Below are 57671 nucleotides of genomic sequence, written 5' to 3' on the forward strand. Positions count from 1 at the left end.
GAGATCACCGCACGCTATCCCTTCGTCGAAACCCACGACCTGACCGGCGCGCTTTACGATCCCCACGACGGGGATATCGATCCGGCGCAACTGACCGGCGCCTTGGCCAAGGGGGCCCGCGATCTGGGCGCGCGGATCATCCGCTTCTGCCCCGCCACGGGCGCGCGCTGGACCGGGACCGAATGGATCGTCAGCACCCCGAAAGGCGAGATCCGCTGCGAATACGTCGTCAACGCCGCCGGCTACTATGCCCGAGAGGTCGGCAAATGGTTCGGGCGCGACGTGCCGATGATGGTGATGAGCCATCAATACATGCTTTTCGACGACATTCCCGAAATCGCCGCCCATTCCCGCGAGACCGGGGGCAAGCTGCCGCTCTTGCGCGATGTCGACAGCAGCTACTACCTGCGGCAGGAAAAGAACGGCATGAACCTCGGCCCCTACGAGCGTCACGGCAAGGCCCACTGGGTCGACGCGGACGATCCGATGCCCGACGATTTCAGCTTTCAGCTGTTCCCGGACGATCTCGACCGGCTGGAATGGTATATCAACGACGCGGTCGCGCGGGTGCCGATCCTCGGCACGGCGGGGCTGACCAAGGTCATCAACGGGCCGATCCCCTATGCGCCCGACGGCAACCCGCTGATCGGGCCGATGCCCGGCGTGCCCAATGCCTTCGAGGCCTGCGTCTTCACCTTCGGCATCTGTCAGGCCGGTGGCGCGGGCAAGGTGCTGGCCGAATGGGTGACCGAGGGGCAGACCGAGTGGGACATGTGGTCCTGCGACCCGCGCCGCTTTACCGCCTATGCGGACCCGGCCTATTGCATCGCCAAGGGCCGCGAGGTCTATGGCCACGAATACGCCATGCACTTCCCGCATGTGCGCTGGCCCGCGGGAAAGGACCAGCGCCTGTCCACCCTGCACACGCGCCTGGCCAAGGCGGGCGCGGTCTTCGGGGCCTACAATGGCTGGGAACGCGCCGACTGGTTCGCCCGGCCCGGCGACGACACGTCCTGGGCGGCAAGCCAGACCTGGGATCGCGACGGCCCGTGGGAACCGCGCATCCGGGAAGAATGCGAAGCGGTGCGCGACCGTTGCGGCGTCATCGCGATCACCGGCTTCACCCGTCTGAACGTCGAAGGCCCCGGCGCGCGAAGTTTCGTGGACGGTCTCACCGCCTCGCGCCTGCCCGCGCCCGGGCGCATCGGCCTGGCCTATTTTCCGGACACGCGCGGCAGGATCGTCACCGAGTGTTCGGTCCTGGTGAATGGCGAGGCCGATGTCGGCCTGATCACCGCCGCCGCCGCGCAATGGCACGACGCCGAGCTTTTCCGGCGTCAGGCCCCGGAAGGCATCGAGGTCAAAGACCGCTCGGCCGAGGTCGAATGCCTGCTGGTCACCGGGCCGACAGCGCGCGACATCCTCGCCCCGCTGAGCGTCGGCCACGATCTGTCCCGGCCCTGGCTGTCAATCAGCACCGAAGGCCAGGTGGCGGGCAAGGTCTGCACGCTCATCCGGGTGTCTTTCGCGGGCGAGCTCGGCTGGGAAATACACTGCGCGCCGGGCGACGCCTGCGCAATCTGGGATGCCGTGACCGGCGCGGGGGCGACGCCTTTCGGCATGTTCGCCCTCAACCGGCTACGGCTGGAGAAAGGCTATCGCGCCTGGAAGGGTGATCTGTCGACCGACTACACCTTGCTCGAGGCCGGGCTGGACCGATTTGTCGACCTCGGCAAGCCGCAGGGTTTTCCGGGCAAGGCCGCGTTGCAGCGCCAAGCCCGACACGGCGTCGACAAGCGGTTCGTGACGCTGAAGGTCGATGCGGGCGCGGCCGATCCGCCCGCGATGTCGACGCTCTGGCACGCCGGGCAGGTGGTCGGCGAAACCACCTCGGGCGGCTGGGGATACCGCGTCGATGCCTGCGTCGCTTTGGGCATGCTGCGCGCCGATCTGGCCCAGCCCGGCACCGAGGTCGCGGTCGAGATCTTTGGCAACCGCCACCGCGCAACCGTGCAACCCGACGGCCCGCTCTGGGATCCGGCGAACCACAGGCTGCGGGCCTGACCGCCCCTGCCCCGAAGATACCCGCTGCTTGTTCGCGCCTCCGCGCACAGCCCTTCAGGAAAGCAACCGACCATGGCCCAGATCCCGACCCATGCCCGCGTCGTCGTCATCGGCGGCGGCGTGTCCGGCTGTTCCGTCGCCTATCACCTGGCCAAGCTGGGCTGGACCGACATCGTGCTGCTGGAACGCAAGCAGCTGACTTGCGGCACCACCTGGCACGCGGCGGGGCTGATCGGACAGTTGCGCGCCAGCCAGAACATGACCCGGCTGGCGAAGTATTCCGCCGATCTCTATATCCGCCTCGAGGCAGAGACCGGCATCGCCACTGGCATGCGGCAGAACGGATCGCTGACCGTCGCGCTGACCGAGCACCGCCAGGAAGAGATCTTGCGTCAGGCCACGCTGGCGCGCGCCTTCGGCATCGAGGCCCACCAGGTCGGCCCGGACGAGCTGAAGACGATGTACCCGCATCTCAACACGCGGGACGTAGTGGGCGCGGTGCATCTGCCGAAAGACGGACAATGCGATCCGGCCAATATCGCCATGGCCCTGGCCAAGGGCGCCCGCCAGAACGGCGCGGATATCATTGAGGGCGTCAAGGTGACCGGGGTCACCATTGCGGGCGGCAAGGTCACCGGCGTCGACTGGGCGCAGGGCGATGACAGCGGCCATATCGCCGCCGGTCTGGTGGTCAATTGCGGCGGCATGTGGGGCCGCGAACTGGCCGCGCGCAACGGTGTGAGCCTGCCGCTGCATGCCTGCGAGCATTTCTACATGGTCACCGAACCGGTTGCGGATATTTCCGGCGCGCCGGTCCTGCGGGTGCCCGACGAATGCGCCTATTACAAGGAAGACGCGGGCAAGCTGATGCTGGGCGCCTTCGAACCCAGGGCGAAACCCTGGGGCATGGCGGGCATCCCGGAAGACTTCTGCTTTGACCAGCTGCCCGAGGATTTCGAGCATTTCGAGCCGATCCTCGAGGCGGCGGTCAACCGCATGCCGGTCTTCGAGACCGTGGGCATCCATACCTTCTTCAACGGGCCCGAAAGCTTCACCCCGGACGACCGCTACTACCTGGGCGAGGCTCCGGAAGTGTCGGGCTACTGGATCGCCGCGGGCTACAACTCGATCGGCATCGTGTCGTCAGGCGGCGCGGGATTTGCGCTCGCACAATGGATGCACGACGGCGAAGCGCCCTTCGACCTCTGGGATGTCGATATCCGCCGCGCCCAGCCGTTCCAGAAGAACCGCCTCTACCTGAAGGATCGCGTCAGCGAAACGCTCGGGTTGCTTTACGCCGACCACTACCCCTACCGGCAGGTGACGACCGCGCGGGGCATTCGCCGCTCGGCGATTCATCAGCACCTCGCCGACCGCGGCGCGGTCTTCGGCGAGCTTGCGGGCTGGGAACGTGCCAACTGGTTTGCCAGACCGGGACAAGAGCCCGCCTATGTCTACGACTGGCACGGCCAGAACTGGTTCGACAACCAGCGCGCCGAACATATGGCCGTGCGCGAAAAGGTCGGCCTGTTCGACATGTCCTCCTTCGGCAAGATCCGGGTCGAGGGCCGCGACGCCACTTCCTTCCTCCAGCATGTCTGCGCCAATGACATCGACACCGCTGTGGGCCGGATCACCTATACCCAGATGCTGAACGCGAAGGGTGGCATCGAATGTGACCTGACCGTCACGCGGCTGTCCGAGACCGCCTTCCTGCTGGTCGTGCCCGCCGCGACCCTGCAGCGCGACCTGGCCCGGCTGCGCCGCCATGTGGGCGACGCCTTCGCCACGATCACCGACGTCACGGCAGGCGAATCCGTCCTGGCTGTGATGGGGCCCAATGCCCGTGCGCTCATGCAATCGGTCAGCCCGAACGATTTCTCGAACGTCGCGCATCCCTTTGGCACCGCGCGCGAGATCGAGATCGGCATGGGCCTCGCCCGCGCCCACCGGGTCACCTATGTCGGCGAACTGGGCTGGGAAATCTACGTACCGACCGACCAGGCCGCGCATGTGTTCGAGACGCTGCTGGCGGCGGGCGACCCGCACGGCCTGACCCTTGCGGGCATGCACACGCTGGATTCGTGCCGCATCGAAAAGGCGTATCGCCACTTCGGACATGACATCACCGACGAGGATCACGTGCTCGAGGCGGGCCTCGGCTTCGCGGTCAAGCCCGACAAGGGCGACTTCATCGGGCGCGACGCGGTGCTGCGCCGCAAGGAGACCGGTCTGCAGCGCCGCCTGCTGCAGTTCCGCCTGTCCGACCCCGGAGAGTTCCTGTTTCACAATGAGGCGCTGCTGCGCGACGGTGACGCGCATTCGATCATCACCTCGGGCAATTACGGCCACTTCCTCGGGGCGGCCATCGGCATGGGCTATGTCGACTGCCAGGGCCAGTCCGCCGCCGACGTGCTGGCGAGCCGCTACGAGATCGAGATCGCGGGCAGGCGCTTGGCGGCAGAGGCGTCGCTGGCGCCGCTCTACGACCCGAAGTCCGCACGGGTGCGGGTCTGACCCCGGCTGACCTGCCGCATGATCCTCAAATGAGTTGACAGTCCCAAACCCGACACATTTGATCGAAACCGTTCATCATTCATTAATCATGTCGCGATCTGATTGGTCTCTTCATCGCGTCGACGGAGAAAATCATGAAAATCGGCCAATTCGTGAGACGTCATGTACCCGCAATTTTTGAACATTGCGAAAACACCGACGCGACCGAGTTCAGTCGCCTTCAAGATGCGCGTTATTCAAAGAGTACCTTCGATATCAACTATCCGTTTTGCAAGCCCGTGGCAGACATTGAAGATGAAGAGTCACGCCGATATTGGGTCAAGGAATATATCGTCAACGGCGTGGTGGTGCGAGTAACCAACCACTGGTTCAATATGCCTACAAGCGACAGCCTCGTTCGTTTGAAACGGTATTTGTTTAACCGGGGGTTGGCTAAGTGACATATACGGCTTCACGCCGTGCCCATGGGACTGTCTGGCTTACTTTAATCGGCAGAGGCTGATCGCCGCGCTCTCAAGTGACGGCGGTGGCGATGAACGAGGCCGCCTTTCGTCTTAAGCAGCACCCGAGGAAGCTATATCCGCATCAGGTTGCACGGGTGCGGGTCTGACCCCGGCTGATCTGCCGCAGGACTGTCAGAAACGCGGTCACCATCTGGCTTTCGCCCTGTCCGCTGCGCGTCAGAAGCCCCACGGGCCTTGCGATTTCCGGGCTTTCGATCGGCAGCCAGGTGGTTGAGCGACCAAAGCCAGACGCCACCGACGACCGGGGCAACAGGGCAATCCCGATGCCTGCGTCCACCAGTTCCAGCGCGGTGGTCGACCGTCCGACCTCGAATGTCCAGACCACCGGCTGGCGGCTTCGCGCCATGGCCTCGTCGATCAGCAACCTGTTGCCCGTGCCGCGTGCCGGGACGATCAGGTCGTCCCCGACAAGGTCCGCCCACCTCAGGACATCGCGCCCGCAGAAAGGGTGATCGCGCGGCAGGGCAAGGACGATCCGGTCGTCGAACAACGGCTCGAACGCGGTTGCTGGTTCCAGCATCGGAATGGAGCAGATGCCGAAATCCGCCTCGCCGCTGGACACCGCCTCCGCGACCTCGTTGGCGGCGCGATCCAGAATCCGCAGCCTTGCGCTGTGGCCTGCGGCGCGGAATGTCCGAACCGCATCGACAAGCAGCATCGGCACCACGCTGGGGATCACCGCAATGGTCAGGATCGCGGTCTTCTGATGCGACAGCGCGGCGCTTTCGTCGCGCATCGCTCGGGTGGTTTCCTGCGCCCCGTCCAGGATCGCCTCGGCGCGGGCCTGCAGCCGCTTGGCCGCAAGGGTCGGCTTCACCGCCCGGGTCGTGCGCTCGAACAGCAGGGAATCCAATGCCTGTTCCAGCTTCTTGACGCGCCGGGTGACCGCCGATTGCGACAAGTTGAGCCGCTCTGCCGCGAGGTGAAAGGACCCCGTCTCCTTCACGGCGAGGAAGGCCTCGAGGTCGTTGAAATCGTAATTGATGCGCATAACGCAATAATTGCGCGAATTTTCTCATTGGTCAAAATAATTTCCGGTCCTTACAACAAGCCTCACAAGGAGCCTTGGCATGACGACACCCTATGACATCGTGGTAATCGGCGGCGGCAACGCGGCCCTGTGCGCCGCAATCACCGCCGCGGAAGCCGGTGCGCGTGTCCTCATTCTCGAGGCCGCGCCCAAGCCCTACCGGGGCGGCAATTCGCGCCATACCCGGAATTTCCGCTGCATGCATTCGGGCCCGCTTGGCCCCCTGATCGAAAGCTACAGCGAAGACGAGTATTTCGCCGACCTGATGAAGGTGACCGGCGGCAAGACCCATGAAGGTCTGGCGCGGCTGGCGATCAGATCGTCGGAGGAATGCCTGCCCTGGATGCAGGACCACGGCGTCCGCTTCCAGTCGGCCCTGTCGGGCACGCTCTCTCTGGGTCGGACCAACGCCTTCTTTCTTGGGGGCGGAAAAAGCCTTGTGAATGCATATTACCGCACCGCCGAAAAGCTGGGCGTCGACGTGACCTACGATGCCAAGGTGACCCATCTCGAGGTCGAGGACGGCAAGGTCGTGTATCTCGATTACGACCACGGCGGCACCTCGCAGCGGCTTTCGCCCAAGGCCGTCATCGTGGCCTCGGGCGGGTTTCAGGCCGACACCGAATGGTTGACGCGGGCATGGGGACCGGCCGCCGCGAATTTCCTGATCCGCGGCACACCGTACAATCGGGGCGTGGTTCTTGCGGATCTGCTGGATCAGGGCGTGGAGCAGGTCGGCGACCCGACCCAGTGCCACGCGGTGGCCATCGATGGCCGCGCGCCCAAGTTCGACGGCGGCATCGTGACACGGCTGGATTGCGTGCCGTTCTCCATCGTGGTGAACAAGAACGCGCAGCGCTTCTATGATGAGGGCGAGGATGTCTGGCCCAAGCGCTACGCCATCTGGGGGCGTCTGGTCGCCGGGCAACCCGACCAAGTCGGCTATGTCATCATCGACGCAAAATCGCTGAACCTGTTCATGCCGTCGGTTTTCCCGCCGATCAAGGCCGACACGGTCGAGCAGCTGGCCGAGAAGATGGGCCTGCCGCCCGCGGCGTTGCGCAAGACCGTCGACGACTTCAATGCAAGCTGCGGCGACACCCGCGGTTTCCACCCCACAGAGCTGGACGGCGTCGCCACCACCGGCCTCACCCCTGCCAAGACCAACTGGGCGCGCCCGATCACCGAGGCGCCGTTCTACGGCTACTCGCTGCGCACCGGCGTGACCTTCACCTATCTGGGGCTGAAGGTGGACGACACCGCGCAATGCTCCATCGGCAACAGACCGGTGTCGAACCTCTGGGCCGCAGGAGAGACGATGGCCGGGTCGATCCTCGGTCAGGGCTATCTGGCCGGATTTGGAATGACCATCGGCACCGTCTTCGGACGCATCGCCGGGAAAGAGGCCGCGAACCATGCAAATTGATCTGATCCAGGAAGCCCGGCGTCAGGCCGAAATCTGCAATGCCTGCCGGTATTGCGAAGGCTACTGTTCCGTCTTTCCCGCCCTGCACGACCAGCGCGCGTTTTCGGACGGCGACATCACGCAACTGGCGAACCTCTGTCACAACTGTCGCGGCTGCTACTACGCGTGCCAGTACACCGCCCCGCACGAGTTCGACCTGAACCTGCCGGCGGCGCTGGCGAACGTGCGGCAGGACAGCTGGGAAGAATATGCCTATCCGAGCCAGGCCGCCCGCCAGTTCCAGAAGAACGGCATGGCGATTACGGTCGCGACGATGCTGGGGTTTGCGATGATCTTCTTCATAGCGCGATGGCTGGGGCAAGGCGGCGGCGACGGCTTTTATGCGGTGATGTCGCACAACCTGATGGTCGCGATCTTTGCGCCCGCGTTCCTGTTTCCGCTGTTCAGCATCGGCATCAGCCTGCAGCGATACTGGAAGGCGGTGAATGGCGAGAAGGTCGGGATCCAGCACATCGCCCAGGCCTTCGCGGCAGCCGCCAATATGCGCAACCTGTCAGGCGGCCATGGCGACGGCTGCAACTTCGAGGAAGAAGACAGGTTCTCGCAGGCGCGGCGCGTTGCGCACCAGTTCGTGCTTTACGGCTTCCTGCTGTGCTTTGCCAGCACGTCGTCGGGAACCATCATGCACTATGTCTTCGACATGCAGGCCCCTTACGGCCTCATTTCCCTGCCCAAGCTTTTGGGCATCCCGGGCGGGATCATGCTGACGGTCGGTGCCATCTGGATGGTGATGCTGAAATACCGGTCCGACCCGACCCTGGGGGCCAGGGCAGCCTGGGGCGGCGAGGTCGCCTTCATCGCGCTGCTGGGGTTCGTCGCCCTGAGCGGATTGGTGCTTTATCTGCTCGGTGCCACGGCCCTGATGCCGACCGTTCTTGCGCTGCACCTCGGCGCGGTGCTCAGCTTCTTTCTGCTGATGCCCTATACCAAGATGGCGCATGGCTTCTATCGTCTCGCGGCGCTGACCCGCGACGCACAGAGGACGCAAGGCTGAGACCGCACCGCCCCCCGCACCGTCGGCCATCGCCCGACATGACCCGGGATCGCCCGTGCGGCGGTGCCGGGGTGCGGGCTGTGCAGACGACCGTCGCAATGTACGCGCGCAGGGACGGTGTAAAGCGCGCCACGCACGCGGTCGGCACGCCCATGCGCCGATCCACACCGAAGGCAGTTTGCCGATGACCCCCTTCGCTTCGGCAATCGGCGTGGCGGCCCTCGGTGTGACGGCGTTCCAGTTGCTGGGCCTGCCGCTTCCGTGGTTGCTGGGGCCGATTTTCGGCTGCCTGCTGGCGGCCCTTGCCGGCATCCCGATGCGCGGCATCAAGGTGATCGGCGACGGGATGCGGACCATCCTGGGGGTCGCGGTCGGCGCCACCTTCACGACAACCCTGCTGATCTCGATGGCCGCGATGTGGCCCACACTGTTGATGATCCCGCTGATGGTCGCGGCGATCGGGATTGTCGGTGTGCCGTATTTCCAGCGCCTCTGGGGGTTCGACTTCGCCACCAGCTACTACAGTTCCATGCCCGGCGGATTTCAGGACATGGTGCTGTTCGGAGAAGAAGCCGGTGCCGATGTCCGGGCGCTGTCGCTGATCCACGCCACCCGCGTCATGGTCATCGTCGTGGCGCTGCCGTTCCTGTTGCGATGGGCATGGGATGCGGATCTGAGCAATCCGCCCGGCGCGCCCGCGGCCTCCATCCCCCCGCCCCAACTGGCCCTGATGGTGCTCTGCGGCATCGCCGGATGGCAGATCGCAAAACGGCTTGGGATGTTCGGGGCGTCGATCCTCGGCCCGCTGATCCTGGCCGCGATCCTTGCGCTGGCGGGCATTCTGCAGCACCGCCCCCCCGCCGAGGCGGTCTGGGCGGCGCAGTTCTTCATCGGCATGAGCGTCGGCACCAAATACGCGGGCGTCACCATGCCCGAGGTGCGCACCTACGTCACCGCGGCGCTTGGATTCTGCGGCATCCTTCTGCTGTTGACGGTGGTCTTCGCCGAAATCATCCACCTCTTCGGACTGGCCCCCGCGATGGAGACGATCCTGGCCTTCGCCCCCGGCGGTCAGGCGGAACTGACCGTCCTGGCACTGATCGTCGGGGCGGATATGGCCTTTGTCGTCGCCCATCACGTGCTAAGGATATTCGTCGTCATTCTGGGTGCGCCGCTTTTCGCGCGGCTGTTCCGCGCGGGCACCCGAACCTGATCAGGGAGTTACAAGGACCATGCCAACAGAGCTTGCAAACCTCGCGCGCGACGGTGTGCTGCGGGTCGCGATCAACACCGGCAACCGCGCCCTGGTTCAGACCGACGGCTCCGACATCACCGGCGTCAGCCCGGCCCTGGCCCGGCGTCTCGCCGCAGAGATCGGCGCGCGGATGGTGCCGGTGATCTATGCCGGTGCGGGCAAGGTCTTTGCCGATGCGGATCAGGACAAGTGGGATGTCGGGTTTCTGGCCATCGATGCCATGCGGGCCGAAAAGATCGCCTTTACCCGACCGTACCTGACCATCGAGGCCACCTATGCCGTGCGCGCCGGGTCCGACTTCCGCGATGTCGACGATGTGGATCGCGCGGGCGTGACGGTGCTGACCGCGACCGGTTCGGCCTATGACATGCATCTTCGCTCCGCCCTCAAACACGCCACCCTTGAACGCTCCGGCACACCGCCCGAAAGCTTTGCCGAGTTCCGAGACGGGCGCTGCGATGCGGTGGCCGGGGTCCGGGCGTCGCTTGCGGGGTTTTTCGAAGCCGACCCCGAGGTGCGGATCCTGCCGGGTGTGCTGACATCGGTGGAACAGGCGATGGTGCTGCCCGACCGATCCGACCCGTTGATCGGGGCGCTTGACGCTTTTGTCATGCGGGCCATCGACGACGGGTTCGTCGCCTCTGCCTTGTAGACGCCGCCGCGCTAGCCCCAAACCGAGGGGTTGATCATGTGGATCGGCGTGCCCTCGGCATAGGCGGTGATCTGGTCGAAGATATCCGAGAACTGCAAGTCGAACTCATCCTCGGTGACGTAGCCGATATGCGGCGTGGCCAGCACGTTCGGATGGGTCAGCAGCGGGTGCTGCACATTCGTCAGCGGTTCGCTGTCGAAGACGTCGACGGCGGCATGGATGCGGCCCCGGGCGATCTCGGCCTCCAGCGCACCCTGCTCGACCAGACCCGAGCGTGACGTGTTCACGAACAGCGCTCGCGGTTGCATGTCGGCCAGATCCTTCGCGGTAATCAGACCGCGCGTTTCGGGTTTCAGGCGCACATGCACGCTGACGATATCCGAGGCGGCAAAGAACGCCTCGCGCGATGGCGCGACGGTCGCCCCCGCCGCCTCGGCCCGCGCGCGGCCCGCCTCGGATGCCCACCACTGGACCTTCATGCCCAGCGCCGTGGCATATTCCGCGACCGCACCGGCGATCCGGCCATAGCCGTAAAGTCCCAGGGTCCGCCCCCGCAACGTCCGCCCGACGCCGCATTGCCAGTTGCCCGCCTTCAGCGACGCGGCCTGCTGCGGGATCTGCCGGTAGCTGGCCAGCACCAGCGCCAGCGTATGCTCGGCCGCGGCGTAGGACGGCGCACCGGCGTGCATGTTCGAACACAAAAGCACCCCCTGCGCGGTGCACGCCTCCACGTCGATATGCGGATAGACGCTGCGCTGCGAGATGAGCTTGAGATTGGGCAGCCGTTCGAGCAGATCCGCGCCGATCCGCGTGCGCTCCCGGAACAGCACCAGCGCTTCGGCGTCCTTGACCCGGTCGGCCAGGGCCGCGGGATCGGGTTCGTGATCCGTCCAGACAGTCACGTCATGGCCGTCCAGTTTCGAAAAACACGGCAGCGTGCGCAGGGTGTCGAACCAGTCGTCTAGGATGTGAACCTTCATCGGCTTTCGATCCCTTTGGATGCGACGGGCGCACGCGGCGTCGGGACAAAAATCGTCTGATCCAGCGCCTGAAGGGCGGCCCGCACCTTGCCGCGTTCGGCAAGAAGATCGTTGAACTGCACATCGCACCCCGCGATCGGCGTGGGATAGCTCGAGATTTCGTCATTGAGCATCTGGCGCGCGGTCACAAGCGCGGACCGGGCGGCACGGATATGGCCTTTGATACTGTCCGGCATTGTTCGCTCTCCCCTGTCAGAGCTATTGTACGCCATCCGGGTCACTCTTCAATTGCCCTGCCAGACGCGGGACGCGACGAACACCTCGCCCGCCGCCAGTTTGCGCGCGGTGCGCACCAACCCGGCCGAGTTCAGCGCAAAACCTTCCGCCGTATTTTCGTAATCGACAACCACGTCGATGGTGCCAGAGGCATGTTCCAGCGTGATCCTCGCGGGCGACCTTTCCGGCGCGGCGGCCATCCCGTCTGCCACGGTGCCGGGGGTCAGCACGCAAGACGCAAGGCATTGCGCCCCGGTGACCGCCATCGTCGGGTGGCACTTCCACGGCATGAAATACCGCGTCGCGATGGTGCCGCCCTGTTTGGCGGGGGCGAGCAGGCCGAATTTCGGCGTGACGGAACTGGACACGTCGCCCATGCCCATCTGCCTGCCCGCCTGTTGCCGGATGGCCTCCATGCGGGCGTAGAACCCGGCGTTTTCATCCAGCTCTGCCGCGGATTCGTAACCGGTCAGGCCGAAGCTTTCCGCCTTGGCGATGACGATGGGCATGGCGACATCCATGCAGGTCACCTCGATCCCGTCGATCGTATCGGTCAGGTTGCCGGTCGGCAGGAATGCCCCGGTCACGCCGCCCACGGTCTCCATGAATTGCAGCGCCACCGGCGCCGATGTGCCCGGCACGCCGTCGATCTGCGCGTCGCCTTCGTAGCTGACCGAGCCGCCGGGTGTCTGCACGATGGCGGCCACCTTCGCGCCGGTGTTGACGGCACGAATGTTGACCGTGGTTTCGCCGTCCTGCGCCGCGACAAGGCCCATTTCGATTGCCGCGGGCCCGACGCCGGACAGGATGTTCCCGCAGGTCGGCTTGTAGTCCACCATCCGATCCTCGACGCTGACCTGGGCGAAGAAATAATCCACATCGGCCCAGTCATCGTCCGAACGCGACAGCATCGCGACCTTGTTGGTCACCGCCGCGCTGCCGCCGATCCCGTCGATATTGAGCGGATGGCCCGCGCCGACCATGGCGATCAGCACCTGCGACAGCGTGTCGAGGTCTTCGGGCAGATCGGCCCGGTTCAGGTAGGGCCCACGAGAGGTGCCGCCCCGCATGAACAGAAAGGGAATAGCGGTCTGGCTCATGTCGAACGCCTTAGTTCAGGGGCCAGGGCAGGTTGGTGTATTCCTGCAAAAGACCCGGTGGGAAATCGCGGTTCAGCAACCATGCCATGCCGCACATGAAGGCGATGCCCGACGCCGTGTAGATCGCCGCATAAAGCGTGCCGACCCCGGCGCGCACCTTCATGAAGGCAAACAGGAACAGCCCGAGCGCAAGGATGAAGCCCAGCAATCCGGTCAGCACCAGAAGTCCGGCGAACCAAGCAAGGGTCGACCAAAGGCTGTGGGTCGCGTTCGCATCCTCGCCGTTCAACTCGCGGTCCGCGAAGATCGTGTCCTTCTCGGGCTTCAGGATCATGCGGATGATCAGCGCCGCGCAGCCCACCAGGCAGACGCTTGCGACAAACATCGGGAAGACGCGGTCGCGGCTGTAGCTGGGGATCGAGGCCGCATCGTAGAAGGCATAGGCGATATACCCGGTGACGATGAGCAGGAACACCAGCGGCGCGCGTTTCGAGCCGGATTGCACATCGCCCTCGGCCAGGATGTTCTTGGCCTGACGCAGCCCCAGCACCACCGAGATGACGGTGATGATCAGCAGGATGATGACGATCGGCGAGAAGATGTAGTCGATGCCTTCGCCAAAGCTCTTGCGGAACTGGCTCTGCGCGATCTGGACAGCCTGGTTGGCGTATGTCTCGGCGGGGCGCGCCAGAACGAACCCGATCAGGAACGCCGGGCGCGACCAGTCGAAGCGCCGCATCATGATGCCGAGAAAGCCGATCGCCAGCAAGGCGACAAGGTCCATCAGGTTCTGGCCCGACTGGAAGGCGGCAAAGCTGATGATCATGAACAGGAACGGCGCCAGCAGCGCGAAGCGGATCGTCGTCAGCTTGGCGATGCCGCCAGAGGCCGCGATGCAGATCACCGTGCCGACGACATTGGCGAGGGCCAGAAGCCAGACGATGGAATAGGTGATGTCGAGGTTGTTCTTGAGCATGGCCGGACCGACTTCGATCTGACCGGAGCCCAGCAGCGCGATCGCGCCGATAAAGATCGCCATCGACCCGGAGCCGGGGATGCCGAACAGCAGGGTCGGCACCAGACCGCCGCCCTCCTTGGCGTTGTTCGAGCTTTCCGGCCCGATCACGCCGCGCACTTCGCCCTTGCCGAACTGCGACTTGTCCTTGGTGGTCTGCACCGCGTGACCATAGGCGATCCAGTCGACGACCGACCCGCCGAGGCCGGGGATGACCCCAACGATGACCCCGATGATCGAGCAGCGGACCGACAGCCAGATATTGGCCCACCAGTCCTTGACACCTTCGAGCCAACCGCCGCCGATCTGCGGTTCCTGCGCGATGGCGCGGTCCTGCCGAAGCAATGAGATGATCTCGGGAATGGCAAAGATGCCCAGGCCCACGATAACCAGCTTCAGCCCGTCCGTGAGATACGGGAAATCGTAGGATGACATCCGCAGATCGCCCGAGGACGCGCCTTCTCCGATGGTGCCGACCAGCATGCCCAGACCCGCCGCGACGATGCCCTTGATGGCGACGCGCCCGGCAAGGATGCCGACCATGGACAGGCCGAAGATCGTGATCATCAGCAACTCGGGCGTCCGGAACTCCAGCACGATGGGTCTGGCGATCAGGATGAAGACGGTCAGGAAGCTGGCGCCGACAAGCCCGCCGAACAACGACGACGCAAAGGCCGCGGACAGCGCCCGTGCCGCCTGCCCCTTCTTGGCCATGGGAAAGCCGTCAAGCACCGTCGCCTGACTGGCCGACGACCCGGGAATGCCCATCAGGACAGACGCGAAGGTGTCCGAGGTGGGCACCACCGCAACCATGCCGACCATGAGCGCGAGACCGAGGATCGGGTCCATCCCGAACATGAAGGGCAGCAGCAGCGACAACCCGGCGATGCCGCCGAGGCCGGGGAACACGCCGATGCACAGGCCCATGACAACACCCAGCACCAGATATCCCAGCACGACGGGCTGCAATATCAGCCCCCACGCACTGCCCAGCGCGGGAAGCGCCTCCACGATCACATCCATGAACTTCTCCCCTGCCTTGCTTGAAAAAACGCCCCGCCGATGTGGCAGGGCGTTCAGAAAGCAAGGCTCAGTTCAGCGAAACGCCGTATTTCTCCTGCAGCCAGTTGACCACGAAAGCCTTGGCTTCCGGCGTCACCTTGGTGCCGCTCTCAAGCGCCTTCTTGGCGGCGGCGCCGGTCATCTGGGGGTACTTGCCCAGCCGCTTGCCCGAGATTTCGGCGAAGTCGGGACGGGCCTTGATGGCCTCGAAGGCTTCCGTGTAGGTGGCGATCGCCGCCTCCGATGCGCCCTTGGGCAGGAACACCATCTTCTGCGCCGGGAAACCCGCGATAAAGAAGGCCTTCCACGCATCCCACTTTTCGCCCGATGTCTCGCAGCCGTCGGTGGCTTCGCAAAGCTCCTTGAAGGTCGGGATATCGGGGAAGGTCGGATCGCGGACGATGTTGCCGTCGTCGTCCAGCGCGCCCCAGGTCATCATCGGCACGGCTGTGCCCGCCTCGACCAGTGGCGTGACGCCCGACAGGAAGGAAGACGAGGTCTGGTAGTCGATGTTGGCTTCGCCACGCTCGAACATCAAACGGCCGTCGCCACGGCCTTTGATGCCCATGACGCTTTCGACGTTCAGGCCCAGCATCTCCCATGCCAGCGTCGGCACGAGGTCAAGCCGTGTTGCCCCCTGGTTGCCATAGATGAAGTCGACGTCCTGAAGCGCGCTGGCATCCATGCCGTCCATCTTGGCGGCGAGGTCCGGCGGCAGGTAGGCGACGCCACCGGTGCCCGAGGCCAGCACGACGTTCCAGTCGGCGTAGTCGAATTTCACGCGGGGATCGCCCAGCAGGAACGGGAACTGTGTGGAACCGGAGGAGCCGAAGATCGTGGTGCCGTCTTCGAATTCCTGATTCTGGAAGTAGTTCGCACCCTTGGTGGACCCGGCACCGGGCATGAACTTCACGACGACCGTGGGCGTGCCGGGCAGAGCCTCGGACAACAGCGGCGCGTAGAAGTTGGCCCATTTGGCAGAGCCGCCGGTTTCTGAGAACGGGATGATCCATTCGACGGTCTTGCCGGACATGTCCATGGCATGGCTGGCGGCATTGGCCTGCAGCGAGAATGTAGCGGCAGCCGCAGCCACGAGGCCGAGCGCCACGCGACGCGTGGATTTGATAGTGGACATATGTTCCTCCCTTGAACGCGACCCCTTGCGATGCGGGGCCAGAATAGAATCACACGAGGGGTGTCCGCCCCCTTGTCGATGACGGCTGTCTGGCCTGTGAACCTTGCATGAAACTTGCATGCCCGATATTTTGTCACAATGCGCATCACACTGGTCGAAGACAACCTCAGCCTTGCCAAGGGCATCTGTTATCGACTTGAGGACGCAGGACATGCGGTGGACATCCTGGGCAACGGGGACGAGGCGGACCACTATCTGAAAAGCGATGGTGCCGACCTGATCATTCTCGATATCAACCTGCCGGGCACCGACGGTCTGACGCTGCTCAAGCAGCTTCGCCAGCGCGACGACAAGCGGCCGGTGATCCTGCTGACCGCGCGCAGCGACACCGAGGACCGCGTGACCGGGCTGGACGCGGGCGCGGACGACTACCTGATCAAACCCTTCGAGATGGCCGAGCTCGAGGCCCGCGTCAGGGCGTTGCTGCGCAGGCGCTCCGTGCCGCAACAGCACATCGAAATGGTCGGCACGCTGACCTACGATGTCGCGGGCCGTCAGCTGTTCGACGACGAGACCGAAATTGACCTGCCCCGCCGCGAGATGTCGGTGTTCGAATGCCTGTTTGCCGCCAACGGGCGCATCGTGTCCAAAAGCACCCTGCTCGACCATGCCTACGGTGTCGGCGCCGATGTGACCGACACCGTGGTCGAGGTCTACGTCTCGCGCCTTCGCCGCCGCCTCAGCCCATACGGCATCCAGATCAGAACGCAGCGCGGTCTGGGCTATCAACTGGTCGCCGGGACCGCCTCGTGACGCCGCGCTCGCTGCGGTCGCGGCTGATCCTGATCATCCTGACGCCGTTGCTGCTGATCGCGCTGGTGGCGGGCGCCTGGCAGTTTCGCAGCACCTCGCAACGGGCGCAGAACATCTTCGATCGCGGCTTGCTGTCCGCGGCGCTTGCCATATCGCGCGACCTTGCGGTGTCGGACGGCGACGCGCTGAGCCCGACCACCCGGCGGCTCATCAACGATACCTCGGGTGGCGAATTGTTCTACCATGTCTATGCCCCCGACGGGGTTTTCGTGACCGGGTATTCGACCCCTCCGGTGCTGCCGCGTAGCGCGCCCTCGGATCAGACCGCACCGGTCTATTACGATGCGCGCTATCAGGGACAGGACGTTCGCGTCCTGCGGTTTCAGGACGGCACGACCATCAGCGGCGTCAGCGGGGTCTTCAACATCACCGTCTGGCAGAACGCCGATGTCCGCAGCGGCTTTGTGCGCCAGGTGGTCACCCGTTCCTTCGCCGTCATCGCCCTGCTGGTCCTGTCGGTCGCCCTGATCGTCTGGTTCGGCGTCGCGGTGGGCTTGCGGCCCTTGCTCGATCTCGAAGCGGCGATCGCCAAACGCACGCCGACCGAGCTGGAGCCCATCCGCCGCCCCGTCCCGATCGAGGTGCGCAGGATCGTCGATACCCTGAACGCGCTGCTGGACCGGGTGTCGCGTCGGATCAGTTCGAAGGACGAATTCATCTCGAACGCCGCGCACCAGCTCAGGAATCCGGTGGCCGGTGTCCTCGCCCTTGCCGAGGCGGTGCAGAACGCGCCCAGCGCGCAGGCCGCGAAGGACCGCAGCGCCGAGCTGGTCCAGGCCGCCCGCGAGGCCAGCAACCTGACCAACCAGCTGTTGTCATTCGAACGCGCCGGCGGAACCGACCTGTCCCGGTCAAGCGAGACCGTGGACCTCGCATCCCTGCTGCGGGAGGTGGTGAACACCTTTCGCGCCCGCAACCGGGATCTGCGCGCCGAAGTCACGGTTTCGCTGCCCGATGCGGACGCGCAGGTGCGGGGCGACCCGGTCCTGTTGCAGGAGGCGATCCTGAACCTTCTGACCAACGCCGTCGTGCATGGCGGCCCCCGGATGTCGGAAATCAGGGTCGGCCTGTCCTGCGACGCAACCCATGCCGCCATTTCGGTCGCGGATAACGGCGCGGGCATCCCCGATGACAAGCACATTCAGGCGATCAGCCGATTTGGTCAGGCCGACGGCGGTCCGGGCAGCGGCCTGGGTCTGCCGATCGCCGCGCGGGTGATAGAGAACCACGGCGGCACGCTCAAAATTTCGAACGCGTCCGGTGGCGCGAAGATCGTGCTGACGCTTCCGCTGTCCGGTCAGCGGCCTGCCCTGAACCGCCCGCGGCAGTCGTAAGCCGCTGTACTGCCGCGACACGCCCCGGTGGCATCAGTCGCAGGCATCCCAGGCGCGCCTGCCTTGTGGGGTAAGCGCCGGGCAGATGCGGGCGACCGGCTTTTGTGGTATACTCAGGCAAGACGCCGCCGGAAAAACTGCGGGGTGCGGAATGTCGGGTTCTCTACGCAAGGGGCTATATCTGATCCTGATTGCCGGGCTGGCCCTGTTTGCGCCCGCGCCAGAGGCCAGCGCACAGGAATGCGTCGATGCCTTCAAGACCAGTCGCGCGCGGTTGCACGCGATCCAGGCCGACCTGAAGTCCAACAAGCTGTCGCAGGAAACCGTCGCGGCGCTCAGCAGATGGCGCGATGCGTTCCAGGCGGATGTCAAACATGCGAGCCTCACCGAGACCGTCCTGCTCGGGGGTGCGGGTGGCGTCGGGATGAGCGTCCTTGGCGCGGTGGCCACGGGGGGGCCCCCGGGCTGGGCCGCGGCGGTCCTGGGCGCGTTGTTCAGCGTCGGGCTGAACGCGGCCTATGCGGAAGCCCAGTCCACCGGCCTCTGGACCCGGGCCGAGGCGAACACGAGCTTCTATCAGTACGTTCTCGACTATTCCGAGTATGGCCGGGTCGGGGACGTCACCAGCCCGGATTTTCAGGACTTCATCACCCAGTACCGGGCGCTGCTGACCAAGCTGGCCGGTACCAGCCCGCCGACCGACCCCACGTCGCTCAACCTCTATATGCAGGCCAATGCGGACCGCTTCCTGCTGTTCTTCGGCTATTTCGAGGAAACCGCCGGAGCCGCGAAATTCCCCCGCTGGCGCTTTCCCCAGGCGCAGGGCAAGTACGGGCCGCACCGCCTGGGCGTGGGATATTACCAGCCGGTGATGCGCGCCAAGCTCGCCGAGGAGTTGCGCCTGATCGACCAGGCCATCGCCGCGCTGTCCCAGGCCGCCTGTCACCCCGCCGGAACCCCGCTGCCCGCAGCCGTCCCCGCGATCACCGCCTGCGGGGCACGCCCGGCGCTGGACCAGTCGGTGACCTGCATCTGCGACACGACGACACCGGGGAATGTGTGGGGCAGCGACATGTATACCAGCGACTCCTCGATCTGCGGCGCGGCGATCCATGCCGGTCTTGCCCGGCCCAGCGCGTCGCAGGACGGAGCCATATCTTATCGGGGGGTGGTCACGCTGAAGGGGGCCCGGGGATGCCCGTTTTACCGCGGCAGCACGGCGCGCGGCATCACCACCGCCAGCTACGGTGAATGGGGCGGGTCGTTCTACTTTCCGGGCGCGCAATCCGGCCAGTGCCAGGAAGGCACCCGCCCGGACCCGGGCACTTGGTATTGCCCCGCGACCATGAGGTCGCAAGGCGCGGTACTGTCCTGCTTCTGCGCGCCCCATGCCACCACCTTCGGGGCGGTCTGGGGCACGGGCGAATATACCGACGACTCGTCGGTCTGCCGGGCCGCGCGGCATGCGGGCGCGGTGTCGGATCGCGGCGGCATGGTCAGGGTCGCGCGCACACCGGGGCGCGCATCCTATACCGCCAGCCAAAGCAACGGCGTCTCGACACATGGCTACGGGGTCTGGGGCGGATCGTTCCGGTTTCAGTAACGCACCAGAGCCCCCCTTGGGCGGCAGATCGCCCCCCACCCGGGCACCGGGCACCGGGCCCCTCGCCTAGGTCTTCGACCGCTGGAACAGCAGCGACAGCAACCCAAGCGCCGCCGACGCGACGATCAGCAAAAGCGATACCGCGTTCAGTACCGGCGTGGAGCCGTGCTTGAGTTTGTCGAACATGGTGATGGTCAACGGCGAGTCCGACCCGACCAGCATCAGCGTGGTGTTGAAATTCTCAAAGCTCATCAGCACGGCGACGACACCCGCGCCCAGGATCGCGGGAAACAGGAACGGCAGGGTGATCTGGCGCACGGCACCCCATCTGGTCGCGCCAAGGTTCATCGCCGCCTCTTCCAGGCTCAGGTCGAACTTCTGCAACCTTGCCGAGATCACCAGCGTCGCGAAGGTCGTGATGAACGAAAACTGACCCAGGATGACAAGGATCAGCCCGGGGCGCAGCCCGTCGAACCAAAGCCCGGTGGCGTCTTCCAGCGTATTGGCGACCGAACTGGCGAAGACCAGGATCGAGATACCCAGGATGACCCCCGGGATGATCAGCGGCAGCAGCATCAGGATATAAAGAAACCCCTTGCCGCGAAACTCATGGCGCACGAACAGGAAGGCGTTACAGGTGCCGACCGCAACCGCAAGCCCGGCAACCCAGAGCGCCACGAAGGCCGAGGTGCCGATGGCGCGCAGGATCGACCGTTCGTGGAAGACCCCGATGAACGGCGCTTCGGTTCCGAAGAACCAGGCCATCGTGAATCCCTCCCACGGGAGCGAGGGGAAAACGCTGTCGTTGAAGGCAAAGACGCAGACAACCGTCAGCGGCAGGGCGAGATAGACAAAGAACAACACCACATAGGCGCGGTAGGACCATTTCAGCGGGCCGGACTGGGGAACCGTTGGGATCATGTCAGCGCCCCATCGTCCCGGCCAGCGATTGCCGCGACAGTTTGAGGCCAAGAAAGACCACCGCCGAGGACAGCGCCAGCAGCAAAAAGCCGAAAGCCGAGCCCAGCTCCCAGTTGAAGCGCGTGATGAACTGCGTGTAGATCAGCCCGGTGAACCAGAGGCTGTCCTTGCCCCCCAGCAGAATCGGCGTCAGGTAATTGCCCAGGGACAGCATGAAGACCACGATGCAGCCCGAAACGATGCCGGGCATGGCATGCGGGATCACGATCTCGCGCAGGATGGACAGGCCCGAACCGCCCAGGTCATAGCCCGCCTCGATCATGCTGTCGTCAAGACTGTCGAGCGTCGTGACCAGCGGCACGATCATGAACAGGATCGACGTGTAGACAAGGCCCACCATGATGGCCGCATCGTTATAGAGAAACTCGACCGGGCCATCCACGACCCCCAGAAACTGCAGGGCATTCGACACCACGCCGGTTTCCCGCAACAGGATCATCCAGCCGAAGGTGCGCACAAGCTCGGACACCCAGAACGGAATCAGGCACATCAGGAACAGCGTGGTCTTGGTGCGCCCGCGCGTCAGCTTCGCGATGTAATAGGCAATCGGAAAGCCCAGAACCAGGGTAAGGACGGTCGTGAGGATCGACATGAAGGCGGTGCGGGCGAAGGTGCGCCAATAAAGCGGCTCGTTGAAAAACACCGCGTAATTGCCGAGGCCGGTTTCATATTCGCGCACCCCGACCTTTTCGCTGATCGACACGAAGAACAGGCCCACATGCGGCAGGATGATCAAGGTGACCAGCCACAACAGCAGCGGCATTATCAGCAGGTAGAAACCCAGCCTGGCGCGATCCGAGACCATCTATGGCGCCTCGACCGGAAAGCAGCGCGCCTGCTCCGGGGTCCAGCTGGTGTGCACCGTGTCGCCTCTGGTCAGGCCCAGCAGGGCCCCGGTCTGCGGCAGGGTCGCCTGGATCGTCTCGCCCGATCCGGGATCGCGCAGGATGACCATGCTGTTGGCGCCGTTGAAAAGGACGCTGTCGACGACCCGGTCGCTGGCATTGATGTGCCCGGCCCCACCGGCCGGCGTGTTCGACAGCGCGATGGCCTCGGGGCGGACGAAGATCTGCGCGTGCTGGCCGACCGCGGGAACGCGGCCTGTCGCCTGTCCGCGCAGCGCACTGCCCCCCGCCGTCACGATCGACACGATCTGGCCGTTGACAGCAGTCACCTTCCCCTCGAAGCGGTTCGCGTCGCCCACAAACCCCGCGACGAAGGCGTTCGCGGGCTCGTAATACAGCTCTTTCGCGGTGCCGATCTGGTCGAAGCGACCCTTGTTCATCACTGCGACAGTGTCGCTCATCACCAGGGCTTCGGACTGGTCGTGGGTGATATAGACAAACGTCGTGTTGAACTCGGCCTGCAGCGCCTTCAACTCGATCTTCATGTGTTCGCGCAGCTTCAGATCCAGCGCCCCGAGCGGTTCGTCGAGCAGCAGCACGTCGGGTTCCAGCACCATGCAGCGGGCAATCGCGACGCGCTGTTTCTGGCCGCCCGACAGCTGATCGACCTGGCGGTCCTCGATACCGGGCAATCCGACCCGTTCGAGCACCCGCCCGACGCGGCGCTTGATCTCTGCGCCCGGGACACCGCGCTGGCGCAATCCAAAGCCGATATTCCGCCCGATGCTCATCATCGGAAACAGCGCGAGATGCTGGAAGACCATCGAGACCGGGCGCTTGTTCGGCCCCACGTCGATCATCGACTTTCCCTTGATCAGAAGATCGCCGCTGGTGGGAAACTGAAACCCCGCGATCATCCGCAACAGCGTGGTCTTGCCGCAGCCGGATGGACCGAGGATCGAGAAGAACGACCCTTGCGGGACATCGAAGCTGACGCGATCGACCGCGCGGAAACCGTCGAAATCCTTGGTCAGGTCGCGGCACACGAGGTCAGCGGTCAAAGCCATCGTTGGTGTCTTTCCCGGTCTTGCTGCAGGTCGGAACGAAGGGCGCGAACCGCGCCCTTCGCGTGGCGGCGAACAGATCCTCAGTTCGCGGCGTTGACGCGGTCCAGCGTCGCGCCTTCCATGGTTTCCAGACCCGCGGGCACCGGCGGATACCACTTGATGTTGTCGATCGCGGCCTGGTCGAAGCTTGCCTGATAGCGCGCCTTCAGATCGGCATTGACGCCCGCATCGCCATCGACCGCAGCGGTGAAGTTGCCGGCGGCGTTGGTGATCATGGCGGCGATGTCCGGGCGCATGACAAAGTTGATCCAGTCATAGGCCGCATCATCCGCGCGGCCACGGGACGGCAGCGCGAAGGTGTCGATCCAGCCAAGCGCACCCGAGGCAGGCGCGACGAAGGTGATATCGGCATTGTCGGCGTTCAACTGCCAGCCGCCGGTATCCCAGGCCATGGCCGCGACAACCTCGCCCGAACGCAGCAGGTTCTTGATCTCGTCGCCGCCGTCCCAATAGGTCTTCACGTTGGGTTTGCAGTCCACGAGCGCCTGCTCGACCTGGTCGAGAATGCCCTGGTAGGCCTCGGTGTCGGAATAGGCCGCAAACGGATCGAGCCCCATCGCGAAGGCAAATCCGATCAGCGTCGGGCGCTTCAGGCGGTACGACACCTTGCCCGCCACAGACGCGTCGCACAGATCGGTGTAGTCGGCGATCTGCCCGGCCTCCGCGGTGTTCACCACAAGGCCGCTGGTGCCCCAGATATGCGGCAGACCGTAAACGTCACCGTCGAAAGTCGTGTTCTTGGCTGTCGCATCCAGCATCGAGGGGATGAACTGGGCCGCCTCGACGCGGGACATGTCGATCGGCTTGTAGATGCCGAATTCTTCCTGCGCGCTGGTAATGCGGTCCTGGCTGGGCTGGGCAAGGTCGAAACCACCGCCATTGGTCGCGCGCAGCTTCGCGATCATCTCTTCGTTGTTCGACGTGGTCACCTCGACCGTGTGGCCGGTTTCCTCTTCGAACATGGCGATAACGTCGTCGGGTGCGTAGCCGCCCCAGGTCAAAAGCCGCAAGGTTTCGGCAGATGCCGTGGTCGCCGATAGGGCAGCGACGAGAATGGTCGTTGAAACGAGTCCGATTTTCATGTCGAGGGTCCACTTCTGCGGGTTGCTGTGATGGTCATTAAGGCGACCGGTTTGTTAAGAGTCCAGAGCGACAACAGGGCGTCGATATGCGTGGAAAGCCAGCGTCTGCGGGGTTTGGGCGACGCGGCCCTAAACGATGGCGTGCAACAGCTGGGTGGTGTTTTCGCGCGTCATTTCGACAGGATTGCCCCCGGTGCTGGGATCGGCCAGCGCCCCGGTCACGATCCGGTCGATATCCGGTGCCTCGATGCCCAGCCCCCTGAGGTTTCGGGGAATGCCAAGCGATGCGTTCAGGTCGTCCACATAGGCGCAGAAACCGTCGAACCCGCCTGCTATCCCGAGGTAGTTCGCAGCCTGCCCCAGCACGCCGGCGATCGCGGGTCTGTTGAACTGAAGCACGGCGGGCATGCAGACCGCGTTCGTGGTGCCGTGATGGGTGTGGTAGATCGCCCCGATCGGATGCGACAGCGCATGGATCGCGCCGAGCCCCTTCTGGAACCCCGTCGCCCCCATGATCGCGGCGGACATCATCTGCGCCCGCGCCTCGAGGTCGTCACCGTCGGCATAGGCGCGCGGCAGGTATTCCTTGACCAGCCGCATGCCTTCCAGCGCGATGCCCTGGCTCATCGGGTGGTAATGCGGCGACGAGAACGCCTCGACGCAATGCGCAAAGGCATCGAGGCCGGTGCCAGCGGTGATGAAGCGCGGCATGCCGATGGTCAGTTCAGGATCGCAGATGACGACCGTCGGCAGGAATTTGGGGTGAAAGATGATCTTCTTTTCCTCGGTCACCGAATTGGTGATCACCGATGCGCGCCCGACTTCCGACCCGGTCCCTGCGGTGGTCGGCACCGCCACGATGGGTGCGATGGCACCCGCATCGGCGCGGGTCCACCAGTCACCGATATCCTCGAAATCCCACAACGGCCGGGTCTGCCCCGCGTGAAACGCCACCAGCTTGCCCAGATCGAGCCCCGAGCCGCCGCCAAAGGCCACGACGCCGTCATGCCCGCCGTCGCGATAGGCTTTCACACCCGCCTCGGCGTTCTTTTCGTTGGGGTTGGGGTCGACGTCGCTGAACATCGCGCGGCCAAGCCCGGCCGCCTCCAGCAGGTCGCGCGTTCTGGTGGTGATCTCCATGTCCGCAAGGCCGCGGTCGGTCACCAACAGCGGTTTCCTGATCCCCGCGACAGCGCAGGCATCCGCGATCTCGGAAATGCGGCCCGCGCCGAACCTTATGGCGGTCGGGTAGGACCAGTTGGCTGTGAGGGGCATGATCTAGGCCTTCTTGAGATGATAGGATTTGGGACGGGTCAGGTTGTGATAGCCGATGACGGACAGCCCGCCGCCGCGCCCGGTATCCTTGCACCCGGTCCAGCACAGCCCCGGGTCCAGATAGTCGGCGCGGTTCATGAAAACGGTGCCCGTCTCGATCCGGTCGGCGATGGCCTCGGCGCGCGCGGCATCCTGCGTCCAGAGCGACGCGGTCAGTCCGAAATCGCTGTCGTTCATCAGGCGGATCGCCTCTGCGTCGTCCTTCACCGGCATGATGCCGACCACCGGCCCGAAGCTTTCCTCGCGCATGACGCGCATGGCGTGGGTGACGCCGGTCAGGATCTGCGGCATCAGGTAGGCGCCGCCATCCTCGGGGAAGTGCGCCGGATCGATATGCGCCCTAGCGCCCGCCGCCACTGCCTCGGCGGTCTGGGCGCGGACCGCATCGGCGAAGCGCACATGCGCCATCGGGCCGAGGGTGGTCTCGGGCTCCAGCGGGTTGCCCAGCTTGTAGCCGTTCACGATGGCCACGGCCTTGTCCACGAAGGCGTCGAACAGCGGCTCTGCAACGTAGATCCGCTCGATCCCGCAACAGCACTGGCCCGCGTTGAACATCGCACCATCGATCAGCGTGTCGACCGCCGCGTCGAGGTTGGCATCGTCCATCACGTAGCCCGGATCCTTGCCGCCAAGCTCCAGCCCGACGCCGGTGAAGGTGCCGGCGGCGGCCCGTTCGATCGCCCTGCCCCCGTCCACCGAGCCGGTGAAGTTCACAAAGCCGAAGGCCCGGTCCGCGATCAGGTCCGATGTGGTCCGGTGGTCCAGAAACACGTTCTGAAAGACATCCTCGGGGATGCGCGCCGCGTGGAACGCCCGCGCCATCCTCTCGCCCACCAGCGGGGTCTGCGACGCATGTTTGAGCAGCACGGCATTGCCCGCGATCAGCGCGGGCGCGACCGTGTTGATCGCCGTCATATAGGGGTAGTTCCACGGCGCGACGACCAGCACGACGCCGTGCGGCACGCGCTTGATCATCCGGCGGAAGGCATCGCTGTCCTCGATCACGAGCGGGGCCAACGCGTCCTCCGCGATCCCGGCCATGTAGCTGGCGCGTTCGTTGAAGCCGCCGAACTCCCCTCCGTAGCGCACCGGGCGGCCCATCTGCCACGCAAGCTCGGGCACGATATCGTCGTTCATCGCCCCGACAGCGGCAACACCCGCCTGCACCAGCGCGATACGGTCCGCCAGGGGGCGCGCGGCCCAGTCCGCCTGGGCGGATCTTGCCCGCGCCACGGCATCGTCCGCCGCACCGCGCGACAGCGTTGGACGCTCTGCGTAGACCGACCCGTCGATGGGCGAGATGCATTTGATGGTCATGGATTACGCCCTTTCAAAGCCGCGCGCGATTTCCCAATCGGTCACGACGCGGTCAAATTCTTCCTGTTCCCATTCTGCCGCGCGGGTGTAATGCGCGACCACATCGTCGCCCAGAGCCGCGCGCAGGAATTGCGAGCCACGCAAGGTCTCGGTCGCGGCGCGCAGGGTCTGCGGGATGTCCGTTGCCTTGGCGTCCTCGTAGACATCGCCTGTCGTGGCGGGTGCCAGGTCCAGCTGGTCCTCGATGCCCTTGATGCCTGCCGCCAGCATCGCCGCCTGGGCGAGGTAGGGGTTCAGATCGGACCCGCCGATGCGGCATTCGACGCGCACGCCCTTGGTGCCTTCGCCACACAGACGAAAGCCCGCCGTGCGGTTGTCGACGGACCAGACCGTCTTGGTCGGCGCGAACGTGCCCTTGGCGAACCGCTTGTAGCTGTTCACGTAGGGCGCCAGGAAATAGGTGTAATCGGGCGCGTATCTGATCAGCCCGGCCATGTAGTGCCGCATCACGTCGGACATGCCATGCGGGGCGGCGGCATTGAAGAACACCGGCGCGTCGTCCTTCCAGAGCGATTGGTGCACATGGCTCGACGACCCGACGCGGTCCTGGTGCCATTTCGGCAGGAACGACGCGGCGCGACCGTGCTGCCAGGCGATCTCCTTGATCGCGTGCTTGGCGATGGTGTGGTAGTCGGCGCAATCCAGCGCCGGAGAATAGCGGATGTTCAGCTCTTCCTGGCCTGCCTCGGCTTCGCCCTTGGAGTTCTCGATGGGCAGACCCGCCGCGAAGAGATGGTTGCGGATCGGCCGCATCACACCTTCCTCCTTGGTGGTCTGGAAGATGTGGTAGTCTTCGTTATAGCCACTGATCGGCTGCAGATCGCGAAAGCCCGATTTGCGGATCTCGTCGAGGCTTTTCTCGAACAGGAAGAACTCCAGCTCCGTCGCCATTTTCGCCTCGAAGCCCAACGCCTCAAGCCGCGCGATCTGCGCTTTCAGCACCGCGCGCGGCGAATGGGCCACCGGTTCGTGGGTGTGGTGATCGAGCACGTCGCAGAGCACCAGCACCGTGCCCTCAAGCCACGGCACCTGCCTTATCGTCGCCAGATCGGGCTTCATGACGTAGTCGCCATAGCCGGACCGCCAGCTGGTCGACGCATAGCCATCCGGCGTGCCCATTTCGAGGTCCGTCGCCAAAAGGTAGTTGCAGCAATGGGTTTCTTCGAACGACGTCTCGACGAAGTTCGCGGCGTGAAACCGCTTGCCCATCAGGCGGCCCTGCATATCGACAAAACAGACGAGGACCGTATCGATGGCCCCGTCGGCGACGCAGGCTTTCAGATCGTCAAATGACAGGAGTCCGGGCATGGCTCATCAACTTTCTTCGTGGGAATTGGGGGTCGCGACTGCCACCCCCAAATGTGGTTTCGCCGCGGCCTAGCCGTAGCGGTAGGGACGCCCCGCCGCGACCATGTCGGCGTTGTACTGCTTGAAGATATCGACGACGCGCCGCTTGGTGTCGCTTTCGGCTGCGATCTCTTCCCAGAACGCCTGGGCTTCGGTTTCCACCTGCGCCCACTCTTCGTCCGGAATGGTGGTCAGTTCCAGCTTCTCGCCATTGACCCGCAGCTTCGCCTCGCCGCCCCAGTACCACCACTGGCGGTAGTAGTGCGACTGGTCGCAACAGACCCGGAACAGCGTCTGCAGGTCTTCGGGAAGTTCGTTCCAACGCTCCATGTTGGCAAAGAACGACCCCGCCCAGGCACCCGAGATGTTGTTGGTCAGGAAGTAGTTGGTCACATCCGCCCAGCCCACCGTGTAGTCTTCGGTGATGCCGGACCACGCGATGCCGTCAAGCTCGCCGGTTTGCATGGCGACCTCGATGTCTTCCCACGGCAGATTCACCGGCACCACGCCAAAGCGGGTCAGGAAGCGGCCCGCGGTCGGGAAGGTGAAGATGCGCTTGCCCTCAAGATCCGCAAGGCTGCGGATCGGGTCCTTGGTGGCGAAGTGGCACGGATCCCATGCCCCCGCCGAGATGTGCTTGACGCCCACGGCCGAGTATTGCTCGTCCCAGATCTCGTTCAGGCCGTACTGGTTGAACAGCACCGGCACATCGAGCGAGTAGCGCGAGCCGAACGGGAAATAGCCGCCGAAGACGGTCACTTCCGTCGGCGACGCCATCGAATCGTCATCCGACTGCACCGCGTCGATGGTGCCGCGCTGCATCGCCTGGAACAGCTCTCCGGTGGGGACAAGCTGGTCGGCGAAGAACAGCTCGATCTGCATGCGGTCGCCCGCGATCTTGTTGAACATGTCGATGGCCGGCACGATGACCTCGGCGGCCAGCGCGGCACCGGCATAGGTCTGCATCCGCCATTTGATCGTGTTCTGCGCCAAAGCCGGCGTTGCCAGAGCGGCGGCGGGAACCACCGCGGCGCCTTGGATGAACTTGCGTCTGGACGTCATCTTCTCTCTCCTTGGTTGGACTTCGACCGTCTGGAGACGGTTCTTGGTTGGTTAGTTGTAGACGTATTGCGGAAGCCAGGTGGCGATGCCGGGGAAGACCATGACCATCGCCAGCGCCAGAACCATGATCAGCACGAACGGGGTGATCGACGAATAGATGTCGCGCAGGGTGATCTCGGGCGGTGCCATGGCCCGCATCAGGAACAGGTTATAGCCAAACGGCGGTGTCATATAGGCAATCTGCGTGGTGATCGTGTAGAGGATACCATACCAGATCAGATCGAAACCCAGCGCGCCGACCAGCGGCACGTAAAGCGGCGCCACGATCACCAGCATCGCGGTGTCGTCCAGGAACGTGCCCATCAGGATGAAACTGAGCTGCATCAGGATCAGGATCATCCAGGGGCTGAGGTTCAGACGCTCGGTGAACACCGACTCGATGGCCTTGACCGCGCCCAGCCCGTCGAACACCGCCCCGAAGGCCAGCGCCGCGAGGATGATCCACATGAACATGCAGGTAATGCCCAGCGTGTTGCGGACCGAGTTCTCGAACACCTCGCGGGTCATGCGCCGCTTCAGCACCGCCGCCACGAACGCGGCAATCGCGCCGATGGCAGAGCTTTCGACAAGCGATGTCCAGCCCCTGACGAAGGGCACCATCATCACCGCGAAGATCACGATGGGCAGCAGGCCCGCCCGCAACAAGCGCAGTTTCTCGGCGCGCGGAATGTCGCGTTCATCCGCCGCAAGGACCGGGCCCAGCACCGGATTCACCCGGCAGCGGACCGCGATATAGATCACGAACAGCCCGGCCATCATCAGCCCCGGCATGACCCCGGCCAGCCACAGTTGCCCGACCGGCTGACGCGCGATCATCGCATAAAGCACCAGCACGACCGAAGGCGGCACCAGGATGCCCAGACTGGACCCGGCCTGGATCACCCCCGTCACCATGCGCTTGTCATAGCCGCGTTTGAGAAGCTCGGGCAGCGCGATGGTCGACCCGATGGCCATGCCTGCCACGCTCAGCCCGTTCATCGCCGAGATCAGCACCATCAGGCCGATTGTCCCGATGGCCAGCCCGCCGCGCAGCCCCCCCATCCAGACGTGGAACATCCTGTAGAGGTCGTCCGCGATCTTGCTTTCCGACAGCACGTATCCCATGAAAATGAACATCGGCAGGGTCAGCAGCGGATACCATTTCATCAGCTTCATCGCGGCAGAGAACCCGATATCGAAGCCGCCCTTGTCGCCCCAAAGGGCCAGAGCCGCGACAACCGCAATGAACCCGATGGCCCCGAAGACGCGCTGACCGGTCAGCAGCATCAGCATCATCGAAGAGAACATCAACGTGGCGATCAGCTCATATGACATCAGATGGGCTCACCGTTGATCCGCAGGACATCTTTGAAAAACTCTGAAATGCATTGCAGAAGCATCAGGACCATGCCGAGTATCATGGTGGCCTTGACGGGCCAGAGATAGGGGCGCCACGCGGTCGGCGATCGCTCCAACCGGCCGATCTCTTCGCTGCCGGTGATCAGCCCGCCAAGGAACGAGAACGGCTCCGTGCCCCAGTAGCCCAGCGAATAGGCGGTCGAACTGACGGCCCCGTACAGCAGCACACCGAGATAGAAGATCAAAAACAGCACGGTTACCAGATCGAACCAGGCCTTCCTGCGATCCGACCATTCCCCGTAAAGCAGGTCCATCCGCACGTTCGATCCCAGCTGGATCGAATAGGGCCCGCCAAGGATGTAATAGGCCACCATGACGAACTGCGCCATTTCCAGCGTCCACAGAGACGGCAGGAAGAACGTCTTGCTGACCGAAGACCAGAGCAAGATCCCCATCAGCGCAAAGATGCCATACATGACGATGCGCCCGACGCGGTAATTCACGGCATCGACGACGCGAATGAACTGCCGCATCGCCCCTAGCATTGTGCGTCAGTCGACAACTGCGCCACGGCCATGGCGTCCGAAACCCACGCGGCCAGACACTCTGCCATGGCGTCCTGTTGTTGCGCCGTCGCGATCAGATCGTTCCGGATCTCGATCATCACGTTCAGATGACCCGCCCGGATCGCGTGTTCCTGCAATGTGTGCGTCACGCCATCTTCCGGGCCGTAGGGCCGATTGCGGGCGACTTGCATCGAGGTGTGGGACCGCGCGCATTGCATCATCGCATCGGCAAGGCGGGTGTCGACGTCATGCAGGATGCCGATCTCGACCGCCCTCGGCTGGCCGTGAAAGACCGGCGTGAAACTGTGGATTGTCACCAGGATCGCGTCCGGTGTCGATGCCAGCGTCGCGGCAAGGCCCTTGCGAAACGGTTCGTAATAGGCGGCGGTCCGGGCGGCGCGCTGCGCTTCGGTCAGCCCGACATTTTCGGGTATGTCGATGGCCTCGCTGCGCGCGGGCATGGCATCCGGCGCGGCGGGCGGGCGATTGCAGTCATAGACCAGCCGCGACACGGTTGCCGCCACTAGCGTCGCATCCAGTCGGCTTGCCAGACCCTCGGCCACCGCCAGCGCCCCGGGATCCCACGCGATATGGCTGTGCCGCGCCACCCGGTCCAGCCCGAGATCGCGGAACTCCGGCGGGATATGTCGGCTTGCGTGTTCGCACACGACAACCACGCTGGATCGCGCCTCGGGATTGAGGATCCTGATCGGATCATCTGGTGTGACTGGCGGCATGCTGCTTTTCCAAGCTCCCTGGTCACAGCGTGCTTGCTTGGCCCGACCGCTGTCAATAGATCCGTGAAAATAATTTCACAACAACGCGCTCCTTGGTATAAAACGAACAAAACGGAGATGCGGATGACCGAAACGCAGACCATTTCTGACCGCATCCAGCAAAAGCTCGACACGCTGACCCGCGCCGAGCGGCAACTCGCCCTGTCGATCCTCGAAAACTATCCCGCCTCCGGGCTCGGCCCGCTGGCCGCCCTTGCCAAGGACGCCAACGTGTCGGTCCCCACCGTCGCGCGCATGGTGCAAAAGCTTGGCTACAAGGGCTATCCCGACTTTCAGGCCGAACTGCGCGAAGAGTTGCGCGCCAAGGTCAAGAACCCGATCGCCAAGCATGACACCTGGGCCGGGGCCGCACCGTCCGCGCACATCCTGAACAAGTTCACCGAGGCGGTCATCGACAACATTCGCCTGACCCTCGGGCAGATCGATCCCGACGAATTCGACGAGGCCTGCCGGCTGGTGGCCGATCAATCCCGCCACCTGTTCATTGTCGGAGGGCGCGTCACCCATACCCTGGCGGAATATTTCTATCTGCACATGCAGGTGATCCGGCCGGGACTGACGCATATCCAATCCACGTCGAATACCTGGCCGCATTTTCTGCTGAACGCGCAAAAGGGGGACGTCTTTGTCATTTTCGATGTGCGCCGGTATGAGAACAACACCCTGAAACTGGCTGAAATGGCGCATGCCCGAGGCGCCCGGATCGTGCTGTTCACCGATCAATGGCGGTCTCCGGTGCATCATCTGGCCGATATCAGCCTGAGTTGCCGGATCATCGTCCCCTCCGCCTGGGACTCGAGTGCGACGACGATGCTTTTGGTGGAAACGATGATTTCATCCGTCCAGAATCTGAACTGGACCGAAACCAAGGACCGGATCGAGACGCTGGAAGACATGTTCGACCAGACAAAGCTGTTCCGGAAATTCACCTGAACGCGGCGAACCGCCGTCAGAGCCGCACCCCGCGCGCGGACCGAACCGGGACCGGCCGTTTCTGGGGGGGCGGCGTCGCGGCGTCGGTAACATCCTGTCGCAGGGGCAGGAATTCCCGTGCAAGTTTTGATCAAAATCAAGAACCGCACCCGAATCCACCGCATATCTGCGGGAACATCAACGAAGGAGTTAGGGATGTCGAATTGGGGAAAGAAGGCGTTCAGGATTGCGGTTCTCACCACCGCCACGATCGCGGTCAGCGGTGCGATGTGCAGCACCGAAACGAAGGAAGTGACCGAGGGCGCGTTCTGGGAAATGGTCCAGGTCGGGGCCGGTGAGGCGCTGGGCCCGGCGGGCGATCTTGCCGGTGCAGTGATCAACTCGCCGCAGATCGCGTCCGGCGCGATGATCGCCAAGGTCCGCCAAGAGCGCGACAAATGGGAAAATGTCGCATTCACCAGCGATGGCGCGGAAATGCGCGAAGCCGAGAAAAAAGCGGACTACTACAATGCCACGCTGCGCTGCCTGACCAATCCCAAGGATTGCGACGCGATCCGTCAGATCCAGGCGGAACGGCGTGCCGAGGAAGCCCGGAAGCGCCAGACGGACGGCGGCGGTGACGGCGGTGGCGGCGGTGGCGGTCACAGCGACTGAACTGCCGTCGCGGCACAGTCTGGAAAGGGGATGGCATGGACCGGCGTTCGCTTCTGATCGGGCTTTCGGCCCTCGCCACAACATCCCTGACCGGATGCGACACGGGGTCTGGCCATGTCCAGGCCCCGGATGTCACGCGTGGTGCGCACACCTGGTCCGCGATATATGTTCCGGGATACGCCTTGCAGGGCGTCGTGCCCGAAAACGAACCTGCCGACAGTCGCCGGCGCCGCCAACGGGCCGAACAGGGCACCCTGCTTACCCGGATCGCGCCCGACGGCACGGTGCGGCAGGCGGCGTTTCCGGTGATCGGGCACGATGTGGCCATCTCGCCTGACGGTCGGGTCGGGTTTTTCGGACGCATGGGCTACAAGAGCCGGGGCAGCACCGCGCACCACGTCATCTTCGATCCCGAAACGCTCGAGATGATCGGCACGGGCCGACCGCCCGGGTCGGAATGGCGCGGCGGCGGACACGGGGTCTTTCTGCCCGAGGGTCCCCTGCTGACGACGGAACGCGCGCCGATGGCGGCCTATTCCGGCCGACCCGAGGCCCATCACGGGCGCCTCTCGCTGCGCGACCCCATGACCCTGCGCGAAATCGCCAGCATCTCGAGCCACGGCATCGACCCGCATGAGGTGCGCCTCTTGCCCGACGGGCGGCATGTCGCCGTGGCCAATTACGGGTCCGTCGCGGCAGAGGGCGACACCCGACTTTCGGCGCCGCGCCGGGTGGTGGCGCCATCGGTGACGGTGATCGACATCGCCAGCGGCGCGCTGGTCGATGCCTACCGCACCGACGATCCCGACATGGAACTGCGCCACATCGCGCTTGGGGCCGAGGGGCGCATCCTGGGCATTCGCGCCCGGCTGGCACCCGAGGGCGCGGACCGGGCGCTGCAACGCGACCTGGGCGATGGCCCGAAGGATATCACCGCCGAGGGCGCAACCGCGTTCCTGCCCGCGGCTCCGCTTCTGTTCCATGCCGGAGCGCAGGACGGGCAGCCGCTGGCGCAAGGCCGTCCGGAGGCCGAGTTGCGCCACGGCCTGTCGGTGGAATACGACCCCCGGCACGACGAATTCATCGCCAGCTTTCCGTCGTCGCACCGGCTGATGGTGTTCGACGGGCGGACCGGGCGACTGCGGCACAGCATCGATACCCGGGCACACGGGCTGCGCTATCCCTGCGGCATCGCGCTGCTGCCCGGGCAGGATCTTTATGCGGTGGCGGGATTCTGGGAAAACCTGCTGATGTTCCGGCGCGGTACGCATCGGCCCGAACGCGCGCTGTCGCATCGGCCGCTTCTCTACGGCCACAGCCACATGACCGCCTGGTAGCCAGCCCGCGCCGCGCGGTTCCTGAGGGACCGCCCCGGACAGGCCCCCGATCCGCGGCCCCGTCCTTCGCGTCATTGCGGCGCGGCACGCCCGGTCCGGGATGTGGCACTTCGGGCGTTGTCTCGTCGCACTGCCGCTGGCCCGACGGCGCTGTCGGGCGCGGGCGCGAACCTCGGTCTAGGCGACGCGCTTGTCAGCCGCGGCGCTCTGCGGGGTCGCCGCGCGCAGCCGCTCGGCCTCATACCGCTCCATCGCGGCGTCGCGGTCCCATTTCCCGATCTCCTTCGCGCCGCGATGCGCCGTCTGTTCGCGAACCTCCGCCAGCTGCCGCCGCACAGCACCGACCCTGAGGCATTCCCGGGCGGGGGGGCCGTTCAGCGCCGCATCGGGCGTGGTGGCAGGCCCGAAAACGGCGATCGCAGCCCGGCGCGCCGCCGCCGTCAAGCCAGCAAGCGCTGTCGGCCCCAGCAGCAGGGACTCCGAAAGGCAGCCATTGGCGGTGACGATCTCGTGCCGGTCGCAGGCGAAGTGAACCCAGGTAATTTCGGTCTTGCCCTTCATGTGCCGGATGCCCCGCAGGCTCGTGAGGGACTTCGCCGGGGCAAACGCCTCGGTCGCGAACCAACCCTGCAATTGCCGGTGTCCCCCCACCAGAATCCGGTGTTGAGGCGAAACGATCAGCGCGTGTTTCGGAAGCCCGGGCCCGAGCGCATCGGCCTTGATCTGCACCGGCTTTGTGTCGACCTCCGCGTCCTTCAGCGGATAGTCGGCGCTCCGGGTCCAGCGGATCGGTTGCGCACCATTATCCAGCGTTATCACCAGATCGCCGGGTTTCAGCGTTTCCACGGCGCGTGGGCCGTCTGGCGTGTCGATCAGGGTGCCGGGGGCATAGCACACAACCAAGTCTGAAAACTCAGTATAGTTGACCGTTCCATCGCCACTGAAATTGGAGATCGAATAGTTTACGCCAGCTATCATGGGCGTATCCGAGACCAAGGCGTAGTTCAGAGTATTCAACGATGAGAAGTCGTCGTTTGCGGTAGAGCTTTCGAATACCACATAAACGGTGAAAGTGGGATCGCCATTGTCAGGTGTCACTTCAAACTTGTGCCGCGAGGCTACAACCGCATTGTCGGTAAAAATCGTTGATTGAGGCGCGACAACCTGATTGGTGTCATTTGGATTATAGTCGTCGAATACTGCGTCATCGTCGATGACCCGGAACTCTTCCTCAGCGCCAGACGAAAATGAAAAGGAGTGAGTTCCGGCCGGATCACTCCAAATGTCTTCCAGCGTTGCCGTAAGCGTCGTGCTTGTCGTCAGAACAGCGAATGCCATGGTTCGACCTTTGTCAGCCATATCATTCGCGCCATGATCAAGGCTTCGTGCTGAGATCAAGTTACTGTACTCGCAAGAGAAGATAAAAATGCTAACATTTCTAACAACTGAGGTGTGTGGAAGTGTCACTTGCTCAGGCGCTTATGGCGCGACGACACTGGGCTTGGGCCTCCAGGCTTGCCGATCGACGCCATTCAGTTTGGCGTTTTCGATCAACATGTAGGCGATGGCAGCGCTTTGGGAACAATCATCCAGACGGTTTTGGCCGTCAGATGACCGAAAGGTCGGACGCCCGGGCCATCGTCGCTGACCTGCTGGCAGGACGGCTATGGCGCACCGGTGCCCGTTTGCGTCAGCGCCGCGACCCGAAGGATGGCCAGGTATCGGTCAACCGGTAGCCTTCGGGCCAGGGGTCGTCCGGGTCGAGCATGTGTTGATGCGTGCCCGTCACCCAGGCCCGGCCGGTAATCTCGGGAACAATGGCGGGTTTGTCGCCCACACTGGTCGTGGCGACGAGTCTGCCTACAAATTCCGATCCGATGATCGACCGGGCAGTCAACGTATCCCCGATGTTCATCTGCCCGGACGCGTGCAAAAGCGCCATGCGCGCGGATACCGCCGTCCCGGTCGGCGATCGGTCCACCTTCCCCGGCTGAATCGCCACTGCCGAACGCGCGGCAAGGTGATTGCCTTCTCGGGTCAGAGGCCCCGCAAACAGGCAGAACGAGAAGTGATCCCATTCGGCGTTCTCCGGGTGGCGAAAGCGCAGTTGTTGGTTTGCCGCGTTGGTGATCCGCACGCCCAGTTCGGCCAGCCTGCCTGCTTCGGACGCGACAAGGTCGAAGCCCAGGGCCGTGGCATCCACCACGACGAAGCTGTCGCCGCCATAGGCGGTATCGACGGCAAGCGCACCGATGCCGGGAACGTTCAACGTAACGCCCATCGCGTCGGCGAAGGACGGCAGGTTCTGCACGGTAATCCTCTGGGCCTTGCCGTCGCGGCAGTCGGCGCGCACACGGACAAGCCCGCCGGGGGCCTCGAGGACCATCTCTGTCACCGGCTCGACCATGGGAATGATGCCGGTATCCAGCAGCACGGTCGAGACGCAGATCGCGTTGGAGCCCGACATCGGCGGCGTGTCTTCCGGCTCCATGATGATCCACCCCATCTGGGCGTCGGGATGCCTGGGCGGCACCAACAGGTTGACGTGACGAAAGACGCCGCCCCTGGGTTCGTTCAGGACAAGATTGCGCAGGGTCTGATCCTTGGCGATCCAGTTGCGCTGATCCCAGAGGGTCTTGCCCGGGGGCGGTGCCACACCTCCGACAATGACATCGCCGACTTCACCCTCGGCATGGCAGGACACGACATGGATTGTCTTGGTACTTCGCATGCGCGGACCCGTTTGAAAGCCGATGTTCGGGTCGAGCATGGCCAGTTTACGCTTTGAAAACAACATCCGTGCTGCGGATGGCCTTGGTCCCTTCCCGCCCCGGGCATGCCATGAACCTGCGGGTCCGTGCGCCCTGTCCCGCCCCGGGACCGCCCTTTACCGACGCGTCGCGCGGCGCTGTGTTCGGGGCCCGGACCCGGACCGGAAAGCGCCGGTCTTTCCGGCCCCGTGCCCGGCTTGCGATAGCGGTGCCCGGACGCATCGGGTCGCCGTCGGCTGTCATGCATGAACTGCAAACCACCTATGCGCTAATGTTGGTACTCAGTTCACGAGCACAGGCATATGTGGGCTCTATCGCAATCGCTACTTCTGAGGAGCAGCACAATGTCTAAAAATGCAAAAGACGTGTTCGGTATCGCTTCGTTGGTCGTGGCTGCCGCTCTGTTTATCGGGCTGCATTCGTGGATGTATGTCCACTAAGGCACACCGATGCCCGCTGTTTGACGACCTTGCACCACGTATGCAGGTCTGATCGGGGCAGACCGACATTCGGACCGAGAAAGGGCGCCCAAATCATTGAGCGCCCTTTTCTGTCGTATCAGTCGTGTCTCCGCCAGCTGACTTATTTGCCCAGCAGAAGGTCCGGCAGCCAGAGCGCCAGTTCGGGCACGAAGGTTGTCAGCATCAGCGTCGGCAGCCAGGCGAACAGGATGAAGATCAGCGTCGGCCACAGCATGCGCGACACCGGGACATCACAGACCTGAGCGCCAAGATAGAGCAACGGCGCGGTCGGCGGCGTGATATTGGCCATGCCCAGATTGACACCGATCACGGCCGCGAAGTGGATCGGGTCCATCCCGGTGCTCTGCGCGATGGGCAACAGGATCGGGGTCGCCAGAAGCAGGCCCGAAATATCGTCCATCAGCATTCCGATCAGGATCATCACGATGTTGATCATCAGCAGGATCACGATCGGGTTCTCGGAAACGGAATAGACCATCTGCTTGGCCAGATCGGGCGCACCCTGCGCGATCAGGTTGTCCGACACGATCAGGACCATGAAGATCATCACCATCACGACACCGATGGTCACGCCGGATGTCTGGATGGTCTGCGCCAGCGTTTTCCAGGTCAGCCCGCGGTAGAAGTAGATCGCGATCGGGATCGCGTAGACGACCGCAATGCCCGCAGCCTCTGTCGGGGTCATGATGCCCCCGTAGATGCCGCCCAGAATGATGATCGGCATCATCAACGCGGGCCCGGCCAGACGCGCCTGGCGCCCGAAGGCGGGCAGGAAGGGTGTCGGGCGTTCGGACAGGCCGATATCGTTGTACTTGCGCAGCATGAACTGATTGGTGACGATCAGCAGGGTGATCAGGATGATCGCCGGAATGACCGTGGACAGGAAGCATTTCAGAACATGCTGTTGCGCCACCCAACCATACAGGATGTGCGACGAACTGGGCGGGATCAGCAGGCCGAGCGGGCTTGCCGACACGATCAGCGCCGCCGATTGCCCACGCGGATAATTGGCCCGCTTGAGGTGCGGCATCATGATCCCGCCGATGCAGGTCAGGGTCGCGTTGGCACTGCCCGAGATCGATCCGAAGATGCCGCAGGCCAGCACACCGGCGGCGCTGAGGCCGCCCTTGATATGGCCGATGAACATCTCGGCCAGCGCCACAAGCGGAGCGGCGATCCGGCCCTTCTCCATGATGCCACCGGCGATCATGAACAGCGGGATGGCCAGAAGAACGAGCGACCGGATACCGGTCGACCCCGTCGGCAGATACCCCGAGATTGACTGATCGCCCACCACCGCGATGAAGATCAGGACCGCCCCGAAGGCCACGTAGACGCTGACGCCCAGCAGCAGCATCGCGCATACAATGATGAGACTTCCGGAAATAATCACTGTGTGGCTCCCTTCGTGCTGTCGGACTTCAACGGCAGGCCGAGCCCCTTGCGGATGTGAACGTAAAGATATGCGGCGGTGAACATCGCCATGAAGCCGAAGGCGGCCATGATCGCGATCCGCCATGACACGAACGGGATGCGCAGCACCGGGGTCGCGCGCAACCGCGGGAACGAGAAGTCATCGAGCAACGAGACGTAGCACGCGTAAAACAGAAACAGGATCACCAGCAGTTCGATCAGCAACACGATGAAGCCGCGCCACCAGATCAACCTGGGATCCTTGATGACGATGCCAAGGATGTCTGCGTTGATATGCAGGTTGCGGGCAGAAGCCAGGACGGCACCGGCAAAAAAGCCCACGATGCTGATGGCCAGAAGCCATTCCTCGTAGGCGAAAAGGTCCCCGCCAAAGCCGTATCTGATCACCACCACAGCGCCGAAGGTGAACGCCATGATGAAGCCGGATGCCATCACGATGATCCGCATGACAAACGCCACCCCCTTCATCGGATAGCCGATGATCTTCGGCAGTTCGTCGGTAATCTTCTGCGGGCGGATCGTGTCTTCCTCGCCGATGAAATGCGGCATCCCGTCTTCTGTCTTCGACATGTCACCCCCTATTTTTTTCTTGCTTCACTGGGTCGAAAAAGGGCCGGCAAATTTGCCGGCCCTCAGAGTTGACGTGCGATCAGTTCTTGTCGGCCAACATGCGGTCGACGATCTCCTGGCCGACGCTGTCGACCATCATCGGCCAGATCTCTTCGCGGATCTTGGCGGCCACCGCGGCCTGCTCCTCGTCGCTGTACTTCAGGATGGTGTACCCGCTGTCGATCAGCTTCTGTTCGAAGGCGGCATCGTTTTCACGGTTATACGCGAAGAAATCGTCGGACGCCTTGGTCAACGCGGTCTCCAGAGCGGCGCGCTGTTCGTCGTTCAGCTTGTCCAGCGTGCGCTGCGATCCGTAGTAGGTGGTCAACTCCGAGATCGCGTTGACCTCGACGAAGTGGGTGCCGACATCGGACTGGGCGAAGATCGAATAGGTCGCCGTCTTGGTGCAGCAGATCGCGCCGTCGACAATGCCCGACTGGATCGCCGGGAAGATGTCGCCCCAGGCCATGGTCGTGGCCTTGTACCCCAGGGTCTCGACCATCGATTTCACGATGCTCGACGACCAGACGCGGATGTTCATGCCCTTGTCATCGAAGGTGTTCCAGTTCGTCGGCTCCTTGGTGGCGACGATACCGACAAATCCTTCGGGGTTCTGCGCGAAGACGTGGACGCCGTATTCGTCGGTAATCTCCTGCAGGACCTTGTTATACTCGGAATCCATGCTGCGCATGATGCTGTCCATCTCGTCCCAGCCGCTGACGAGGAACGGCATGGACAGGAATTCGAGGCGCGGGTCGGTGTCGGCGTAGATGAAGGCCGAGGCCAGATCGATATTGCCCCGGGCCACGTCTTCGAAAAGGGCTTCGCCAGAGCCAAGCTGGTTGGCCGGGAACACGTTGATGGTAAGACCCACGTCCGCAGCGGCCACGTCCGCCGCGACCTGCTCCATCATCTTCGTGCCTTGGTGGTCGATTGGAAACACGCCTGCAAAGCGAAGTGTCGTGTCTTGTGCCATCGCGGCGGTCGACATCAGCGCGCTCAGTGCGCCGACGGTCAATACCTTGGACATCGTCGTGAAACTCATCGAGTACTCTCCCTGATTTTTGTTATCGTATTCGGGCGCAGAATCGCCGGCCAACACGGTGTCGGCCTTTGCGTCCCAGCAGCCTAGGCAAATAAGGCCCGGCTCGCAATTTCTTTTATAACCCCCTGATGTTGTGCCGATATCTTTCGTGAATTCCGCCTTTTTTCCGGGCAATCGGCGCCGTCGGACGCGGTGCCCAGGCATTCGGTTTGCTAGCTTGCGGCACCTGCCCCCGTGGCCAGACCGCCCAGGAAGGCGCGCAGGTTGTCGCCCAGCGCGTCACACAGGTACCCGCCCTCCTGCACGATCACCATCGGCAGATCGAGCGCCGCCAGCAATCCCGCCATCGTGGCAAATCCCGGGGTCGAGACCGCCAGTCCGCCGAACGGGTCCCCCGCGTAGGCATCGAGACCGAGCGCAATCACCACGGCCCCCGGCGCGAAGGCCCTGACATCGTCCAGCCCCCTGGCAAGACCGCGCATGAAGCCGTCATCGCCGGTGCCGCGCGGCAGCGGGATGTTCAGGTTGTAGCCCTGCCCCGCGCCCTCGCCGGTCTCGTGGGCGTGACCCCAGAAGAACGGGTAGAAGCGCGCCGGGTCGGCATGGATCGACAGGGTGAAGACGTCGCTGCGGTTGTAGAAGATGCCTTGCGTGCCGTTGCCGTGATGCAAGTCGACATCGATGATCGCCACCCGGTCGTGGGATTTTCGCAAAACCTGCGCGGCAATGGCCGAGTTGTTGAGATAGCAGAACCCCCCGGCCAGATCGGTGAAACAGTGATGTCCCGGCGGGCGACAGAGCGCATAGGCCATGGTCTCGCCGGCCAGCACGGCCTTGGCGGCGGACACCGCGCAATTGGCGGACCAGCGCGCGGCCTCCCAGGTGTGTTCGCCGATGGGACAGGACATATCGGTGATGTGGAACCCGGCCTGGCCCACGGCCGACAGCGGATAGCTGGCGGTGCGACGGTCGGGATGGACGTTGGGAAAGATCTCGGGCGCGGCATCGGGGATGCGCTGCCAGCGGTCATAGACCGTAGACAGGAACGTCACGTAGACCGGGCTGTGCACCGCAGCGATGGGCCCGAGGCCGTGATCCTCGGGCGCGTGCAGATCGTGCCCGCCCGCGGCAACCCCCGCCAGCAACCGCTCCATCCGTTCGGGCTTTTCCGGGTTCGGCTGCATCACGCCGTTCACCAGAAAACCCGACGGATAGTGCCGGCCTTGCCGCTGTGGATCCGCAAAAACCTTCATCGTCTAGAACCTCACCTTGTCTGCGCCCTTGAGCCCGAGCATCGCGCGCGCCTCGTCCGGCGTGGCGATGTCGAACCCGAGCTCTTCCAGCACGTTGCGCATCTTCGTGACCTGCTGGGCATTGCTGACGGCCAGTTCCCCACGGCCGATCATCAGGCTGTCCTCAAGCCCGACACGCACATTGCCGCCCAGGATCACGCTCATGGTGCCGATGGTCATCTGCTGCCGACCCGCCGCGAGAACGGAAAACCGATAGCTGTCGCCCAGCAGGCGGTCCGCTGTCTGCTTCATCATCACCAGGCTTTCGGGGCTGGCGTCGATGCCGCCCAGCACCCCAAGAACGAATTGAAGGAACACCGGTGCCGCGATGCGGTTCTGCCTGAGGTAATAGGCCACGGTCTGGATATGCCCCACGTCGTAGCATTCGAACTCGAACCGCGCGCCACCGCCCTCGCCCAGCATCCGAAAGACCGTTTCGATGTCGTGAAAGGTATTCTTGAAGACGACGTCGCGGGTGTTTTCGAGGAACGGCTCCTCCCAGTCATGGGTCCATTCGGAATAGCGGTCCTTCATCGGGAACAGGCCGAAGTTGATCGACCCCATGTTCAGCGAACACATCTCTGGTGCGAGTTCGGCAGGGGCGGAGAGGCGCTGCTCGACCGTCATCTGCGAACTGCCCCCGGTGGTCAGGTTGATGATCGCGTCCGTGGCCGCCTTGATGCGCGGCAGGAACTGGCGATACACCGCGATGTCCGAACTGGGCCGCCCGGTGTCGGGATCGCGCGCATGCAGGTGCAGGATCGACGCCCCCGCCTCGGCGGCCTCGATCGCGGAAGTGGCGATCTGATCCGGGGTGATGGGCAGATACGGGCTCATGCTGGGGGTGTGGATCGAGCCGGTGATGGCACAGGTCAGGATGATCTTGCGCGGCATGTCAGATGTCCAATCCGGTCTCGTTGGCGAATTGCCCAAGGCTGTCATCGAGAAGGCCCAGGATGTCCCCGATCTGGGCTTCGGTCACGATCATCGGCGGACAGATCAGGAAATGATCCCCCTCCACCCCGCCACGGGTGCGCCGCGAATAGGTGATCAGCTTGCGGTCATAGCAGATATCGACGAACCGCTCATAGGCGTTCAGGGTCTTGGGCAGCGGCGCCATGGAGTCCCGGTCGGCGACCATTTCGAACGCGCACAGCAACCCCTTGCCGCGCACGTCGCCGATAAAGCCGTAGCGGTCCATCAGGTCCCTGAGCCCCTGCATCAGCACATCGCCCATCGCCGCGGCGTTCGCCATCAGATCACAGCGGTCGATCTCCCGCAGCACCGCAAGACCGGCGGCGCAGGCCAGCGGATTGCCCGCATAGGTGTGGCCATGGGCAAAGCCCCCGGCATCGAGCACCGTGTCGACCATGCCCGCATCCGCGATCATCGCGCCAAGCGGCACGTATCCCGCGCCGAAGCCCTTGGACAGCGCCACCAGATCGGGGCGGATGTTCCAATGCTCGGAGGCCAGGAACCTGCCGGTGCGCCCGACGCCTGACATGACCTCGTCCATGATCAGCAAGACGCCGAACTCGTCGCAGATCTCGCGCACGCGGGCATAATAGCTGTCCGGCGCAACCAGTGCCCCGGTCGAGGCCCCGCCCACAGGCTCCATCGCGAAGGCCAGCACGCTGTCGGGTCCCTGGGCGATGATCTCGTCACGCAACATCTCTGCGTATCTGATCCCCCGGTCGTGGTCGGACAGGTTGTCGCGATCCAGATAGCAGGTCGGGGCCGGGATCTTGGGCATGTCCACGAGAAGCGGCCTGAAGGCGTTGGTCAGTGGCCCGTAGCCGGTGATCGCCAGCGCCCCCAGGGTCGACCCGTGATACGAGGGAAAGCGCGAAATCACCTTCCAGCGGCTGTCCTGCCCTGCCGCAACCGCCCACTGGCGGGCAAACTTCACGCAGGACTCCACCGCTTCGGAACCGCCCGAGACAAAGAACACCTTGCTCAGGCCTTCGGGCATCCGGTCCGCGATTGCGGTTGCCAGATCCTCGGCGGCGGCGTTCTCGAAATGCAACCGATAGGCAAAGGTCGCGCTGTCCATCTGCGCTTTCATGGCGGCCAGGACATTCGGGTTGGAGTGGCCGATATTGCTGACCATCGCGCCGGAGGAGCCGTCGATATAGCGCGCGCCGTTCCTGGCCCAGATATAGATGCCCTCGGCCCGGTCGACCTCGGGGCGGCGCTTGCGGCTTTGATAGAACAGATTGGATGTCTTCATGTCGCGGTCACCTTGCCGTCTTGCCGAGCGATGCAGACCCGATGGTGCATGCGGCAAGCTTGTCCCCGCGGCGTCGAATTCACAAGCCGTCACGGCCCTTCGTCTGCGGAAAACATGCTGGCCAATCGACAGCATCTGATGCAGCATCGAAATTTCCGGGGAACCGGGCCTGCCATTCCGGCACGGGAAAAAGGCCTGAAATTCGTCTCCCGGCCTGCTTGGCGCAAGCGTGAGCCTGCATTGTCATCTGAACGACTTCACAGCCCCGAAAGGAGCGAACCCGTCACATGACGTCGCACGAATCCCTGACGCTGCTGGCCTGCCAGATCGCAATACCGCCGACGGCGACAGCCGACGCACGCGACCGCCATCTGGAAACGTCAGCCGCGAAACTTCGGGCGTGCCTGTCCGGCCAGCGCGCCGATGTGGTGGTCCTGCCCGAGCTTTCCAGCATCGACTATTCCCGCGACGCCTTCGACCGCCTCGACGCGATCGCGGAACCGCTGGACGGGCCGTCGTTTCACACCTGGGCGGCGGTTGCGGTCGAGTTTGGCATCCATGTTTGTTACGGCTTTGCCCGGCGCGACGCGACCGGCACCTATATCTCGATGGCGGTGGTCACGCCCGAAGGCAGCCTGGCCGGGCATTACGACAAGCTGCACCTGTGCCAATACGGCGCCTCGATGGAAAAGGAATACTTTTCGACCGGCGGCCATATCTTCACATTCAGGGTCAATGGCTTCACCCTGTCGCCGATCATTTGCTACGACATCCGCTTTCCCGAGCTGTCGCGCATGCTCGTGCTGAAACACGGCGTCGATATCATCCTGCATTCCGGGGCCTATTTCAGGGATCCGTCCTTTCCCACGTGGCATGCCTTCGCGACGACACGTGCGCTTGAAAATCAGGTGTATTTCCTGTCGCTCAACCGCGCCGGACAGGATTACGGAAACTCGCTGTTCTGTTATCCATGGATGGACGAAACCTGCGGACCCCGGCATTTCGCGGAACGCGACGAGGACTTTCGCCATCTCACGATCGACCGGCAGCGGCTACGCGATGCGCGCTCTGAATACACTTTCCTCAAGGACAGACTGGACAGTTATGACCTGCCCTGCCTGGCCCATCCGCGCGCACACTGAATGCGCTGACACATCGACACCGCAAGACATGAAAATACGGCAAAACAAGAAAGTTGGGAGACAGGAACGATGAACAAGGCCTCTGCTGCGCTCAAGGACGTCGAAAATCCCTGCCGCGCCCGCGTGCGCGCGCATTACACCGCAGAAGAGGGCGCGCTTCTGAAATCCCTGGCGAACGGCATCACCCTGTCCAAGGCGGATCGCGACAAGGCCGCCGCCGCCGGTGCACAATATGTCAAACGGGTCAGAAACGAGACCAAGCCATCGATGATGGAGGCGTTTCTGGCCGAATACGGCCTGTCGACGTCAGAGGGTGTCGGCCTGATGTGCCTGGCCGAGGCCTTGCTGCGGGTGCCGGATGCGGAAACCATCGACGATCTGATCGAAGACAAGGTCGCCCCGTCCAACTGGGGCGCGCATCTGGGCCATTCATCTTCCTCGCTGGTGAACGCGTCGACCTGGGCCTTGATGCTGACCGGCAAGGTGCTGGACGATGAACCCAAGGGCCCCGCGCGGGCCTTGCGCGGGCTCGTGAAACGTCTGGGGGAACCAGTCGTGCGCAACGCCGTCGGCCAGTCGATGAAAGTGCTGGGCCGCCAGTTCGTGCTGGGTCAGACCATCGAGGAAGGCATGAAGAACGCCCGAGAGCTGGAAAAGAAGGGCTACACCTATTCCTACGATATGCTTGGCGAAGCGGCGCGCACCGACGACGATGCCATCCGCTATCACGCCGCCTATGCCAAGGCGATTGACGCCATTGCCAAACAGGCCAAGGGCGATGTGCGGTCGAGCCCGGGCATTTCGGTCAAGCTGTCGGCGCTGCATCCCCGCTACGAATACACCCACAAGGACACCGTGATGGCGGAACTGGTGCCGCGCGCGCTCGATCTTGTGAAACAGGCGGCGAAAGCTGGCATAGGCTTCAACATCGACGCCGAGGAACAGGACCGGCTGGACCTGTCGCTCGACGTGATCGAAGCGATGATGTCGGACCCCGAACTGGACGGCTGGGACGGTTTCGGCGTGGTCGTGCAGGCCTATGGCCGCCGCGCCGGACCGGTGATCGAGACGCTCTATGACATGGCCGAACGCTATGACCGCAAGATCATGATCCGGCTGGTCAAGGGCGCCTACTGGGACACCGAGATCAAGCTCGCGCAGGAACTGGGGGTCGAGCGTTTCCCGGTCTTCACCCGCAAGAACAACACCGATGTCAGCTACATGGCCTGTGCGCAGATGCTGCTGGACCGGCGCGACCGGATCTATCCGCAATTCGCCACGCACAACGCGCATACCTGTGCCGCGGTCGTGCAGATGGCGGGCAACGACAAGGACAGTTTCGAATTTCAGCGCCTGCATGGCATGGGGGAATCCCTGCACCAGATCGTCAAGGACTCCGAAGGCACGCGCTGCCGCATCTACGCGCCGGTGGGCGCGCACCAGGACCTCTTGGCCTATCTTGTGCGCCGTCTGCTTGAGAACGGGGCGAACTCGTCCTTCGTGAACCAGATCGTCGATCCCGACATTCCCGCCGAGGCGATCTCGGCCGATCCGGTGACCGAGATGGAAAAGCTGGGGGATCGGATCGCGAACCCCTCGATCCTGCAACCGGCTGACCTGTTCGCGCCCGACCGGCCCAATTCCAAGGGCTACCGCATCAACGAACCGGCCTCGATCCTGCCGCTCTTGGCAGCCCGAGAGGAGTTTGCCGACACGACGTGGGATGCGGGTCCGATGCTGGCCGGGGACCGCAGTTCGACCGGCCCGACGCGCGAGGTCTGGTCCCCCGCCGACAGCACACGCCGTGTCGGAACCATCCAGGAGGCCTCCGCCGAGGATGTCGCGGCGGCCCTCGATGCCGCCGAGGACGGGTTCAGGGAATGGTCGGCCCGGCCCGTCGCGGAGCGCGCGAAGGTGCTGCGCAAACTGGCGGACATGTATGAAGACAACATCGCCGAGCTGACCGCGATCACCACGCGCGAAGCGGGCAAGACCGTGCTCGACGGTATCGCGGAAGTGCGCGAAGCGGTCGATTTCCTGCGTTTCTACGCAAACGAGGCCGAACGGCTGGACGAGGACGAACCGGGCAAGCCGCGCGGCATCTTCGTCTGCATCAGCCCGTGGAATTTCCCGCTGGCCATCTTTACCGGCCAGATCGCCGCGGCGCTGGCCGTGGGCAATGCGGTGCTGGCCAAACCGGCCGAGCAGACCCCGATCATCGCCGCGCGCGCGGTGCAGATGATGCGCGACTGCGGCCTGCCGGACGCGGCGCTGCAACTGCTGCCCGGCGACGGGCCCACCGTGGGCGGACCGCTGACCAGCGACCCGCGCATTGCCGGGGTCTGCTTCACCGGCTCTACCGAAGTGGCGATGATCATCCACAAGGCGCTGGCCAGGAACGCCGGACCCGACGCGGTCCTGATCGCCGAAACCGGTGGCCTGAACGCGATGATCGTCGATTCCACCGCGCTGCCCGAACAGGCGGTGCGCGATATCCTGATCTCGTCGTTCCAGTCCGCCGGACAGCGCTGTTCGGCGCTGCGCATCCTCTACGTTCAGCAGGACGTGCACGACCGGCTCATGCACATGCTGTCCGGCGCGCTCGACGCGCTTGTGATCGGCGACAGCTGGAACCTGGATGTCGACGTGTCGCCGGTGATCGATGCGGACGCCCAGAAGGACATCATGGACTACATCGACGGGCACCGCCGCGCGGGCACCCTGATCAAGACCCTGCCCGCGCCCGACGGTGGCACCTATGTCACTCCGGCAATCGTCAAGGTGGGCGGCATCGCCGACATGGAACGCGAAATCTTCGGTCCGGTCCTGCATGTGGCGACCTTCAAGGCGCAGGACATCGACAAGGTTGTCGATGCCATCAACGACCGGCAATACGGCCTGACCTTCGGGTTGCACACCCGGATCGACGATCGGGTCGAACAGATCATCGAGCGCATCCAGGTCGGCAACTGCTACGTGAACCGCAACCAGATCGGCGCAATCGTCGGCAGCCAGCCGTTTGGCGGCGAAGGCCTGTCGGGGACCGGTCCCAAGGCTGGCGGACCGCTGTATCTCACCCGGTTCCGCAAGACCGGAAAGACCGAAAGCCATGCCGCCCCCGAAGGTGCCGCGCTTGACAGGAAGGCCCTGGACAAGGCGCTTTCGTCGATAGATGCCCGCAACTGGGCCGCACGGGTGGACCGTGTGCACACCCTGCGGACGGCACTGAGCGGCAAGTCGGGTATCGTCCGCAAGGCACTGTCCGAAACGGCCGGCTTCGACATGTCGCCGCAATCGCTGCCCGGGCCGACAGGGGAAAGCAACCGCTTGCGCACCTTCCCGCGCGGCAATGTGCTTTGCCTTGGCCCGACGCCCGACCTCGCTCTGGCGCAGGCGGTTCAGGCGCTGGGTGCAGGGTGCGGCGTTGTCATGGCGATCCCCGGTGCCGCGTCGGTTGCCGGCCCCCTGCTGGACGCGGGCGCGCCGGTCGTGGCGCTGGACGGCACCGTCGATCCCGACACGCTGAAAACCGTGGGCGGCATTTCCCTGGTCGCGGCCGCGGGCACGTCCGACTGGACACGCGCCCTGCGCCTTGCCCTGTCCGAGGCGGACGGGCCGATCATCCCCCTGGTGGTCGATGCGATTGCGCCCGAACGCTACGTGATCGAGCGCCATCTGTGCGTCGACACGACCGCCGCGGGCGGCAACGCAAAGCTGCTGGCCTCCGCGTCATGACCGAAGCCCCGGTCCTGCCCGGTCCGTGACCCGGCACGCCCGAGCGCTGCGCCGACCCGCACGTGTCGGCGCGCCGCTTAAGCCCCGCGCGGTCGGGTCCCGGTCTGACGAACCGACCGGCGCAGGCGCGCGATGCCCACGGCGCTCTGCGGGGGCGCCGCGCGCAGCCGCCCGGTCGCGTCGGCCGCGTGCCGGTCCATCGCCGCATCGGGCGTCGGAACAGGCTCGAACGCGGCGATCGCGGCATGACGCGCCGCAGCGGTCAAGACGGGCGGATTCGATCCGTGAAGATGGCGACACCATGAAAGACCGGCAGGTCCGATTGACCAAGGTCAAGGCGGACGACGGGCATAGCGCCTCTCATGGGGCCATGATGTCCGTGCGGTTCGCGGTCGCCGGACCAGGGCGGTGAACGCTTTCCGGCGGGCCCGACCTTCTGCCACGGGCGATGTCGGACGACGCCACTGCGGATAAAGGGGGGACACACGGCGATGACACGGCAAGACCGACAGCCTCGCGAGGATGGACAGATCACCCTGTCCTTTCACGGTGCCGCGCATGCGGTCACCGGCTCCTGCTTCCGGCTTGGGCTGGGGCAGCACCAGGTCCTCATCGATTGCGGCATGTTCCAGGGTTCGAAGACCGAAAAGGAACTGAACTACCGACCGTTTCCGTTTCAACCGCAGGACATATCGGCTGTCCTTCTCACCCATGCGCATATCGACCACAGCGGCCTGTTGCCCAAGCTCGTGAAGGGCGGCTTCACCGGGACGATACATGCAACCGCGGCGACGACGGATCTTGCCGGTGTCATGCTTCCCGACAGCGCCCATATCCAGACATTCGAGGTGGCGCAGCTGAACCGGCGCAAGGCGCGGCGGCGGCGTGGACACGTCACGCCGATATATGACGCAAAAGACGTGGAGGACTGCCTCGCGCTGTTCCGGCCTGAACCCTACGCAGCGTGGTTCACACCGGTCCCGGGCCTGCGCGCGCGGTTCTGGAACGCCGGGCACCTGCTTGGTTCGGCATCGGTCGAGCTTGAGATCGACGGCGCGGACGGGACAGAGCCGCTGCGCGTGCTCTTCTCGGGCGACATCGGCCCGGACCACAAGTTGCTGCACCCCGACCCCGAAGGCCCGCAGTCGCTCGACTACGTCATCTGCGAGGCGACCTATGGCGACACCGACCGACAAGAGGCAAAGGCCAGGCACCGCAGGGATATCCTGCGCGACGAGGTGCAGGCCGCCATCAACCCCGAAGGGGCGCTTCTGATCCCGTCCTTCGCGGTGGAGCGTGCGCAGGAACTGGTCAGCGACCTCATCCAGTTGATGACCGAAGGCGATCTGCCGGGCTTTCCGATCTTCGTGGACTCGCCCCTTGCGACCCGGGCGACGCGGGTCTTTGCCCGGCACGCCGATGCCTTGGAGGGCGGCGACGCCTTCACGCGTGCGCTGCAATCCCGCCATCTTCACTTCACCGAAAGCACCCAGGCCAGCATGGCGCTCGATGCGCAGCAGGGCTTTCACATCGTCATCGCCGCCAGCGGCATGTGCGAAGCCGGTCGGATCCGGCACCGGCTGAAAAACTGGCTGTGGCGGGACGAGGCAACGGTGCTTTTCGTCGGGTACCAGGCCGAGGGAACGCTGGGGCGCATCCTGCAGAACGGCGCCCGCGCGGTCCGCATTCAGGGCGACGAATACGCCGTGCGCGCCCGGATCAGATCGATCGATCTGTACTCCGGCCACGCGGACGGACCGGAACTGGTACAATGGATTGAGGAACGTCTGCCGATCGCCCATGACCTGTTCCTGGTGCATGGCGAAGAACCCGCCCTTGCCGGCCTCGCGTCGCGGCTGAAGGACGTCGTCGATGCCGGGCATATCCTGGTGCCGGAGCTGGACGCGATGTTCGCGTTGACATCCCGGGGCGCAGCCCGGATCAGCGATGCCCCCGCCCCGCGTCTTTCCCCTGAAAGCGTGGCGCGGCTTGACTGGCACAACGATGTCTCGCGGCTGATCCTCGACATCAACGATGCCCTTGCCAGCGCCACCGACGCGCGGCAACGGGATGTTCTGATCCGGCGGTTGCGCCGGGTCGTGGAGGACCCCGACAAAGACACGCCCGACCGCGCGGATGGCAGGCGAGCACATCGCTAAGGCCGCCGTGGTCGGGCGCTCGGCCGTCCGAAATGGCGTCCCGGCTAGGTCCGGGCGTTCGGCACCGGGTTGAGGACGATGCCGTCGCGCGCGAACGCGGTGATATTGGCCAGCGTCGTCTCGGCGATGGCGGTCAGTGCCTCGCGGGTAAAGAACCCCTGATGGCCGGTGACCAGCACATTGGGAAAGGTCAGAAGCCGGGCGAAGACGTCATCGGGGATGATGCGGTCGGACAGATCCTCGAAGAACAGATCCGCCTCCTCTTCGTAGACGTCGAGGCCGAGGCTGCCGATATGCCCGCTCTTGAGGCCGCGGATCATCGCCGGCGTGTCGATCACCGCGCCCCGGCTGGTGTTGACCACCATGACGCCGGGCTTCATCAGCGCCACCGCGTCATCGTCGATGAGATGGTGCGTCTGCGGCGTCAGCGGACATTGCAGCGTGACGATGTCGCTGGCCACGAGCAGCGACGCGAGGTCCAGGTACTCGACGCCCAGCGCGCGGCATTCGGGATTGGGCGCGGGATCGCAGGCGACCACCCGGCAGCCGAAGCCGCGGAGGATGTGCGCCAGGACAGACCCGATCTGTCCGGTGCCGATCACACCGACGGTCTTGCCGTGCAGGTTGACGCCGATCAGGCCATCAAGCTCGAAGTTGCCCTCGCGCACCCGCGCCCAGGCCCTGTGGGTCTTTCGGTTCAGCGCAAGGATCAACGCCACCGTATGCTCGGCGACCGCGTGCGGCGAATAGGACGGAACCCGGCAGACCGCGATGCCGGACGCTTCGGCCGCGGCAAGATCGACATGGTTGAACCCGGCGCTGCGCAGCGCCACGAGCCGCACGCCGAAAGAGGCAAGGATGTCGAGGACCGCGCGATCCAGCCTGTCATTGACGAAGGCGCAAACCGCCTCGGCACCGCTTGCCAGCGCTGCGGTGTCCGCGGCCAACCGTGTGCCGTGGAAGTGCAATTCATGCCCCGTGCCAGCATTGGCCGCGGTCAGAAACGCGATGTCGTAGGGCTTTGCCGAGAATACGGCGACTTGCATGGCGAAGGGTCCTTCCGGGCGTTTGCCGATGTCTAGCGGCTGGTTCCTGTGACACGCCAGATGATGTCGCCCACGTCGTCGGCCATCAGCAGCGATTTTCCATCCGGCCCCACGGCAACCCCGACGGGTCGCCCGTAGGCCAGTTTCTCGTCCTCCGACAGAAACCCCGACAGGATGTCCCGCGCCGGGCCGCTCGGTGCGCCGTCCTGAAACGGCACGAAGATCAGCTTGTAGCCGCTCAGCTTCGACCGGTTCCACGATCCGTGCTGGCCGATCACCATGCCAGCGCCGAACCCCGGCAGGGTGCCTTCGGGCATCCAGCACAGTCCAAGCGACGCGGTGTGCCCGCCAAGCGCATAATCCGGCGTGATCGCCGTGGCGACCATGGCGGCATCCTGCGGCACCCGGTCGTCCACGGTCTTTCCCCAATAGCAGTAGGGCCAGCCGTAGAACCCGCCGTCCTTGACCGATGTCAGGTAGTCGGGCGGCGTTTCATCGCCCAGGCCGTCGCGTTCGTTGACAGCGGTCCAGAGCTTGCCGGTCACCGGCTCCCAGGCCATGCCGACGGCGTTGCGCAGGCCCGACGCAAAGATGCGCGCCTGCCCGGTTGCCACATCCATCTCCCAGATCGCGGCGCGGCCCTTTTCGACCTCCATGCCCTCATCGGCGATATTCGTCAGCGATCCGACGCCGGCGTAGATCTTCGTGCCATCGGGCGCGGCGATCAGGCTGCGCGTCCAGTGGCCGTGCGGCTTGAACGCGACCAGCGTCTCGCCCTCGCCCGAAAGCGCGGTGTCGCCCGGCGTGTAGTCGAAGACCCGAATGCCATCGGTATTGCCAAGGTAGAAACGGTTACCCACCAGCGCCATGCCGAAGGGCTGGTTCTGGTTCTCGACGAAGACCTTGCGGATCTCTGCGGTGCCGTCGCCATCGGCATCGCGCCACAGCGTGACCCGGTTCGCGCTTTTGCCGATCGCCTTGACCCGCCGCATCGTCGCCTGCGCGGCGTGATCCATCAGCGTCCTTGGCGGCGCGGCCTGTTCCTTGGATTCCGCCACCAGCACATCGCCGTTCGGAAGCACTTCGATCCACCGGGGATGGTCGAGGCCAGAGGCAAAGGCATTGACCGTCAGTCCGGGCGCGCAGGTCGGCAGGCGGCCATCCTTCCAGCCTTCCGCAACGGGCATCTTCAGGGTCATGATGCCCTGGCTGCGCGCGTCGGGTATGTCTGGATCGACGCCGAAGGCCTGATGTGCAGGCGATCCCATGCGCCGCACGAAAGCGACTGCACCGCCGACCACCGCGGTTGCTCTTGCGATAAGCTCCATGTCTGCACTCCTTCTCAGCCGGGCCAGATTATCGAAGCCGACGCGGCAGCGACAGCACCTTTGCGTCAACCCCGGGGCATGACACAGCGACGGAACCGGCGCTGCGGGGCGGTCTGCACGATGCGGTCTGCGGTCTGCTACGCCGCGCTTTTCCACTTCACCGGGGTCACGTAAACGATGCGATCGTCCACACTGACCATTACATCGCCGTCCTGGATATTGATCTGAAGCTTCATCGCGCGGCTTGCCAGTTCGGCCAGTGCGCCGGTTTCGGTTTCGGGGAGGCGTATCACCTGCAGATTGTCAAAGCGGGTGGTGCTGTTTCTGATCTTGTCCCACCACGCCTCGGCGGTTCTGCCGCCATAGGGATACACGATGACCTTGTCGGCCTTGCTGCAGGACTGACGCATCACCTTCTCGCTCGGAAGTCCCAGCGCCACCCAAACATCAAGCTCGCCGCTGAGGCTTTTCTGCCAGATGTCCGGCTCGTCATCCGTGGACAGCCCCTTGGTCATTTCCAGATGCTCATGGGCATTCAGCGCAAAGGCGACAATGCGCACCATCAACCGCTCGTCCGTTTCCGAGGGATGCTTGGCAACGGTCAGCTTATGGGTTTCATAATAGTGACGATCCATGTCCGAGATCGAAAGTTCGACTTTATGAATGGTGGCATTCTGCGCCATGATCTGTCCCGGAATTGCAAAGATCGGGATGCCTACTCTGTCCGGTGGGCTTTGGAAAGCAGATACAAGGACGCGGGGAAACCGGGCCCGCGCGGCGCTGCCCGGTCGGGGCGGCGGCAGGTTCGGAATGGCGGGTCCGGACCGGGGCAGTGCCGCGCCGCGCGACCCGGCGAACACCCCTCGCGCAGCGGCGGGCCGGATCAAGGGGACCGCACGACGCATTATGACGGGTTTCGCGGCAGGTGTCGCCAAAGGTGTCGCGACAGACGTGCAGCCCCCCCGGACGTCGGACGGGACAGACAGCTTCTGTTCGCCGCCGACGCCTTTTCTGCCTAAAATGACGCCCGGGGCTGAAACAGGTCGAGGCCAGACATGATCACCAGGCGAAAGCACATCAAGGCGGCGCGACGGTCTCCTCCCGGGTCCGTCCCGGGTAACCTCGAGATCCCCGAGGCGGCGGCGAAACCGAGCATCCGGGTCATGGCGTTCGGACCGGACGATCTTGTGGAGCGTCAGGTTGACGACGTGGCTGCCATCGTCGAGATGCGGCAGGCCTTTCCGACGATCTGGATCGATATCGTGCAATTCGGCGATGCCCGGATGATCTCCGAGATCGGCGCGGTGTTCGATCTGCACAAACTGGCGCTAGAAGATGCGATCAACACGCATCAGCGCCCCAAGGTCGAGGAATACGACGATCATCTGTTCATCGTGGCCCTCATGCTGGACGCGGCGGTTTCCCTTGATACCGAGCAGGTCGCGTTCTTCGTCGGTGCGGGCTACCTCATCACTTTCCAGGAAAGGCCCGGTGACTGTTTCGAGAACGTTCGCGACCGGATCCGCAAGGCCTCGGGACGCATTCGCAAAGCAGGCGCGGACTATACCGCCTACGCCCTTCTGGATGCCATCGTCGACAGTTACTTTCCCTCGCTGGAACGGGTCGGCGACCAGCTTGAAGCCCTGGAAGATCGCGTCACCCGTTCACCCGAGCCCGGCAATATCTCTGATCTGCACGGTATGAAGCGCAAGTTGCTGCTGCTGCGCCGTGCAATCTGGCCGCATCGCGAGATGTTCAACACCCTGCTTCGCGATGAACATCCACTCATTGCCGCCGATACGCGACCGTTCCTTCGCGACTGCTACGATCACACCGTTCAGCTGATGGACATCGTCGAGACATATCGCGAGATGGCGTCAGGGCTGGTGGATGTGCACCTGTCCAGCGTCAGCATGAAGTTGAACGAGGTCATGAAGGTCCTGACCATCGTGTCGACCATCTTCATACCGCTCAGTTTCATCGCAAGCGTCTACGGCATGAACTTCGACCGGCAGACATCACCGTGGAACATGCCCGAACTGGGGTGGTACCTCGGATATCCCTTTGCGCTGATGCTGATGTGTGCATCGGCTGCCGGACTTGTCTGGTACATATGGAAGAAGGGATGGCTGCGTTAGGTGCCCGCCGGTGGTCACAGCTTCGGCCCCCGCCTGTTACCCCATCGCCCGGCAACTGCAATTTGGTTTATCCGTACAACGGGTTTTGCGCGGGCGAATTGACGCCTTCACCCGCGCAGGCGGCTTGGTCAGTTCGGCTCCTGAATGGTCGCGAGGAAATAGACCAGTTCCAGGATCCGCGCTTGCGCCGTGGGCAATCCGCTTGCCCCCGTGCCATATTCGCCTTCCTCGGCGATCACATCGGCGTTGAAGCGGTTGCCCCAGATCGGCATCTCGCTGGTGCCGTGGGCCCTTTGCTGATCGGTGTCGGCGATGATCTGGTAGACGGTCTCGATCGGAAAACGCCCACCATTGCGCTCGGAGATCTGGGTAAGATCGGACGGGGCGTTCTTCATGAAATCGAGAAACGGACCATTCCCCTTGCCGTCGGCACCATGGCAGACCGCGCAATTCGCCATGAATGACCCTTGCCCTATGGTTTCTGCAACGGTTGCAACCGGAACAGATGCGGCAAGGATCGTGGCCAGAACGATTGATTTGGATTGATGGATCATTTTTCTCTCCCAGGACCGATGACAGACATGCTCGGGGCAAAGTGTATGCCCCGGTCCCGAGAAGAGAATGATCTGGATCAAGAGCGCCCGGGTTTCGGCCTGCCGCCGGTTGCGTGGGCAGGTAGGCAAGATCTGGGCCAAGGACCCCGGACCGCGACCAGGACGCGCCGGCAGGTCAGCCGCGGGTTCAAGCCCGAGGCCAATAACCGGGTGGGGGACGCGACCGGATTGCCGGTTCGCTGCCGTGCGCGGTTCCTATTCGGCGGCTTCGTCCGACGCTGAGGCCAGGGCTGTCGATGCAGGCAGCGCCCGGTCGACGTCGTTCAGGTGGACCAGAAGGCTGGCGATTTCGCCGCGCAGCCACCGGTGGACCGGATCATTGGTCTGCCAGCGGTTCCACGCCACCCACAAGAGCGCGGGCTCCATCCGGAAGGGCACCGGATGCGGCGCCAGACCGAACCTCTGCGCGACGGCGCGCGCAAGCGTTCCGGGCAGCACCGCCAGCAAATCGCTTTCCGCCACGGTTTCGTAGAGATCGCGGAAACTGCCAACCGACAGCGCCACCCGTCTCGACCGTCCCAGCGCGGACAGGACCTGGTCTTCGTGACTGGCATGCCGCCCTTCGGACGAGAAGATGACGTGATCCATGTCACAATAAAGATCGATCGGAATGTCGTCGCCTGCGGCGATCCCGGCGCGCGCCAATCTGGGATGATCGTGTCTGGCAACCACCTGCCAGGCCGACCAGAACATCGGTTCGGCGGCGATATTGGGCGGAATGTCGTGGGTACAGGGAAGTGCGATATCCACGTCCATGCGTCCCATCTCGTGCAGGTTGCCGGGATGGACCAGGTCCACGATGCTCAACCTCATCTTCGGAGCCAGTTTGCCCAGCCGCTGCATCAGTTTCGGCAACAGCATGACCGAAAAATAGTCCGAGCCCGAAATCCGGAAGCAGGCCTCGC

General features: G+C 64.2%; 47 protein-coding genes (2 of these 47 cut by a window edge). 17 read left to right on the plus strand and 30 right to left on the minus strand.

From position 1 onward, the window contains the following. From ACXYMN_RS04215 to ACXYMN_RS04225, 3 genes are all read left to right on the plus strand, one after another. Positions 1-2064, plus strand: the 3' portion of a protein-coding gene (locus tag ACXYMN_RS04215; RefSeq protein WP_459012195.1) for a GcvT family protein. 375 nt of this gene lie to the left of the window's left edge; the window shows 2064 of its 2439 coding nt (coding positions 376-2439); its start codon lies beyond the left edge, outside the window; the stop codon is at positions 2062-2064. A gap of 72 nt (positions 2065-2136) precedes the next feature. Next, positions 2137-4581, plus strand: a complete 2445-nt coding sequence (locus ACXYMN_RS04220; RefSeq protein WP_459012196.1) for a GcvT family protein — start codon at positions 2137-2139, stop codon at positions 4579-4581. Between the two features lie 134 nt (positions 4582-4715). Continuing rightward, positions 4716-5021, plus strand: a complete 306-nt coding sequence (locus tag ACXYMN_RS04225; protein WP_459012197.1) for a hypothetical protein — start codon at positions 4716-4718, stop codon at positions 5019-5021. 145 nt (positions 5022-5166) lie between these two features. Here ACXYMN_RS04225 and ACXYMN_RS04230 read toward each other — a convergent pair whose 3' ends face one another. Further along, entirely contained in the window at positions 5167-6096 is a 930-nt protein-coding gene (locus tag ACXYMN_RS04230; protein ID WP_459012198.1) for a LysR family transcriptional regulator, read from the minus strand. 79 nt (positions 6097-6175) lie between these two features. Here ACXYMN_RS04230 and tcuA point away from each other — a divergent pair, with 79 nt between their 5' ends. The 4 genes from tcuA (at position 6176) to ACXYMN_RS04250 (ending at position 10522) form a co-directional block, all read left to right on the plus strand. Continuing rightward, positions 6176-7561 carry an FAD-dependent tricarballylate dehydrogenase TcuA gene (tcuA, locus tag ACXYMN_RS04235; protein ID WP_459012199.1) on the plus strand — a complete coding sequence of 462 codons (1386 nt, stop codon included), beginning with the start codon at positions 6176-6178 and terminating at the stop codon, positions 7559-7561. After that, positions 7551-8615 (plus strand): tricarballylate utilization 4Fe-4S protein TcuB, encoded by a 1065-nt coding sequence (gene tcuB, locus ACXYMN_RS04240; RefSeq protein WP_459012200.1) that lies wholly within the window; start codon positions 7551-7553, stop codon positions 8613-8615. The genes tcuA and tcuB overlap by 11 nt, the downstream gene beginning before the upstream one ends. Before the next feature lie 184 nt (positions 8616-8799). Beyond that, positions 8800-9828: an AbrB family transcriptional regulator gene (locus ACXYMN_RS04245; RefSeq protein ID WP_459012201.1), complete on the plus strand. Its 1029-nt coding sequence runs from the start codon at positions 8800-8802 to the stop codon at positions 9826-9828. A gap of 19 nt (positions 9829-9847) precedes the next feature. Then, positions 9848-10522, plus strand: coding sequence for a transporter substrate-binding domain-containing protein (locus tag ACXYMN_RS04250; RefSeq protein ID WP_459012202.1), 675 nt, complete (start codon positions 9848-9850; stop codon positions 10520-10522). 11 nt (positions 10523-10533) lie between these two features. Here the strand turns inward: ACXYMN_RS04250 and ACXYMN_RS04255 are convergent, their stop codons facing one another. From ACXYMN_RS04255 to ACXYMN_RS04275, 5 genes are all read right to left on the minus strand, one after another. Further along, positions 10534-11502: a D-2-hydroxyacid dehydrogenase family protein gene (locus ACXYMN_RS04255; RefSeq protein ID WP_459012203.1), complete on the minus strand. Its 969-nt coding sequence runs from the start codon at positions 11500-11502 to the stop codon at positions 10534-10536. After that, positions 11499-11738: a hypothetical protein gene (locus ACXYMN_RS04260; protein WP_459012205.1), complete on the minus strand. Its 240-nt coding sequence runs from the start codon at positions 11736-11738 to the stop codon at positions 11499-11501. The genes ACXYMN_RS04255 and ACXYMN_RS04260 overlap by 4 nt, the downstream gene beginning before the upstream one ends. A 48-nt stretch (positions 11739-11786) precedes the next feature. Further along, positions 11787-12878 (minus strand): 4-oxalomesaconate tautomerase, encoded by a 1092-nt coding sequence (locus ACXYMN_RS04265; protein WP_459012206.1) that lies wholly within the window; start codon positions 12876-12878, stop codon positions 11787-11789. A 10-nt stretch (positions 12879-12888) separates the two neighbouring features. Further along, positions 12889-14916, minus strand: a complete 2028-nt coding sequence (locus tag ACXYMN_RS04270) for a tripartite tricarboxylate transporter permease (RefSeq protein ID WP_459012207.1) — start codon at positions 14914-14916, stop codon at positions 12889-12891. A gap of 67 nt (positions 14917-14983) precedes the next feature. Further along, positions 14984-16090: a tricarboxylate transporter gene (locus ACXYMN_RS04275; RefSeq protein WP_459012209.1), complete on the minus strand. Its 1107-nt coding sequence runs from the start codon at positions 16088-16090 to the stop codon at positions 14984-14986. Positions 16091-16228: 138 nt separating this feature from the next. Between ACXYMN_RS04275 and ACXYMN_RS04280 the strand changes: the two genes are divergently transcribed. From ACXYMN_RS04280 to ACXYMN_RS04290, 3 genes are all read left to right on the plus strand, one after another. After that, a complete protein-coding gene (locus ACXYMN_RS04280) occupies positions 16229-16903 on the plus strand; it encodes a response regulator transcription factor (RefSeq protein WP_459012210.1) in 675 nt (224 codons plus the stop codon). Beyond that, the gene (locus tag ACXYMN_RS04285) at positions 16900-18297 is read left to right on the plus strand and encodes a sensor histidine kinase (protein WP_459012211.1); all 1398 of its coding nucleotides are present in this window, start codon (positions 16900-16902) and stop codon (positions 18295-18297) included. The genes ACXYMN_RS04280 and ACXYMN_RS04285 overlap by 4 nt, the downstream gene beginning before the upstream one ends. A gap of 151 nt (positions 18298-18448) precedes the next feature. Continuing rightward, positions 18449-19900, plus strand: coding sequence for an LCCL domain-containing protein (locus tag ACXYMN_RS04290; protein WP_459012212.1), 1452 nt, complete (start codon positions 18449-18451; stop codon positions 19898-19900). Between the two features lie 66 nt (positions 19901-19966). Here the strand turns inward: ACXYMN_RS04290 and ACXYMN_RS04295 are convergent, their stop codons facing one another. The 11 genes from ACXYMN_RS04295 to ACXYMN_RS04345 form a co-directional block, all read right to left on the minus strand. Then, entirely contained in the window at positions 19967-20821 is an 855-nt protein-coding gene (locus ACXYMN_RS04295) for an ABC transporter permease (RefSeq protein WP_459012213.1), read from the minus strand. A 1-nt stretch (position 20822) separates the two neighbouring features. Continuing rightward, positions 20823-21686 (minus strand): ABC transporter permease, encoded by an 864-nt coding sequence (locus ACXYMN_RS04300; RefSeq protein WP_459012214.1) that lies wholly within the window; start codon positions 21684-21686, stop codon positions 20823-20825. Beyond that, positions 21687-22793, minus strand: a complete 1107-nt coding sequence (locus tag ACXYMN_RS04305; RefSeq protein ID WP_459012215.1) for an ABC transporter ATP-binding protein — start codon at positions 22791-22793, stop codon at positions 21687-21689. Between the two features lie 80 nt (positions 22794-22873). Further along, on the minus strand, positions 22874-23935 hold the full coding sequence (locus tag ACXYMN_RS04310) for an extracellular solute-binding protein (protein WP_459012217.1): 1062 nt from the start codon (positions 23933-23935) through the stop codon (positions 22874-22876). Positions 23936-24064: 129 nt separating this feature from the next. Continuing rightward, positions 24065-25210, minus strand: coding sequence for an iron-containing alcohol dehydrogenase (locus ACXYMN_RS04315; RefSeq protein WP_459012218.1), 1146 nt, complete (start codon positions 25208-25210; stop codon positions 24065-24067). Positions 25211-25213: 3 nt separating this feature from the next. Next, positions 25214-26587 (minus strand): aldehyde dehydrogenase family protein, encoded by a 1374-nt coding sequence (locus ACXYMN_RS04320; protein WP_459012219.1) that lies wholly within the window; start codon positions 26585-26587, stop codon positions 25214-25216. A gap of 3 nt (positions 26588-26590) precedes the next feature. Beyond that, positions 26591-27955: a glutamine synthetase family protein gene (locus ACXYMN_RS04325; RefSeq protein ID WP_459012220.1), complete on the minus strand. Its 1365-nt coding sequence runs from the start codon at positions 27953-27955 to the stop codon at positions 26591-26593. A gap of 69 nt (positions 27956-28024) precedes the next feature. Continuing rightward, on the minus strand, positions 28025-29056 hold the full coding sequence (locus ACXYMN_RS04330) for a TRAP transporter substrate-binding protein (RefSeq protein ID WP_459012221.1): 1032 nt from the start codon (positions 29054-29056) through the stop codon (positions 28025-28027). A 51-nt stretch (positions 29057-29107) separates the two neighbouring features. Continuing rightward, complete coding sequence (locus ACXYMN_RS04335) at positions 29108-30430, minus strand: TRAP transporter large permease (protein ID WP_459012222.1); 1323 nt, start codon at positions 30428-30430, stop codon at positions 29108-29110. Next, positions 30430-30999: a TRAP transporter small permease subunit gene (locus tag ACXYMN_RS04340; RefSeq protein ID WP_459012223.1), complete on the minus strand. Its 570-nt coding sequence runs from the start codon at positions 30997-30999 to the stop codon at positions 30430-30432. The genes ACXYMN_RS04335 and ACXYMN_RS04340 overlap by 1 nt, the downstream gene beginning before the upstream one ends. Next, positions 30993-31757: an N-formylglutamate amidohydrolase gene (locus tag ACXYMN_RS04345; protein WP_459012225.1), complete on the minus strand. Its 765-nt coding sequence runs from the start codon at positions 31755-31757 to the stop codon at positions 30993-30995. Before ACXYMN_RS04345 ends, ACXYMN_RS04340 begins: the two co-directional genes overlap by 7 nt. Positions 31758-31880: 123 nt before the next feature. Between ACXYMN_RS04345 and ACXYMN_RS04350 the strand changes: the two genes are divergently transcribed. The 3 genes from ACXYMN_RS04350 (at position 31881) to ACXYMN_RS04360 (ending at position 34741) form a co-directional block, all read left to right on the plus strand. Beyond that, positions 31881-32750, plus strand: coding sequence for a MurR/RpiR family transcriptional regulator (locus tag ACXYMN_RS04350; protein ID WP_459012226.1), 870 nt, complete (start codon positions 31881-31883; stop codon positions 32748-32750). A 195-nt stretch (positions 32751-32945) separates the two neighbouring features. Further along, positions 32946-33404 carry a hypothetical protein gene (locus ACXYMN_RS04355; RefSeq protein ID WP_459012227.1) on the plus strand — a complete coding sequence of 153 codons (459 nt, stop codon included), beginning with the start codon at positions 32946-32948 and terminating at the stop codon, positions 33402-33404. A 35-nt stretch (positions 33405-33439) separates the two neighbouring features. Continuing rightward, the gene (locus ACXYMN_RS04360; protein WP_459012228.1) at positions 33440-34741 is read left to right on the plus strand and encodes a DUF1513 domain-containing protein; all 1302 of its coding nucleotides are present in this window, start codon (positions 33440-33442) and stop codon (positions 34739-34741) included. A 177-nt stretch (positions 34742-34918) separates the two neighbouring features. On the opposite strand, the gene ACXYMN_RS04365 is transcribed toward ACXYMN_RS04360, so the two are convergent. The 8 genes from ACXYMN_RS04365 to ACXYMN_RS04400 form a co-directional block, all read right to left on the minus strand. Then, positions 34919-36079 carry a Hint domain-containing protein gene (locus ACXYMN_RS04365; protein ID WP_459012229.1) on the minus strand — a complete coding sequence of 387 codons (1161 nt, stop codon included), beginning with the start codon at positions 36077-36079 and terminating at the stop codon, positions 34919-34921. A 352-nt stretch (positions 36080-36431) separates the two neighbouring features. Continuing rightward, positions 36432-37472, minus strand: a complete 1041-nt coding sequence (locus ACXYMN_RS04370; RefSeq protein WP_459012230.1) for a trans-3-hydroxy-L-proline dehydratase — start codon at positions 37470-37472, stop codon at positions 36432-36434. Between the two features lie 622 nt (positions 37473-38094). Next, a complete protein-coding gene (locus ACXYMN_RS04375) occupies positions 38095-39387 on the minus strand; it encodes a TRAP transporter large permease (protein WP_459012231.1) in 1293 nt (430 codons plus the stop codon). Further along, entirely contained in the window at positions 39384-39977 is a 594-nt protein-coding gene (locus ACXYMN_RS04380; protein ID WP_459012358.1) for a TRAP transporter small permease subunit, read from the minus strand. Before ACXYMN_RS04380 ends, ACXYMN_RS04375 begins: the two co-directional genes overlap by 4 nt. Before the next feature lie 100 nt (positions 39978-40077). Beyond that, entirely contained in the window at positions 40078-41082 is a 1005-nt protein-coding gene (gene dctP / locus ACXYMN_RS04385; RefSeq protein ID WP_459012232.1) for a TRAP transporter substrate-binding protein DctP, read from the minus strand. A gap of 212 nt (positions 41083-41294) precedes the next feature. Further along, a complete protein-coding gene (locus ACXYMN_RS04390) occupies positions 41295-42335 on the minus strand; it encodes a histone deacetylase family protein (protein WP_459012233.1) in 1041 nt (346 codons plus the stop codon). A gap of 3 nt (positions 42336-42338) precedes the next feature. Then, the gene (locus ACXYMN_RS04395) at positions 42339-43268 is read right to left on the minus strand and encodes a beta-keto acid cleavage family enzyme (protein ID WP_459012234.1); all 930 of its coding nucleotides are present in this window, start codon (positions 43266-43268) and stop codon (positions 42339-42341) included. 1 nt (position 43269) lies between these two features. Continuing rightward, the gene (locus ACXYMN_RS04400) at positions 43270-44604 is read right to left on the minus strand and encodes an aminotransferase family protein (protein WP_459012236.1); all 1335 of its coding nucleotides are present in this window, start codon (positions 44602-44604) and stop codon (positions 43270-43272) included. 287 nt (positions 44605-44891) lie between these two features. Between ACXYMN_RS04400 and ACXYMN_RS04405 the strand changes: the two genes are divergently transcribed. From ACXYMN_RS04405 to ACXYMN_RS04415, 3 genes are all read left to right on the plus strand, one after another. Further along, positions 44892-45746 (plus strand): carbon-nitrogen hydrolase family protein, encoded by an 855-nt coding sequence (locus ACXYMN_RS04405; RefSeq protein WP_459012237.1) that lies wholly within the window; start codon positions 44892-44894, stop codon positions 45744-45746. A gap of 69 nt (positions 45747-45815) precedes the next feature. Continuing rightward, a complete protein-coding gene (gene putA, locus ACXYMN_RS04410; protein WP_459012238.1) occupies positions 45816-49481 on the plus strand; it encodes a bifunctional proline dehydrogenase/L-glutamate gamma-semialdehyde dehydrogenase PutA in 3666 nt (1221 codons plus the stop codon). 491 nt (positions 49482-49972) lie between these two features. Further along, on the plus strand, positions 49973-51640 hold the full coding sequence (locus tag ACXYMN_RS04415; RefSeq protein WP_459012239.1) for an MBL fold metallo-hydrolase: 1668 nt from the start codon (positions 49973-49975) through the stop codon (positions 51638-51640). Between the two features lie 44 nt (positions 51641-51684). On the opposite strand, the gene ACXYMN_RS04420 is transcribed toward ACXYMN_RS04415, so the two are convergent. From ACXYMN_RS04420 to ACXYMN_RS04430, 3 genes are all read right to left on the minus strand, one after another. Next, a complete protein-coding gene (locus tag ACXYMN_RS04420) occupies positions 51685-52686 on the minus strand; it encodes a 2-hydroxyacid dehydrogenase (protein WP_459012240.1) in 1002 nt (333 codons plus the stop codon). 32 nt (positions 52687-52718) lie between these two features. Further along, positions 52719-54014, minus strand: coding sequence for a PQQ-dependent sugar dehydrogenase (locus tag ACXYMN_RS04425; RefSeq protein WP_459012241.1), 1296 nt, complete (start codon positions 54012-54014; stop codon positions 52719-52721). 137 nt (positions 54015-54151) lie between these two features. Further along, positions 54152-54697, minus strand: a complete 546-nt coding sequence (locus ACXYMN_RS04430; RefSeq protein ID WP_459012242.1) for a YaeQ family protein — start codon at positions 54695-54697, stop codon at positions 54152-54154. Positions 54698-55177: 480 nt separating this feature from the next. Here ACXYMN_RS04430 and corA point away from each other — a divergent pair, with 480 nt between their 5' ends. Then, positions 55178-56152: a magnesium/cobalt transporter CorA gene (corA, locus tag ACXYMN_RS04435; protein WP_459012243.1), complete on the plus strand. Its 975-nt coding sequence runs from the start codon at positions 55178-55180 to the stop codon at positions 56150-56152. A 128-nt stretch (positions 56153-56280) separates the two neighbouring features. Here the strand turns inward: corA and ACXYMN_RS04440 are convergent, their stop codons facing one another. Both ACXYMN_RS04440 and ACXYMN_RS04445 read right to left on the minus strand, forming a co-directional pair. Continuing rightward, positions 56281-56847 carry a c-type cytochrome gene (locus ACXYMN_RS04440; protein WP_459012244.1) on the minus strand — a complete coding sequence of 189 codons (567 nt, stop codon included), beginning with the start codon at positions 56845-56847 and terminating at the stop codon, positions 56281-56283. A gap of 114 nt (positions 56848-56961) precedes the next feature. Then, positions 56962-57671 carry the 3' portion of a LysR family transcriptional regulator gene (locus ACXYMN_RS04445; RefSeq protein ID WP_459012245.1) on the minus strand. 283 nt of this gene lie beyond the right edge of the window, so 710 of the gene's 993 nt are visible here — the last part of the coding sequence; the start codon falls outside the window, past its right edge; it ends in the stop codon at positions 56962-56964.

It is taken from the genome of Roseivivax sp. CAU 1753 (assembly GCF_054482575.1).

Bases quoted from the DNA above. Each gene is read 5' to 3' on its own strand.
- ACXYMN_RS04300 (WP_459012214.1), bottom strand. From the start codon at position 21,686: ATGGTCTCGGATCGCGCCAGGCTGGGTTTCTACCTGCTGATAATGCCG.
- ACXYMN_RS04245 (WP_459012201.1), top strand. From the start codon at position 8,800: ATGACCCCCTTCGCTTCGGCAATCGGCGTGGCGGCCCTCGGTGTGACG.
- ACXYMN_RS04350 (WP_459012226.1), top strand. From the start codon at position 31,881: ATGACCGAAACGCAGACCATTTCTGACCGCATCCAGCAAAAGCTCGAC.
- ACXYMN_RS04335 (WP_459012222.1), bottom strand. From the start codon at position 30,430: ATGTCATATGAGCTGATCGCCACGTTGATGTTCTCTTCGATGATGCTG.
- ACXYMN_RS04420 (WP_459012240.1), bottom strand. From the start codon at position 52,686: ATGCAAGTCGCCGTATTCTCGGCAAAGCCCTACGACATCGCGTTTCTG.
- ACXYMN_RS04405 (WP_459012237.1), top strand. From the start codon at position 44,892: ATGACGTCGCACGAATCCCTGACGCTGCTGGCCTGCCAGATCGCAATA.
- ACXYMN_RS04310 (WP_459012217.1), bottom strand. From the start codon at position 23,935: ATGAAAATCGGACTCGTTTCAACGACCATTCTCGTCGCTGCCCTATCG.
- ACXYMN_RS04305 (WP_459012215.1), bottom strand. From the start codon at position 22,793: ATGGCTTTGACCGCTGACCTCGTGTGCCGCGACCTGACCAAGGATTTC.
- ACXYMN_RS04260 (WP_459012205.1), bottom strand. From the start codon at position 11,738: ATGCCGGACAGTATCAAAGGCCATATCCGTGCCGCCCGGTCCGCGCTT.
- tcuB (WP_459012200.1), top strand. From the start codon at position 7,551: ATGCAAATTGATCTGATCCAGGAAGCCCGGCGTCAGGCCGAAATCTGC.
- ACXYMN_RS04275 (WP_459012209.1), bottom strand. From the start codon at position 16,090: ATGTCCACTATCAAATCCACGCGTCGCGTGGCGCTCGGCCTCGTGGCT.
- tcuA (WP_459012199.1), top strand. From the start codon at position 6,176: ATGACGACACCCTATGACATCGTGGTAATCGGCGGCGGCAACGCGGCC.
- ACXYMN_RS04355 (WP_459012227.1), top strand. From the start codon at position 32,946: ATGTCGAATTGGGGAAAGAAGGCGTTCAGGATTGCGGTTCTCACCACC.
- ACXYMN_RS04365 (WP_459012229.1), bottom strand. From the start codon at position 36,079: ATGGCATTCGCTGTTCTGACGACAAGCACGACGCTTACGGCAACGCTG.
- ACXYMN_RS04225 (WP_459012197.1), top strand. From the start codon at position 4,716: ATGAAAATCGGCCAATTCGTGAGACGTCATGTACCCGCAATTTTTGAA.
- ACXYMN_RS04315 (WP_459012218.1), bottom strand. From the start codon at position 25,210: ATGCCCCTCACAGCCAACTGGTCCTACCCGACCGCCATAAGGTTCGGC.
- ACXYMN_RS04220 (WP_459012196.1), top strand. From the start codon at position 2,137: ATGGCCCAGATCCCGACCCATGCCCGCGTCGTCGTCATCGGCGGCGGC.
- ACXYMN_RS04430 (WP_459012242.1), bottom strand. From the start codon at position 54,697: ATGGCGCAGAATGCCACCATTCATAAAGTCGAACTTTCGATCTCGGAC.
- ACXYMN_RS04280 (WP_459012210.1), top strand. From the start codon at position 16,229: ATGCGCATCACACTGGTCGAAGACAACCTCAGCCTTGCCAAGGGCATC.
- ACXYMN_RS04270 (WP_459012207.1), bottom strand. From the start codon at position 14,916: ATGGATGTGATCGTGGAGGCGCTTCCCGCGCTGGGCAGTGCGTGGGGG.
- corA (WP_459012243.1), top strand. From the start codon at position 55,178: ATGGCGTTCGGACCGGACGATCTTGTGGAGCGTCAGGTTGACGACGTG.
- ACXYMN_RS04395 (WP_459012234.1), bottom strand. From the start codon at position 43,268: ATGCCGCGCAAGATCATCCTGACCTGTGCCATCACCGGCTCGATCCAC.
- ACXYMN_RS04415 (WP_459012239.1), top strand. From the start codon at position 49,973: ATGACACGGCAAGACCGACAGCCTCGCGAGGATGGACAGATCACCCTG.
- ACXYMN_RS04250 (WP_459012202.1), top strand. From the start codon at position 9,848: ATGCCAACAGAGCTTGCAAACCTCGCGCGCGACGGTGTGCTGCGGGTC.
- ACXYMN_RS04255 (WP_459012203.1), bottom strand. From the start codon at position 11,502: ATGAAGGTTCACATCCTAGACGACTGGTTCGACACCCTGCGCACGCTG.
- ACXYMN_RS04345 (WP_459012225.1), bottom strand. From the start codon at position 31,757: ATGCCGCCAGTCACACCAGATGATCCGATCAGGATCCTCAATCCCGAG.
- ACXYMN_RS04360 (WP_459012228.1), top strand. From the start codon at position 33,440: ATGGACCGGCGTTCGCTTCTGATCGGGCTTTCGGCCCTCGCCACAACA.
- ACXYMN_RS04390 (WP_459012233.1), bottom strand. From the start codon at position 42,335: ATGAAGGTTTTTGCGGATCCACAGCGGCAAGGCCGGCACTATCCGTCG.
- ACXYMN_RS04330 (WP_459012221.1), bottom strand. From the start codon at position 29,056: ATGACGTCCAGACGCAAGTTCATCCAAGGCGCCGCGGTGGTTCCCGCC.
- dctP (WP_459012232.1), bottom strand. From the start codon at position 41,082: ATGAGTTTCACGACGATGTCCAAGGTATTGACCGTCGGCGCACTGAGC.
- ACXYMN_RS04370 (WP_459012230.1), bottom strand. From the start codon at position 37,472: ATGCGAAGTACCAAGACAATCCATGTCGTGTCCTGCCATGCCGAGGGT.
- ACXYMN_RS04400 (WP_459012236.1), bottom strand. From the start codon at position 44,604: ATGAAGACATCCAATCTGTTCTATCAAAGCCGCAAGCGCCGCCCCGAG.
- ACXYMN_RS04425 (WP_459012241.1), bottom strand. From the start codon at position 54,014: ATGGAGCTTATCGCAAGAGCAACCGCGGTGGTCGGCGGTGCAGTCGCT.
- ACXYMN_RS04380 (WP_459012358.1), bottom strand. From the start codon at position 39,977: ATGCCGCATTTCATCGGCGAGGAAGACACGATCCGCCCGCAGAAGATT.
- ACXYMN_RS04320 (WP_459012219.1), bottom strand. From the start codon at position 26,587: ATGACCATCAAATGCATCTCGCCCATCGACGGGTCGGTCTACGCAGAG.
- ACXYMN_RS04265 (WP_459012206.1), bottom strand. From the start codon at position 12,878: ATGAGCCAGACCGCTATTCCCTTTCTGTTCATGCGGGGCGGCACCTCT.
- ACXYMN_RS04290 (WP_459012212.1), top strand. From the start codon at position 18,449: ATGTCGGGTTCTCTACGCAAGGGGCTATATCTGATCCTGATTGCCGGG.
- ACXYMN_RS04295 (WP_459012213.1), bottom strand. From the start codon at position 20,821: ATGATCCCAACGGTTCCCCAGTCCGGCCCGCTGAAATGGTCCTACCGC.
- ACXYMN_RS04230 (WP_459012198.1), bottom strand. From the start codon at position 6,096: ATGCGCATCAATTACGATTTCAACGACCTCGAGGCCTTCCTCGCCGTG.
- ACXYMN_RS04325 (WP_459012220.1), bottom strand. From the start codon at position 27,955: ATGCCCGGACTCCTGTCATTTGACGATCTGAAAGCCTGCGTCGCCGAC.
- ACXYMN_RS04340 (WP_459012223.1), bottom strand. From the start codon at position 30,999: ATGCTAGGGGCGATGCGGCAGTTCATTCGCGTCGTCGATGCCGTGAAT.
- putA (WP_459012238.1), top strand. From the start codon at position 45,816: ATGAACAAGGCCTCTGCTGCGCTCAAGGACGTCGAAAATCCCTGCCGC.